General features: G+C 73.3%; 57 protein-coding genes (1 of these 57 running past the window's edge). 38 read left to right on the plus strand and 19 right to left on the minus strand.

The annotated features are described in order from the left end of the window. Positions 1–86: 86 nt before the first annotated feature. The gene (locus QCD68_RS03625; RefSeq protein WP_301222053.1) at positions 87–1,196 is read right to left on the minus strand and encodes a Gfo/Idh/MocA family protein; all 1,110 of its coding nucleotides are present in this window, start codon (positions 1,194–1,196) and stop codon (positions 87–89) included. Beyond that, positions 1,193–1,993 (minus strand): sugar phosphate isomerase/epimerase family protein, encoded by an 801-nt coding sequence (locus tag QCD68_RS03630; RefSeq protein ID WP_181439288.1) that lies wholly within the window; start codon positions 1,991–1,993, stop codon positions 1,193–1,195. The genes QCD68_RS03625 and QCD68_RS03630 overlap by 4 nt, the downstream gene beginning before the upstream one ends. A gap of 155 nt (positions 1,994–2,148) precedes the next feature. On the opposite strand from QCD68_RS03630, the gene QCD68_RS03635 reads away from it, so the two are divergent. From QCD68_RS03635 to QCD68_RS03675, 9 genes are all read left to right on the plus strand, one after another. Then, complete coding sequence (locus tag QCD68_RS03635) at positions 2,149–3,468, plus strand: carboxylesterase family protein (protein ID WP_301222054.1); 1,320 nt, start codon at positions 2,149–2,151, stop codon at positions 3,466–3,468. A gap of 61 nt (positions 3,469–3,529) precedes the next feature. Further along, on the plus strand, positions 3,530–4,117 hold the full coding sequence (locus tag QCD68_RS03640; protein ID WP_301222055.1) for a TetR/AcrR family transcriptional regulator: 588 nt from the start codon (positions 3,530–3,532) through the stop codon (positions 4,115–4,117). 95 nt (positions 4,118–4,212) lie between these two features. Beyond that, positions 4,213–5,322: a chorismate synthase gene (aroC, locus tag QCD68_RS03645; RefSeq protein WP_301222056.1), complete on the plus strand. Its 1,110-nt coding sequence runs from the start codon at positions 4,213–4,215 to the stop codon at positions 5,320–5,322. A 7-nt stretch (positions 5,323–5,329) separates the two neighbouring features. After that, entirely contained in the window at positions 5,330–5,674 is a 345-nt protein-coding gene (locus QCD68_RS03650; RefSeq protein ID WP_301222057.1) for a hypothetical protein, read from the plus strand. 106 nt (positions 5,675–5,780) lie between these two features. Then, entirely contained in the window at positions 5,781–6,632 is an 852-nt protein-coding gene (locus QCD68_RS03655; RefSeq protein WP_301222058.1) for a hypothetical protein, read from the plus strand. A gap of 71 nt (positions 6,633–6,703) precedes the next feature. Further along, positions 6,704–9,463: a LuxR family transcriptional regulator gene (locus QCD68_RS03660; RefSeq protein WP_301222059.1), complete on the plus strand. Its 2,760-nt coding sequence runs from the start codon at positions 6,704–6,706 to the stop codon at positions 9,461–9,463. A gap of 139 nt (positions 9,464–9,602) precedes the next feature. Next, entirely contained in the window at positions 9,603–10,319 is a 717-nt protein-coding gene (locus QCD68_RS03665; protein WP_221849379.1) for an alpha/beta fold hydrolase, read from the plus strand. Positions 10,320–10,389: 70 nt separating this feature from the next. Continuing rightward, entirely contained in the window at positions 10,390–11,226 is an 837-nt protein-coding gene (locus QCD68_RS03670; RefSeq protein WP_111075353.1) for an alpha/beta fold hydrolase, read from the plus strand. 154 nt (positions 11,227–11,380) lie between these two features. Next, positions 11,381–11,791: a hypothetical protein gene (locus tag QCD68_RS03675; RefSeq protein ID WP_301222060.1), complete on the plus strand. Its 411-nt coding sequence runs from the start codon at positions 11,381–11,383 to the stop codon at positions 11,789–11,791. A 9-nt stretch (positions 11,792–11,800) separates the two neighbouring features. On the opposite strand, the gene QCD68_RS03680 is transcribed toward QCD68_RS03675, so the two are convergent. Then, a complete protein-coding gene (locus QCD68_RS03680) occupies positions 11,801–12,649 on the minus strand; it encodes an SDR family NAD(P)-dependent oxidoreductase (RefSeq protein ID WP_301222061.1) in 849 nt (282 codons plus the stop codon). Positions 12,650–12,833: 184 nt separating this feature from the next. On the opposite strand from QCD68_RS03680, the gene QCD68_RS03685 reads away from it, so the two are divergent. Next, positions 12,834–13,274, plus strand: a complete 441-nt coding sequence (locus QCD68_RS03685; protein WP_111075355.1) for an NUDIX hydrolase — start codon at positions 12,834–12,836, stop codon at positions 13,272–13,274. A gap of 22 nt (positions 13,275–13,296) precedes the next feature. Here QCD68_RS03685 and QCD68_RS03690 read toward each other — a convergent pair whose 3' ends face one another. Beyond that, complete coding sequence (locus QCD68_RS03690; RefSeq protein WP_301222062.1) at positions 13,297–14,073, minus strand: alpha/beta fold hydrolase; 777 nt, start codon at positions 14,071–14,073, stop codon at positions 13,297–13,299. A 54-nt stretch (positions 14,074–14,127) separates the two neighbouring features. Here QCD68_RS03690 and QCD68_RS03695 point away from each other — a divergent pair, with 54 nt between their 5' ends. Further along, positions 14,128–14,541, plus strand: a complete 414-nt coding sequence (locus QCD68_RS03695) for a MarR family winged helix-turn-helix transcriptional regulator (protein ID WP_111075357.1) — start codon at positions 14,128–14,130, stop codon at positions 14,539–14,541. Here QCD68_RS03695 and QCD68_RS03700 read toward each other — a convergent pair. Then, positions 14,525–15,853: a PP2C family protein-serine/threonine phosphatase gene (locus QCD68_RS03700; RefSeq protein ID WP_253465930.1), complete on the minus strand. Its 1,329-nt coding sequence runs from the start codon at positions 15,851–15,853 to the stop codon at positions 14,525–14,527. The genes QCD68_RS03695 and QCD68_RS03700 overlap by 17 nt on opposite strands. 187 nt (positions 15,854–16,040) lie before the next feature. Between QCD68_RS03700 and QCD68_RS03705 the strand changes: the two genes are divergently transcribed. Next, on the plus strand, positions 16,041–16,559 hold the full coding sequence (locus tag QCD68_RS03705; RefSeq protein ID WP_301222063.1) for a hypothetical protein: 519 nt from the start codon (positions 16,041–16,043) through the stop codon (positions 16,557–16,559). Between the two features lie 40 nt (positions 16,560–16,599). Here QCD68_RS03705 and QCD68_RS03710 read toward each other — a convergent pair whose 3' ends face one another. Beyond that, the gene (locus QCD68_RS03710) at positions 16,600–17,064 is read right to left on the minus strand and encodes a DUF2231 domain-containing protein (protein WP_253465936.1); all 465 of its coding nucleotides are present in this window, start codon (positions 17,062–17,064) and stop codon (positions 16,600–16,602) included. A gap of 225 nt (positions 17,065–17,289) precedes the next feature. Here QCD68_RS03710 and QCD68_RS03715 point away from each other — a divergent pair, with 225 nt between their 5' ends. The 7 genes from QCD68_RS03715 to QCD68_RS03745 all read left to right on the plus strand — a co-directional run bounded on the left by QCD68_RS03715 (position 17,290) and on the right by QCD68_RS03745 (position 23,803). Further along, a complete protein-coding gene (locus QCD68_RS03715; RefSeq protein WP_301222064.1) occupies positions 17,290–17,970 on the plus strand; it encodes a response regulator transcription factor in 681 nt (226 codons plus the stop codon). Then, a complete protein-coding gene (locus QCD68_RS03720) occupies positions 17,967–19,391 on the plus strand; it encodes a sensor histidine kinase (RefSeq protein WP_301222065.1) in 1,425 nt (474 codons plus the stop codon). The genes QCD68_RS03715 and QCD68_RS03720 overlap by 4 nt, the downstream gene beginning before the upstream one ends. A gap of 128 nt (positions 19,392–19,519) precedes the next feature. Further along, on the plus strand, positions 19,520–20,989 hold the full coding sequence (locus QCD68_RS03725; protein ID WP_301222066.1) for a ferredoxin reductase family protein: 1,470 nt from the start codon (positions 19,520–19,522) through the stop codon (positions 20,987–20,989). Then, positions 20,986–21,465 (plus strand): FMN-binding protein, encoded by a 480-nt coding sequence (locus tag QCD68_RS03730; protein WP_301222067.1) that lies wholly within the window; start codon positions 20,986–20,988, stop codon positions 21,463–21,465. Before QCD68_RS03725 ends, QCD68_RS03730 begins: the two co-directional genes overlap by 4 nt. A gap of 35 nt (positions 21,466–21,500) precedes the next feature. After that, on the plus strand, positions 21,501–22,211 hold the full coding sequence (locus QCD68_RS03735; protein ID WP_301222068.1) for an FAD:protein FMN transferase: 711 nt from the start codon (positions 21,501–21,503) through the stop codon (positions 22,209–22,211). Then, entirely contained in the window at positions 22,208–22,867 is a 660-nt protein-coding gene (locus QCD68_RS03740; RefSeq protein WP_301222069.1) for a nucleoside/nucleotide kinase family protein, read from the plus strand. The genes QCD68_RS03735 and QCD68_RS03740 overlap by 4 nt, the downstream gene beginning before the upstream one ends. Positions 22,868–22,963: 96 nt before the next feature. Then, a complete protein-coding gene (locus tag QCD68_RS03745) occupies positions 22,964–23,803 on the plus strand; it encodes an SDR family oxidoreductase (protein ID WP_301222070.1) in 840 nt (279 codons plus the stop codon). Between the two features lie 15 nt (positions 23,804–23,818). Here the strand turns inward: QCD68_RS03745 and QCD68_RS03750 are convergent, their stop codons facing one another. The 5 genes from QCD68_RS03750 to QCD68_RS03770 all read right to left on the minus strand — a co-directional run bounded on the left by QCD68_RS03750 (position 23,819) and on the right by QCD68_RS03770 (position 30,189). Further along, positions 23,819–25,864, minus strand: a complete 2,046-nt coding sequence (locus QCD68_RS03750) for an ArnT family glycosyltransferase (RefSeq protein WP_301222071.1) — start codon at positions 25,862–25,864, stop codon at positions 23,819–23,821. A 137-nt stretch (positions 25,865–26,001) separates the two neighbouring features. Next, positions 26,002–27,273 carry an MFS transporter gene (locus QCD68_RS03755; RefSeq protein ID WP_301222072.1) on the minus strand — a complete coding sequence of 424 codons (1,272 nt, stop codon included), beginning with the start codon at positions 27,271–27,273 and terminating at the stop codon, positions 26,002–26,004. Beyond that, positions 27,270–27,944, minus strand: a complete 675-nt coding sequence (locus QCD68_RS03760) for an HAD hydrolase-like protein (RefSeq protein ID WP_301222073.1) — start codon at positions 27,942–27,944, stop codon at positions 27,270–27,272. The genes QCD68_RS03755 and QCD68_RS03760 overlap by 4 nt, the downstream gene beginning before the upstream one ends. 124 nt (positions 27,945–28,068) lie before the next feature. Further along, complete coding sequence (nucS, locus tag QCD68_RS03765) at positions 28,069–28,764, minus strand: endonuclease NucS (protein ID WP_111075370.1); 696 nt, start codon at positions 28,762–28,764, stop codon at positions 28,069–28,071. 81 nt (positions 28,765–28,845) lie between these two features. Next, positions 28,846–30,189, minus strand: coding sequence for an MFS transporter (locus QCD68_RS03770; RefSeq protein WP_301222074.1), 1,344 nt, complete (start codon positions 30,187–30,189; stop codon positions 28,846–28,848). A 54-nt stretch (positions 30,190–30,243) separates the two neighbouring features. Here QCD68_RS03770 and QCD68_RS03775 point away from each other — a divergent pair, with 54 nt between their 5' ends. The 3 genes from QCD68_RS03775 (at position 30,244) to QCD68_RS03785 (ending at position 33,339) form a co-directional block, all read left to right on the plus strand. Then, on the plus strand, positions 30,244–31,497 hold the full coding sequence (locus QCD68_RS03775; protein WP_301222075.1) for a LacI family DNA-binding transcriptional regulator: 1,254 nt from the start codon (positions 30,244–30,246) through the stop codon (positions 31,495–31,497). 648 nt (positions 31,498–32,145) lie between these two features. Then, a complete protein-coding gene (locus QCD68_RS03780) occupies positions 32,146–32,616 on the plus strand; it encodes a DUF2087 domain-containing protein (protein ID WP_290158652.1) in 471 nt (156 codons plus the stop codon). Between the two features lie 57 nt (positions 32,617–32,673). Further along, positions 32,674–33,339, plus strand: a complete 666-nt coding sequence (locus QCD68_RS03785; protein WP_301222076.1) for a hypothetical protein — start codon at positions 32,674–32,676, stop codon at positions 33,337–33,339. A 24-nt stretch (positions 33,340–33,363) separates the two neighbouring features. Here QCD68_RS03785 and QCD68_RS03790 read toward each other — a convergent pair whose 3' ends face one another. After that, positions 33,364–34,680: an MATE family efflux transporter gene (locus tag QCD68_RS03790; RefSeq protein ID WP_301222108.1), complete on the minus strand. Its 1,317-nt coding sequence runs from the start codon at positions 34,678–34,680 to the stop codon at positions 33,364–33,366. An 80-nt stretch (positions 34,681–34,760) separates the two neighbouring features. Between QCD68_RS03790 and QCD68_RS03795 the strand changes: the two genes are divergently transcribed. After that, the gene (locus QCD68_RS03795) at positions 34,761–35,426 is read left to right on the plus strand and encodes a GAP family protein (RefSeq protein ID WP_301222077.1); all 666 of its coding nucleotides are present in this window, start codon (positions 34,761–34,763) and stop codon (positions 35,424–35,426) included. A 60-nt stretch (positions 35,427–35,486) separates the two neighbouring features. Here the strand turns inward: QCD68_RS03795 and QCD68_RS03800 are convergent, their stop codons facing one another. Then, the gene (locus QCD68_RS03800; protein ID WP_301222078.1) at positions 35,487–36,839 is read right to left on the minus strand and encodes a uracil-xanthine permease family protein; all 1,353 of its coding nucleotides are present in this window, start codon (positions 36,837–36,839) and stop codon (positions 35,487–35,489) included. Between the two features lie 117 nt (positions 36,840–36,956). Between QCD68_RS03800 and QCD68_RS03805 the strand changes: the two genes are divergently transcribed. The 3 genes from QCD68_RS03805 to QCD68_RS03815 are packed head-to-tail and all read left to right on the plus strand — an operon-like array spanning position 36,957 to position 41,430. After that, the gene (locus tag QCD68_RS03805; protein WP_301222079.1) at positions 36,957–38,435 is read left to right on the plus strand and encodes a hypothetical protein; all 1,479 of its coding nucleotides are present in this window, start codon (positions 36,957–36,959) and stop codon (positions 38,433–38,435) included. 47 nt (positions 38,436–38,482) lie between these two features. Beyond that, a complete protein-coding gene (locus QCD68_RS03810) occupies positions 38,483–40,447 on the plus strand; it encodes a M13 family metallopeptidase (protein WP_221849089.1) in 1,965 nt (654 codons plus the stop codon). After that, complete coding sequence (locus tag QCD68_RS03815; RefSeq protein ID WP_301222080.1) at positions 40,447–41,430, plus strand: serine hydrolase; 984 nt, start codon at positions 40,447–40,449, stop codon at positions 41,428–41,430. Before QCD68_RS03810 ends, QCD68_RS03815 begins: the two co-directional genes overlap by 1 nt. An 86-nt stretch (positions 41,431–41,516) precedes the next feature. On the opposite strand, the gene QCD68_RS03820 is transcribed toward QCD68_RS03815, so the two are convergent. Both QCD68_RS03820 and QCD68_RS03825 read right to left on the minus strand, forming a co-directional pair. Further along, positions 41,517–42,020, minus strand: coding sequence for a hypothetical protein (locus QCD68_RS03820; protein ID WP_301222081.1), 504 nt, complete (start codon positions 42,018–42,020; stop codon positions 41,517–41,519). Positions 42,021–42,115: 95 nt separating this feature from the next. Then, on the minus strand, positions 42,116–42,544 hold the full coding sequence (locus QCD68_RS03825) for a DUF4232 domain-containing protein (RefSeq protein ID WP_301222082.1): 429 nt from the start codon (positions 42,542–42,544) through the stop codon (positions 42,116–42,118). A gap of 480 nt (positions 42,545–43,024) precedes the next feature. On the opposite strand from QCD68_RS03825, the gene QCD68_RS03830 reads away from it, so the two are divergent. Beyond that, positions 43,025–43,300 carry a hypothetical protein gene (locus QCD68_RS03830; RefSeq protein WP_253465996.1) on the plus strand — a complete coding sequence of 92 codons (276 nt, stop codon included), beginning with the start codon at positions 43,025–43,027 and terminating at the stop codon, positions 43,298–43,300. A 65-nt stretch (positions 43,301–43,365) separates the two neighbouring features. Here QCD68_RS03830 and QCD68_RS03835 read toward each other — a convergent pair whose 3' ends face one another. Then, the gene (locus QCD68_RS03835; protein WP_301222083.1) at positions 43,366–43,779 is read right to left on the minus strand and encodes an NUDIX hydrolase; all 414 of its coding nucleotides are present in this window, start codon (positions 43,777–43,779) and stop codon (positions 43,366–43,368) included. A 29-nt stretch (positions 43,780–43,808) separates the two neighbouring features. Then, positions 43,809–45,104, minus strand: a complete 1,296-nt coding sequence (locus tag QCD68_RS03840) for a glutamyl-tRNA reductase (protein ID WP_221849085.1) — start codon at positions 45,102–45,104, stop codon at positions 43,809–43,811. Between the two features lie 74 nt (positions 45,105–45,178). Here QCD68_RS03840 and hemE point away from each other — a divergent pair, with 74 nt between their 5' ends. From hemE to hemL, 11 genes are all read left to right on the plus strand, one after another. Beyond that, positions 45,179–46,318: a uroporphyrinogen decarboxylase gene (gene hemE, locus QCD68_RS03845; protein WP_301222084.1), complete on the plus strand. Its 1,140-nt coding sequence runs from the start codon at positions 45,179–45,181 to the stop codon at positions 46,316–46,318. After that, complete coding sequence (locus tag QCD68_RS03850; protein ID WP_301222085.1) at positions 46,315–47,667, plus strand: protoporphyrinogen/coproporphyrinogen oxidase; 1,353 nt, start codon at positions 46,315–46,317, stop codon at positions 47,665–47,667. Before hemE ends, QCD68_RS03850 begins: the two co-directional genes overlap by 4 nt. A 117-nt stretch (positions 47,668–47,784) precedes the next feature. Beyond that, positions 47,785–48,051: a hypothetical protein gene (locus tag QCD68_RS03855; RefSeq protein ID WP_111075384.1), complete on the plus strand. Its 267-nt coding sequence runs from the start codon at positions 47,785–47,787 to the stop codon at positions 48,049–48,051. Beyond that, entirely contained in the window at positions 48,048–48,506 is a 459-nt protein-coding gene (locus tag QCD68_RS03860; protein WP_111075385.1) for a phage holin family protein, read from the plus strand. The genes QCD68_RS03855 and QCD68_RS03860 overlap by 4 nt, the downstream gene beginning before the upstream one ends. A gap of 50 nt (positions 48,507–48,556) precedes the next feature. Continuing rightward, positions 48,557–48,796, plus strand: a complete 240-nt coding sequence (locus QCD68_RS03865; RefSeq protein ID WP_253466011.1) for a DUF3618 domain-containing protein — start codon at positions 48,557–48,559, stop codon at positions 48,794–48,796. 141 nt (positions 48,797–48,937) lie between these two features. Further along, a complete protein-coding gene (gene hemQ / locus QCD68_RS03870; protein ID WP_301222086.1) occupies positions 48,938–49,708 on the plus strand; it encodes a hydrogen peroxide-dependent heme synthase in 771 nt (256 codons plus the stop codon). Continuing rightward, entirely contained in the window at positions 49,705–50,940 is a 1,236-nt protein-coding gene (locus QCD68_RS03875; protein WP_181439292.1) for a ferrochelatase, read from the plus strand. Before hemQ ends, QCD68_RS03875 begins: the two co-directional genes overlap by 4 nt. A 29-nt stretch (positions 50,941–50,969) precedes the next feature. Further along, positions 50,970–52,016 carry a hydroxymethylbilane synthase gene (hemC, locus tag QCD68_RS03880; RefSeq protein WP_253466017.1) on the plus strand — a complete coding sequence of 349 codons (1,047 nt, stop codon included), beginning with the start codon at positions 50,970–50,972 and terminating at the stop codon, positions 52,014–52,016. A 91-nt stretch (positions 52,017–52,107) separates the two neighbouring features. Next, positions 52,108–52,845, plus strand: coding sequence for a uroporphyrinogen-III synthase (locus tag QCD68_RS03885; RefSeq protein ID WP_301222087.1), 738 nt, complete (start codon positions 52,108–52,110; stop codon positions 52,843–52,845). Continuing rightward, positions 52,842–53,897 (plus strand): porphobilinogen synthase, encoded by a 1,056-nt coding sequence (hemB, locus tag QCD68_RS03890; RefSeq protein WP_301222088.1) that lies wholly within the window; start codon positions 52,842–52,844, stop codon positions 53,895–53,897. Before QCD68_RS03885 ends, hemB begins: the two co-directional genes overlap by 4 nt. Beyond that, positions 53,894–55,228: a glutamate-1-semialdehyde 2,1-aminomutase gene (gene hemL, locus QCD68_RS03895; RefSeq protein ID WP_301222089.1), complete on the plus strand. Its 1,335-nt coding sequence runs from the start codon at positions 53,894–53,896 to the stop codon at positions 55,226–55,228. The genes hemB and hemL overlap by 4 nt, the downstream gene beginning before the upstream one ends. A gap of 108 nt (positions 55,229–55,336) precedes the next feature. On the opposite strand, the gene QCD68_RS03900 is transcribed toward hemL, so the two are convergent. Then, complete coding sequence (locus tag QCD68_RS03900; protein ID WP_301222090.1) at positions 55,337–56,122, minus strand: ABC transporter ATP-binding protein; 786 nt, start codon at positions 56,120–56,122, stop codon at positions 55,337–55,339. 38 nt (positions 56,123–56,160) lie between these two features. Further along, positions 56,161–56,672, minus strand: the 3' portion of a protein-coding gene (locus tag QCD68_RS03905) for a GntR family transcriptional regulator (protein WP_301222091.1). Its footprint extends 157 nt past the window's final position; only the last 512 of its 669 coding nucleotides appear in the window; the start codon falls outside the window, past its right edge; its stop codon occupies positions 56,161–56,163.

Raw genomic sequence — 56,672 nt, forward strand, 5'->3', positions numbered from 1 at the left:
CCCCCCCCCCCCCCCCCCCCCCCCCCCCCCCCCCCCCCCCCCCCCCCCCCCCGGCGGCCCCCCCCGTTCCGGTGGTGGGGCTGCGGCTACTCGCCGGCGGTCAGGACCGCGGCGGCCGGGTCGAAGTCCTCCGGCAGCGGCGGGATCGCGTCGACGGACGACGTGATCTCGACGGCCGAGCCCGACTCGGCGGCGTCGCGGATGCCGAGCAGCACGTCCAGGACGTGCAGGGCCACGGCACCGGAGGCGCGTTCCGGTCGGTCCTCGGCGATCGCGCGGGCGAGCTCCACGACCCCGGTGCCACGGCCCCAGGTGGAACCGACGGCGGGCAGGGTCTCGGGCTCGTCCTGACCGTAGCGCCAGAGGGTCGACTCGCCCTCGAACGTGTTCGGGTCCGGCAGCGAGATGGTGCCGAGGGTGCCGTTGATCTCGACGAAGCCCATCCGCGGCAGCGCGTGCTGGAACGAGAACGTCGACTGGGCGGACTGCCCGCCGGCGAACTCGATGAGCGCTGCGTGGTGCGTCGGGACCTCGACCGGGAAGGTCTCGCCGGCACGGTCACCAGAGGCGATGGTGCGGCGGTCGAGCGACTTCGACGAGACGGCCTGCACGCGCGAAGCGGTGCCGAACGCGTGCACGAGCGTCGTCACGTAGTACGGGCCCATGTCGAACAGGGGGCCGGCGCCGGTGGCGAACAGGAAGTCCGGGTTCGGGTGCCACGCCTCGGGTCCGGGCACGTGGAACAGCGTCGTCGCGGTGAGCGGCTCGCCGATGTCCCCGCGCGCGATGGCCCGGAGCGCCGTCTGGATGCCCGCGCCGAGCACGGTGTCCGGAGCGGTCGCGACGCGGAGGCCCTTCGCCTGCGCCGACGCCAGCACGGCCGCGGCCGAGTCGTGGTCGGTCGCGATCGGCTTCTCGCTCCACACGTGCTTGCCGGCGTCGATGATCTGCTGGTCGACCTCGGCGTGCACGGCCGGGATCGTCAGGTTGATGACGATCTGCACGTCGTCACGGGCCAGGAGCTCGTCGACGCTGCCGGAACCGGCGACGCCGTACTTCTCGGCCTGGGCGGCGGCCCGGTCGAGCAGCACGTCGGCGACGAAGCGGACCTCGACGTCGGCGAACTGGGTCAGGTTCTCGAGGTACTGCGTGGAGATGTTCCCCGCGCCGATGATGCCGATGCCGGTGCGGCTCACTTGTCGTTGTCCTTCAGCCAGGTGAGGGACTCGGTGATGCCCTCGAAGACGTCGCCCTTGTACGCGTCGAACTCGACGACGCGGATGGCCTGCGGCGCCGCGGCGAGGATGCCCGCCACGTCGACGTCGCCCTGGCCGGCCGGGGTCTGGTTCTCGAAGGCACGCTGTAGGGCCTCGGGCACGATGAGGGCGCTCTCGGACGAGGGCAGTGCGGTGCGGATGTCACCGTCGACCTTGCCGTCCTTGACGTGGATGGCGACGACACGGTCGCCGAGGCCACGGAGCACGGCTGCGGCGTCAGCGCCACCGACGGTCGCCCAGAAGGTGTCGACCTCGAGGACGGTCTCCGGCGCGAGCTGCTCGACGAACAGGTCGTAGACCGTGCGGCCGTCGACCTTGTTCGTGAACTCCCACTGGTGGTTGTGGTACCCGAACTGCAGGCCACGGGACGCGGCCTCGGCGGTGAGGACGTTGACGCGCTCGGCGATCTTCGCGACGTCGTCCGCGGTCTGCCAGCGGTCGGTCGGGATGAACGGGTCGATGACGGTGTGGATGCCGAGGCGCTCCGCAGCGTCCCAGATCGGGGCGGTGTCGTCGGCGTCGATCACGGCGACGTGGCCGGAGGGGGCCTTCAGGCCGGTGGCCGCGAACGCACGCTCGAGGTCGGTGGCGCGCTCGACGAACGCGTAGGGCTCGACGTTCTCGTAGCCGATCTCGCGGACCCGGGCGATGGCCTGGTCGAGGTCTTCGGCGATCGCGTCGCGCAGTGAGTACAGCTGCACAGAGGTGGTGGGCATTGCAGAGGCTCCTTCGATCCTGACGTGGTGTGCGGCCGACGGAGACACTGCTCCACGGCGAGACGATCCGACGCTACCGTAGAAACCACCCGCTGTGTAGTTTTCATCCCCGTGTGACGTGATCCGTGCCTCCCGGACCGTCGTACGGTTGCCTGGTGACCGCCGCGACGACCCGTACCTTCCGCACGCCCGTCGGCCGGATCGTCGGCCACCGCGACGGCGGCGTGGTCCGCGCGCTCGGGATCCCGTACGCCCGCGCCGAGCGGTTCGGGCGACCGCAGCCGGTCCCGCCGTTCACGACCGACTTCGTCGCCGACACCCCCGCGCCGGTGCCGCCGCAGCCGGCGACGCCCGTGCTCGAGGAGCTCATCCACCCGATCGAGGCCGAGGTGTCCGAGGACTGCCAGGCCCTGTCGGTGACGGTGCCCGCGGACCTCGGCGAGGACGAACTGCTGCCCGTGATGGTGTGGATCCACGGCGGCTCGTACGTCGTCGGTGGCGGGGACATCCCGATCCACGACCCGCGGGCGCTCGCCGAGGAGCAGCGGGTCGTCGTCGTCGCGGTCACCTACCGACTGGGTGTGCTCGGCTTCCTCGGCGACGGGGAGCGGGTGCCGGCGAACCTCGGGCTGCTCGACCTGGTCGAGGCGGTGCGCTGGGTGCACGCCAACATCGCGGGGCTCGGCGGCGACCCCGAGCGCATCACCCTGTTCGGGCAGTCGGCCGGCGGCGACGCGATCGCGCACCTGATGGTCGCCGAGGGCACGGCCGGGCTGTTCCAGCGCGCCATCGTGCAGAGCGCCCCGCTCGGGCTGTCGCGTCGTCGGGCGCGGATGAACCGCGCGATGCTCCGCGCGGTCGGGACTGTCGCCCCGGACACCGCGTTGGACGACGTGCTCGCGCTGCAGGCGGCCGCCGAGAAGGTGGCACTGCCGTACGGGCTGCGCGGCGGGATGCCCTTCGGCACGCAGTACGGGCACGCACCGCTGCCCGCCGAACGCGACCTGCCGGACGCCTGGCGCCGTGCGGCCCCGCACGTGGAGGTGCTCATCGGGTCCGCCACCGACGAGGCCGCCCTCTACGTGCCGATGATCCCGGGCCTCCCGGCCGTCGCGCGCACCGGGATCGGCCGGGCGCTGCTCCGGTGGTGGCTCGTCCGCCCGCTCAGCGAGGTCATCTACGGCCGTGACGCCCGCGCCTTCGCCGCCCGACACCGTGCCGCCGGCGGTCGGGCCGTCGTCTACCGGCTGCACCGCGGGGTGACCGTCCGACCGACCGGGGCGGTGCACATGAGTGACGTGCCGCTGCTGCTCGGCGACCGCGCGGCGTGGGCCGGCAGCCGCTTCGTGCCGGAGCAGGACTGGGCGGCCGTCGAACGGCGCGGGCCGGGACACCGGGCGATCTGGGCCGAGTTCGCGCGGACCGGACGGGTCACCGCGGCCGACGACGAGACGCTGACGTTCGACCGGGGCTGACTGTCCACGCCCCTCGAACTGGCGGTCGCGCCACCCGGGCCCGGGCCGGATGATCGTCCTCATGCCCGCGCCCGATGCCGACCTCCGTCCCCGCATCGTCCAGGCGGCGATCGAGGCCTTCCGGCGCTCGGACTTCCACGCCGTCGGGCCCGCCGAGGTCGCGGCGCTCGCCGACCTCACGCCCGCAGACGTCACCGACGCCTACCCGGTGTGGGAACTGCTCGTCGTCGCCGTCATGAACCGCTGGAACAACGGCGACCGAGCATCCCTGTGGCCGATCGCCGAACAGCACGGCGCTGCCGCGTACCTCCGCGCCCGCCTGCAGTCCGGGCTTGCCGATCCGGGGCTCGTCCGCATCCGGATCGCCACGCTCAGTGCGGCCTCGGCGCCGTCGCACCCGGCCTCCGGGTGGTTCCGGAGCCAGTACGTCCACTCGTTCGAGGACATCACTCTCGCCCTCGTGCGGGACGTCGTCGCCGGTCGCGAGCCGCGCGGGACGTCGCCCCGGCACGCCGCCGAGCAGCTGGTCGCCCTCTACGAGGGGTTGCAGGTGCAGTCGCTGATGCGCGACGACAACGACCTGCTGTCGGGGTGGGACCGGGCCGTCGCCCGCATGCGCGCCGGGTGGGGTGCGGTCGCGCTCGTCTGAGTTCTGCGCGATCGGGTGCCCCACGATCAGGCTCGTCGCGCTACGGTCGAGGGTCGCCCGGCCACCGCGCACCTGACCCCTGATCTGGAGGACCCATGTCCGGCAGCACGTTCGGAGAACTGTTCCGCGTCACCAACTTCGGCGAGTCACACGGTCCTGCCATCGGGTGCGTGGTCGACGGATGCCCCCCGGGGATCCCCCTGACCGAAGCGGACATCCAGCACGACCTGGACCGGCGGCGCCCCGGGACGTCCCGGCACGTCACCCAGCGTCGGGAGCCCGACCGGGTCGAGATCCTGTCCGGGGTCTACGAGGGGCGGACGACGGGCACGCCGATCGCGCTGGTGATCCGGAACGAGGACCAGCGGAGCAAGGACTACGCGGACCTGCTCGACACCTTCCGGCCGGGCCACGCCGACTACACGTACTGGCGCAAGTACGGCCTGCGCGACCCTCGTGGCGGGGGTCGTTCGTCGGCCCGGTTGACGGCGCCGATGGTCGCGGCCGGTGCGATCGCCCGCCAGTGGCTCCGGAGCGAGTGCGACCTGCAGATCGTCGGGTGGATGAGCCAGCTCGACGACATCGTCGTGCCCTTCGTCGACGAGTCGCAGATCCCGCTGAACCCGTTCTTCGCCGCGGACGCCGCGGTCGTGCCGCAGCTCGAGCAGCGGATGGACGAGCTGCGCGCCGCCGGTGACTCGTGTGGTGCGCGGATCGACGTCGTCGCCCGGAACGTCCCGGCGGGTCTCGGCGAGCCGCTGTTCGGCAAGCTCGACGCCGACATCGCCAGCGCGATGATGAGCATCAACGCGGTCAAGGGCATCGAGATCGGTGCCGGGTTCGACAGCGTGAGCCAGCGCGGCAGCGAGCACGGCGACGAACTGACTCCGGACGGGTTCGCGAGCAACAACGCGGGTGGGGTCCTCGGTGGGATCTCGACCGGTCAGGAGCTGCGGGTCTCGATCGCGATCAAGCCGACGAGCTCGATCCGGACCCCGCGCCGTTCGATCGACCGCGACGGAACACCGACCGTCGTGGAGACCAAGGGCCGGCACGACCCGTGCGTCGGGATCCGGGCCACGCCGGTCGTCGAGGCGATGCTGGCGCTCGTGCTGATGGACCACATGCTGCTCCACCGGGCGTACGACGGGGCGGTGTCGTTGCCGGTCCCGCCGATCGAGGGCCCGGTCTGGCCGAGCGCATGACGACCCGATGACGACGACGACGCCCGGGACGGTGCGGAGCTGGAACGGCGAGGAGGGGTGGGGAGTCGTCGACCTGGACCCGGACGCCGGAGGTGATCCGGGCCTCCCGGCAGTGGTGCGTGACGTCTGGGTGCACTTCAGCGCGGTCGTCGGGCGCGACTTCGGGTACCTGGTACCGGGCGAGCGGGTGTCCGTGGCGTGGGACGAGGTCCCGGACTCGCCGCACGGGAGGCAGGCGAGCGCGGTCGTGGCGACCGACGGCGGATCGGGTGGCGGGCCGATCGAGGCGTCCGACCCCGGCGCGATGACCAGCATCCTGACGATCAAGTGGGACGACGGCTCGACGAGCTGACCGGCGGTCCGACCGGTTGTCCTCGGACACGTCGTCCTGGTCCCAGGTTGGTCACGACTGCCCGCACCGGTGTCGCCACCGGGATCCGATCTGCGAACATCCCAGCATGAGGGGTACTCGTGTCACCGCCGTCGGCATCGCTTCCGCTGCGATCGTGTTCCTGGCCACCGGTTGCGCGGTCGCCGCAGCCTCGCCCGGTGCCGAGCAGCCGACACCGTCGCCGTCCGTGACGCACCTGCAGGCACGGACGCAGGCGACGCCGACGCCGACGCCGACGCCGACCGCGGACGCGGCTGAGGCGTCCCCGGCGCTCTCGGGTGTGATCGCGACGGGGACGTTGGCCTCGTCGGACGGGAGCACGTCGGGGACGATCGTCCTCACCGCCGCCGACGGCGTGGTGACCGCGACCATCGACGACTTCCACTCCACCGCGACCGGTCAGCTCGACCTCGACCTGACGCCGTACGCCACGACGGCCACCTGCCCGAGCGACTCGTGGCGGTTCGTCATGAACGGCGTCGACACCGAGCCCCACACCTGGTCCCTCCCGATCAGCATCGAGGGTGGTCCCTTCGAGGTCGACCCGTCCTACCTCCGCGGCGCCGTCGTCCACGTCGACTCGGCGACCGGCACCGCCGGACCCGACGGGTGCATCACCCCCGTCCTCGCGGCGGCACCGCTGACCTGGGACGTGCCGGACACCCACGCGGGTCTCGTCGTGGCCGACCACGGCACCCGCGCCGACGCGACCGGGACGACGACCTCGACGAACGGTGTGCCGTCGACCTACACCGTCGCTCCGGGCGACACGTTCCCGGCGATCCGGCAACGCTTCGCCCTGACCAAGGACGACTTCGAGTACCTCAACCCGTTCACCGCGGACGCCTCGGATGGAGCACTGCGGTACGGCACCGTGTACAACCTGTCGCCGGCGGACCGGGGCGTGCCGCCGGCGTGACGGGCAGCATCCTCACGATCAGGTGCGACGACGGCTCCGCGAGCTGACCGTGCCGCTGCCATACTGACCCCATGACGACGGCGCAGCCCGTCATCGGGCGTGAGCGGGAGACCGCCGCCCTCCGACATGCCGTCGGTCACGTCACCGACGGCGGTGCCGCGTTCGTGGTCGACGGGGAAGCCGGGATCGGCAAGTCGTCCCTCGTCGCCGACCTGGTCGAGTACGCGGACGGTCGAGGTCTCCGGGTCCTGACGACGACCGGCACCCTGGCCGAGTCCAGCGAGCCCTACGCCGCGCTCCACCTGCTCCTGTACCCCCTGCGGGCGGGCATCCCGGACCTGCCGCAGCCGCAGCGACGGGCGCTCGACGTCGCCTTCGGGGTCACGTCCGGGGTGCAGCCCTCGCCGCTCCTCGCCGGACTGGCGGCGCTGACCCTGCTCTCCGACGCCGCCGCGGCACGTCCGCTCCTGGTCGTCGTCGAGGACCTGCACTGGATGGACGTGCCGTCGCGGTGGGCACTCCGGATGATCGCCCGCCGGGTCGGCGAGGACCCGATGGTCATCGTCATGACGACGCGGGACTCGGACGCGGCCGAGGACCCGGGCGTCCGACGGCTGCACCTCGCGCCGCTGGACGCGCCGGCCGCCGACCTGCTGCTCGACGGCGTCCCCGGAGCGCCGCGGGGGCAGGCTCGGCGAGACCTCGTGCTCCGCGCCGAGGGCAACCCGCTGGCGCTGCGCGAACTGGGCCGGTCGGCGTCGGAGGAGCACGCTCGCGACCGTCCGGTGGTGGGCCGGGTGGAGCAGGAGTTCGCCGGTCGCTTCGCCGGACTCGAGCAGTCGGTCCGCTTGGCGGTCCTCGCCGTGGCACTGTCCGGCAGCACGGGTGCGGAGGAGGCGGCACGGGTGGCTGCCCGGGCGTTCGGGAGGTTCCCACCGCCGACGTGGACTGAGCAGGCGTCGGCGTCGTCGCTCCTGGTCTGGGAGGCCCCGCGCGCGATCCGGTTCCGGCACCCCCTCGTCCAGTCGGCGGTCCTCGCCGCTGCGTCGCCGACCGAGCGCACCGCGGTCCTGCGGTCGCTCGTCACCGAACACGAGGACGATCCGACCCGGACGGTCTGGTGGCGTGCCGAGCTCACGACCGGACACGACGACGCCCTGGCCGAGGAGATCGCCGCACTCGGCGCGGGACGGACGGCGATGTCCGATCCGCTCGTCGCGAGCCGCGCCTACGAGCGAGCCGCCGAACTGACGTCGGACGTCGTCCGACGCGTCGAGCGACGCATCACCGCGGCGGAACTCGCCGGGCTGTCCGGCCGGATCGCCGACGCGGCGCTCCTGGTGCAGCGAGCCCGCGACGAGGCGCCGGACCGGTTGCTCGCGGCGCGTGCGGCCTGGCTCGCCGAGATCCTGCCCACCGGCCGGACGGGGCTCGCCGTCGGCGACCTCGGACCGGCACTCCACGCGGTCTCCGAGATGCAGGCGGCCGGCGGCGTCGAGGACGCCACCACCGCCCTGCTGCACCTCGCCGCGATCGCCTGGGACCACACCGCCGAGCCCGACCCAGGGGACCCGATGCTCGTCGTGGTCGAGGCACTCGCGCTGCCCGACGACGACCCGCGGGCGATCCTCCTGGCCGCGCGGACGGAACCGGTGGTCCGCGGCGACCACGTCATGGAACGCGCGCTCGCAGCGGCTCCGACGGCCGAGGACGAGGAGTCGGCGTGGCTCCTCGGCTACGCGCTCAACCTCGTCGGCGAGGTCGAGACCGCCCGGGTGCTGCTCGACCGGGCCCTCGCGAGCATGCGGGCTCGTGGTGAGTTGCGGACGTTCCCGCAGGCACTGATGGGCACCTCGATGACCACGTACCTGGCCGGGGACGTCGCGAAGGCCCGGTCCCTCGCGGAGCAGGCCGAGTCGCTCGGCCGTGACCTCGGTGACGCCGGTTTCTCGGCGGCGGCTCGTTGTGCGCTCGCCTGGTTCGACGCCCTCGAAGGGGTGATGCCCGACGCCGAGCAGATCGCTGGCGGGACCCAGGCGGGTGCGCAGGTCCTCCGGTCCGGGGCGATGCGTGCGACGCTGCGTGGGGCTGCGGGGCTGGTCGACCTGCTCGCGGGCCGTGCGTCGGAGGCCCTCGAGCGCCTCCGTGGCCTGTCCGACCCGGCTCACGACGGGTACCACCCGTGGTTCGGCGTCGCGACCTCGCACGACTTCGTCGACGCCGCGCTGGAGTCGGGCCGACGCGGCGACGTCGAGCAGCGGCTGGCGGACCTCGAGCAGCTCCACGCGCGCTGGCACGCACCGATCGTCCGGACCGCCGTCGACTACACCCGGCTCGCGCTGGTCCCTGACGACGAGCTCGAGTCGGCGTGGGTGACACTGCAGCACGAGCGCTGGGCGATGCCGTACGTGCAGGCGCGTGCGCTCCTCCGACTGGGCCGCCGACTGCGCCGAGCGCGCCGGACGACGCTCGCCCGGGCGGTGCTGCACGCGGCCCTCGACCTGTTCGCGGCGATGCCGGCACCGACGTGGGAGGAACGGACGCGCGACGCCCTCCGTGCCGCCGGCGAGCGGTTGCCGGCCGCCGGCGCACGCGACGTCGAAATGCTGACCCCGCAGGAGCTCCGCGTCTGCACCCTCGCGTCGCGCGGGATGAGCAACCGGGCCATCGGTGAGCACCTGTTCGTCTCACCCCGGACGGTCGGCGCGCACCTGTACGCGGCGTTCCAGAAGCTCGGGATCTCGACCCGCCAGCAGTTGCCCGGTGTGCTGCCGACCGAGGCCGAGGCCGAGGCCGACGGCGACGCCGTGGACCGGGCAACTCGCCCCTAGGTCATCCGGCGGCGGATCTCGGTCATCGTGACCGATGTGCACCGGTCGTGCCCGCTCGTACCTTCTGAGCGGAACCCCACGGTCACCACCGACGCCGGGCCGCGCCACGGGCTGCGGACCGGGAAGGAGCGAACGCACCATGTCCGGAGCCCCCACCATCGTCCTGGTCCACGGCGCCTTCGCCGACGCCGCCAGCTGGGCACCCGTCACGAAGCTCCTGCTCGAGCAGGGCCACCGGGTCCTCGTCCCGCCGGTCTCCAACCGCAGCCTGTCCGCCGACGCGGCGTACATCCGGTCCGTCGTCGAGCAGGTCGACGGGCCGGTCCTGCTCGCCGGACACTCCTACGGAGGCGCGGTGGTCACGGTCGCCGGTGCCGCCGAGAACGTCGTCGGGCTGGTGTTCGTCGCCGCGTACGCACTCGAGGAGGGCGAGAGCCTCGGCGAGCTGCAGGGCGGCTTCCCGGACAGCGACCTCGCCGCCGCCCTCGTGTACGCGCCGTACCCGGTGGACGGCGCCGAGCCCGGCACGGACGTCTCGGTGGCGATCGAGGCCTTCCCCGCCGTCTTCGCGGGCGGCCTCGACCGGGAGACGGCGGAGGTGCTGGCGGTCTCGCAACGCCCGCTGTCCGCGGTCGCGTTCGGTGAGCCCGCGGCCGTCGCCGCGTGGAGGAGCCGCCCGTCGTGGGGGATCGTCTCCAGCGCCGACCACACCATCAACCCCGACGTCGAGCGGTTCGGGTACCAGCGCGCCGGGGTCCGCCGGGTGGTCGAGCTCGACGCCCCGCACCTGGTGATGCAGACCCACCCCGCCGAGGTGGCCGCCGTCATCACCGACGCCGTCGCCGAGCTGGCCTGACCCCACACCGACCCACCCAGCACACCGCACGACCACCACACCGCACGACCACCACAGGAGGGCACCACACATGGGCTACATCACCACCGACGACGGGGCAGAGATCTACTTCAAGGACTGGGGGAACCCCGACGCGCAGCCGATCGTGTTCCACCACGGCTGGCCGCTGTCCTCGGACGACTGGGACGCGCAGATGCTGTACTTCCTGGCCGAGGGGTACCGCGTCGTCGCGAGCGACCGGCGTGGCCACGGGCGGTCGTCGCAGATCGGCACCGGCCACGACATGGACCACTACGCCAGCGACGTGTCCGCCGTCGTCGAGCACCTCGACCTGCACGACGCGGTCCACATCGGTCACTCCACCGGTGGCGGCCAGGTCGCCCGGTACGTCGCCCGGTACGGCCAGCCGCAGGGTCGGGTCGCGAAGGCCGTCCTGGTGTCCGCCGTGCCGCCGCTGATGCTCAAGACGGAGTCCAACCCGGAGGGCACCGACCTCTCGGTCTTCGACGGGTTCCGTGCCGCGCTGACGGCGAACCGCGCCGAGTTCTTCCAGGCCGTCGCCTCGGGCCCGTTCTACGGCTTCAACCGGCCCGGCGTGACGACGTCCGAACCGGTGGTCGCCAACTGGTGGCGCCAGGGCATGACGGGCAGTGCGGTCGCCCACCTGGAGGGCATCAAGGCGTTCTCGGAGACCGACCAGACCGAGGACCTGCGGGCGATCACCGTGCCGGTGCTGGTCCTGCAGGGCGACGACGACCAGGTCGTCCCGTACCGGGCCGCCGCCCTGAAGCAGGCCGAGCTCCTCAGTGACGCGACCCTCACGATCTACGAGGGGTACCCGCACGGGATGCTGACCACTCACGCGGACGTCATCAACCCGGACATCCTCGCGTTCATCCGCAGCTGACGTCGCTGCACCGACGTCGCCGACGCTGCGTCCGCAGCGGACCGGACGGGAGGCGCGGTGCCGGTGGGCCGACCAGGTCACCGGCACCACGCCTCCCGTCCGTCACCTCGTCACTGACGCATCCCCACGCTCGTCGACGTGGCAGGGTGGCGTCATGCCGGAGTGGAGGAACGCGAGCGGAGCACCGGTGTGGGGCGCACCGCCGGCCGCACCACCGCGTCGTCGCGGCTCGGCCTGGGCCGTCGCGGGGATCGTCGTCGCCTCCGTGGGGTTCGCGGCCTCGTTCATCGGCGCGGTGCTGGGATTGGCCTCGTTGCTCGGCAGCGGGCTGATCTACGCCGCCAGCCAGGGCGAAGCCGGCCACGGCGGCCTGTTCCGCGAGGTCACCCGGATCGGTGACGTCTTCGTCGTGATCCCGCTGGCACTGGTCGCCGTGGTGTGCACGGTCGTCGCCTGGCGACGCACGCGTGGACCGGACCGGTCACGGGTGACGACCGTCGTCGCGACCGTCCTGGCCTCGTGCCTCCTGCTGCTGTCGCTGGTCACCGCACTGTTCGTCGTCTGACCGCCGGCATCACTGCAGTTCGCTGACCAGCCGCTCGCTCGCCGCCCACGAACGCTCGGCGTTCGCGGTGCTGATCGACGCGGGCAGCGGCACCGTCCGCCCACGGTCGTCGACCATGCCCCCTGCCGGGCCGAGGTCGGCGGTCCGGGACGCCAGGTGCTCCGCGACCGGGCAGGTGGAGCGGGCGAACCGGTTCGCGAGACTGCCGAGCAGTCGCAGGGGCAGCGCCTGTCGGCCGAGCAGGTCGGACCGGATCAGGCCGGGGTGGAAGACCACGGCGCTGATGCCGGGTTCCGTCTCGGCGAGGTGCCGCGACAGGAGCAGTTTCCAGGCGACCGCCTGCGTCAGGACCCGGACCCCGGAGGCGTTCGCGTCCACACCGTCGACCGCGACGTCCCCGAGGCGCCGGACCAGGGCCGGTGCCACGCCGACCGTGAGGACGCGGGCCTCCGGTGCCTGGCGGAGGAGCGGCAACGCGGCACGGGTCAGCAGGTGGTGCGTCAGGGCGTTGGTCGCGAAGCTGCGGGGGATGCCCGGCTGGAGGTCACCGCGTTCCCCGACGGACCCGGTGGCGTTCACGAGCACGTCCAGGCTGCCGACCGTGCTCCCGAGGCCGTCGACCAGGCGGGTCACCGAGGCCGGGGAGGTGAGGTCGGCGACGCGCGACTCGACGTCGACCTCGGCGCCGGGGGTCGCCTGCTGGACGGCACGGACGGCGTCGCGGCCGCGGCCGGCGTCCCGCGAGAGCAGCACCGTCCGGGCCCCGAGGCGAGCGAGCCCCTTCGCGACGGCGAGGCCCACGCCGGACGAGCCGCCGGAGACGAGGACGGTCGTGCCCTCGATGCGATGCGTTTCCATGACGACCTCCGGATCGATGACACTGCGTGTCGTCAACCTAGCACCGTGGCTCGTGGCTCGTGGCTCGTGGCTTGTGGCTCGTGGCTCGTGGCTCGCGTCTCGGAGGACCGGCCGGGCGGGTCGCCAGGACGGGAGGCCCGGCGCGGCGCTCCGGCATCGGCCCGGTCCCTGGGATGGTCGGGTCATGGAGTACACCGACTACGACACCCGGCTGGCGTCCTACGCCGTCGTCACCGACGGGGACCGGGTGCTGCTCGCCCGGTTGAGCTGGCCGGACGCCGGGCTCTGGACGTTGCCGGGCGGCGGGGTCGAGCTCGACGAGACCGTCGAGGAGGGCGCCGTCCGCGAGGTGCTCGAGGAGACCGGGTACGACGTGGTCGTCGAGGAGCTGCTCGGGGTGCGCTCCCACGTGGTCCCGCCCGAGCGTCGGAAGACCCGGAACGGCCGACCGATGAAGGCCGTGCAGGTGGTGCACCGGGCCCGGGTCGTCGGGGGCTCGCTGCGCCACGAGGCCGAGGGGACGACGGACCAGGCGGCCTGGGTGCCGATCGCCGAACTCGGGGCGCACCGCCACGGGTTGCTCGTGGCGCAGGCCCTGCGGTGGGCGGGCGTCACGACGGAGTGAGCCGCGCCTCCCGTCCGGTCGGTCAGTGCCCGGCGACGAACGGGTCGAGCACGGCCCAGGTCGCCTCGGGCGCCTCGAGGTGCGGCAGGTGTCCGGCGGCGGCGACCTCGGCGAAGACGGCACCGGGGACGGCCGTGGCGACCGCACGGCCGTAGGTGGGGGTGACGACGCGGTCGCTGGCGCCCCAGACGACGAGGGTCGGCACGGACACCGCCGACAGGCGTCCGAGCAGGGTCGGGTCGCTCATCGCCCGGCCGGCGAGCACGGCCATCGTCTGCCCGTTCGCCTGCAGGACCGCGCGCTGCTCCTCGGTCACGAGCGCCGGGTCCTGGTAGCCGCGCTCGGGGTCGTGCCAGGCGACCTCCGCGAGTCCGCGGGCGTCGAGCGCGAAGAAGTCCGCGATCGGTTCCCCGTCGACGACGACCCCGACGGTGTCGATGACGACCACGCTGCCGAGGACCCCGGCGTACCGCTCGTCCGCTGCGGCCTGGACGGCCATCTCGAGGGCGGTCCACCCGCCGATCGAGGACCCGACCACCAGCACGTCGCGCTCGCCGTGGTCGAGGAGCCGGGTCAGGTAGGCCGACGCAAGGTCGCCGATCGACGCGATCGACTCCGGTCGCGCGGTGCCGTCCCAGCCCGGGTGCGTCGGGGCGTGGACGTGTCGGGTGGCGGCGAGGTGCCCGACGATCGGGGCGACCGTCCGGGGTCCACCGCCACCGTGCAGCACGAGGGCGGTCGGTGCGGCGGGGTCGCCGGCGCGGAGGACGGGCAGGTCGTCGGGGAGGGTGTTCGGCATGGTCGAGACTCCTGAATCAACATGTTGATCTAAATGTGTTGATACCGTAGCACCATGACGACGGACCTCGAACGGCTCGGCCAGGCGGTCAAGCGCGCGCAGTACCGGAACCACCGCACGATGGACCTCGCCCTGCAGGACGTCGGGGTGAGCCTGGTGCAGTGGGACGCCCTCCGTGCCGTCGACCGGATGCCGGGGGCGTCCGGTCACGACCTGGCCGTCGCCACCTTCCAGAGCGACCAGGCGTTCGGCACGCTGGCGTCCCGACTCGTCGAGCGCGGGCTCATCGAACGGTCGGCGGGACGCGGGCGTCGGCTCGTGCACACCCTCACCCCGACCGGGCGCGAAGCACTCGACGACGGACACCGGGTGGCCGCCCGGGTGCTCGACGAGCTGTTCGCCCCGCTCGACGAACCGGGCCGCGCGGCACTGATGGCCGCGCTGACCACCCTCACCGCGGGGGAGTGACGACCTCGGTCGGCTGCGGGTCGTAGCGGACCGCGAGCACCGTGACGTCGTCGGCGTGGTGGCCCGCCCGGCCGAGCTCCTCCAGGCGGGACACCAGGCGTTCCGGGTCCGGCTCGGTCAGGGTGAACGCCTCGAACCGGTCCAGCGCGTCGAGCCCGTCGCCGAAGAGGTCGAGGACACCGTCACTGACCACGAGGACCACGTCGCCAGCGTCGAGCACCGTCTCGTGCGTGGTCCAGCTCGTCCCGACGCCGATCGGGGTGTCCGTGCCCCGCAGCCACTCGTGGCCCCCGCCCGCTCGGAGCACCAGCGCCAGGCCGTGCCCGGCGTCGACCCACCGGGCGACCCCGCGGACGTCGAGGTGCATGTGGAAGCACGTGGTGAACTGCTCGGTCGCCGGCGCGTCCAGACCGACGTCCAGGCCGGTCGCCGTGCGGCTCACCGCTTCGTCCGGCGCCCCCTCGCGCACCGACGAGCGGAGGACCGACCGCACCACCGCGGCGATCATGCCGGCACCGACGCCCTTGCCCATCACGTCGCCGAGGGTGAAGGCCGCGCCCGCGGTGGTCGGGAACCAGTCGTAGAAGTCGCCGCCGACCGAGCGCGTCGGCAGGCACACGGCCCGGACGGTGAACGCCGCGGGCAGGTCCGCCGTCGACACGGGCAGCAGGGACCGCTGGACCAGCGCCGCCTGGGAGATCTCCGCCTCGGCCTGCCGTCGGAGCTCCTGCACCGTCTGCAGGCGGACGGACCCCTGACGGGCGAGCTCGTTGGTGACCCCGGCGACGGCGGTGAAGACCACGAGCACGACGACGAGCCGCACGACCTCGCTCGCGCCCAGGTCGGCGTGCCCGAGGAGCACCGGCACCAGGAAGGTCGCGGCGGTCCCGACCAGGGGGAAGAGGACGTTCTGCCGGCCGGGTCGGGCGGCGATCCAGATCACCGGCAGCAGGACCGCGGCGAGGAACGGGGACCGCGCGTCACCCGTGCCGTACCGCAGCAGGCCGATCGCGACGAAGTCGAGCGCCGGCACCAGGAGCTCGAAGCGCATCAGCGTCGGTCGGGCCGCGAGCAGTCCGGCGAACGCCAGCCCGACGACCGCCAGGGCCGTCCCGGTCCACATGCTCGTCGCGTTGGTCACCGTCAGCCAGGGCAGCAGCACGCTGCACACCGCGGCGATCACGGACACCACGACGATGACCGCCTGGTTGACCACCGGGTTCGCTCTCGCCCCGGTCCGCCCGGAGGCGGCGTCCGCTCGGTCGACCGCGGTGTCCGGGACGACGGTCCGACCGGTTGGCGTCTTCGTCATCAGGAGCTGACGCTACCGGCAGCAGGGGCCCGTGGGAACGCGCCCGTTCGTGGGGCAGACGGCTGGTCCGGGCGGCGTGCCACGGGCCTCCCGGCTCGTCGCCGACGGGTCACGAGTCGGTCTCGTACCGGTCTCGATCCCGCATCGAGCCGGCGACGGCGCCGGCCGGTCCGCCAGGATCGTCCGCATGGGGAACCACCGATCCGTCCGGACGTCCGTCGTCGCCGCCACCGTCGCACTGCTCGCGACGACCGCCCTCGCCGGGTGCTCCGCCGACGACGGAGCCGGCGCGGCGCCGAGCACGTCGCGCACACCCTCCGCCGCCGCGGCGGCCGTGGACCCGGAGCAGGCGACCCCGGAGCCCATGGACATGGACATGGACGACAGCGCTGCCGCGACCTGCGGCCAGGTCAGCGCGCTCGAGACCGTCGCGCACAACGCGCGCGACGGCCTGTCCCGCGGAGCGCTCACCCAGGCGCAGTTCGACGCGCTGGCGGCGTCGGTGCGGTTCGGGTTCGAGCACCTCACCAGCACGGACGTGAAGGTGTCGCCCGCGCTGGACTCGGCGCAGCGGTACCTCGAGGAGCATCCGGGGCCGACGATCGACGACACGACGGCGGACTGGGACCTCCGGGTCCGGACGATCAGGACCGCCTGCACCGAGTCCGGCTCCAACATCGTCGTGTCGGCGCAGTACGGCGGCTGACCGGCGTCAGCCACGGCGGCTGAGCGGTGTCAGCGCGGCGTCAGCCCTTCCACACCGAGACGGCGCCCGCGTGCCCGATCACCACGACCTCGATCAGCGAGACCACGCCGACGACGACGAGCAGGACCGGGCCGACGACCGCGACCGCGCGGACCGCACCACGGTTCGTGATGCGCTCGGTGCCGAAGCGGTGCCACCCCCACCACAGCACGAGCAGCGCGAAGACCGCGATCGACCACGGCAGCAGGCCGTCGGCGAGTTCGGTGTGCCGCTCGAGCAGTGCGGTCTCCTTCTCGCGTGACTCCAACCACTCACCCGACGACGTCGCGAGCGGCACGGAGACCAACGCCACCAGACCGATCAGCGGTGCGCCGACCGCCAGCCACCGTCGAGCGGCCGGCCAGACCGCGACGGCGATCGCGACCAGCGCGGCCACGGGGACCGCGACCGAGGTCAGGTGGACCAGGAGGGGGTGGAGCGGGAGTCCGCCGAGTTGCCAGTCCATGTCGGACCTTCCGTGCCGGGGCGACCAGGGTGGCCGCGCCGTTCCAGGCAACCGGAGCCCGCCGCTGGTGGACTGCGCGCTGGCGGGTCGGTTCGTTCGAGACCACACACGAACAACCGTCCGCGCTCGGGTGGGTGCGGTCCGGGCTGCCGCTGCCGCATGATGGTGCTGCGGGCGACCGTGCGCGGTCGACGGTGCGCGGCCGACCGGGCGGAAGGGATCCACGTGGCGAACATCCTGGTGGTCGAGGACGACCCGGAGATGGGTGCCCTCGTGGCACAGGGCCTCGGCGGCGAAGGGCACGTCGTCACGGTGGTGACCGACGGCATCGCCGCGCTGACCGCCGCACGCGCCGAACCGTTCGACGCCGCGGCCATCGACGTGATGCTGCCCGAGATGTCGGGCTTCGAGATCTGCCGGCGGCTCCGCGAGATGGGACAGGACCTGCCGGTGATCCTCGTCACCGCCCGGGACGCCGTCGACGACCGGGTCTTCGGACTCGACGCCGGCGCGGACGACTACCTCACCAAGCCCTTCGCGATCGCCGAGCTCAACGCCCGCATCCGTGCCCACCTGCGTCGCCGTGCCGCCGGGGCCATGGTCCTCGAGGCCGCCGACGTCCGGCTCGACGTCGTCACCGTCCGGGCCAGCGTCCGTGGCCGGGACCTGCCGTTGAGCGTCAAGGAGTTCTCGCTCCTCCGGTACCTCATCCAGGGCTCGCCCGAGGCCCGCAGCCGCCGCGAGGTGCTCGACGAGGTCTGGGGGAGCGCCGACCACTTCGACCCCACGATCGTCGACCAGTACGTCAGCTACGTCCGCAAGAAGCTGCTCGCGGCCGGTGCCGGGGTGCGCATCAGGACCGTCCGCGGTGTCGGGTACGCGCTCGAGCTCGGGACCGCCGGGTGAGACTGCTGCGCCGGCTGTCGGTCCGGGCACGGATCACGCTGGGCAGCCTGCTGGTCGGCGCGGTCATCCTCGCCGGCGCCGCGGTCGCGCTGCACCTGCAGATCGCACACGCCACGCTGGAGACGGACCGGTCGCTCGCCGCCGCCGACGCCGCACCCTTCGTCTCCGACCTGCGCGGGAACCCCGGGGAAGCGCCGGACCGGCCGGCCGCGGGGGTCCTCGTCGGGATCCGCTCGGCGGACGGCGACTGGGTCGTGGACGCCCTGCCCCGCGCGGTCAGTCGCGCCCTGCCGACGACGGTGCCGGGCGACGAGGTCACGCTGCGCCTCCGCACCCCGCGCGGCCCGGTCACCGTCGTCGGCGTCCCGGTCCGGAGCGCCGATCGGACCTCCGTGGTCTGGGCGGCGCGGGACGGCCGCGCCGGGCACGAGACGCTCGAGCGCATCGACCGGTCGCTCGTCGGCGGCACGTTCCTGGCGCTGACCGCGTTCGGCCTCGCCGCGTGGCTGCTGTCGACGATCGCGCTCCGCCCGGTGTCACGGATGCGTCGGGCAGCGGAGGACCTCAGCGTCGGGCGGACCGCGGGGCACCTGCCGGTCGGGCCGTCGGACGACGAGCTGGCGGACCTCGCCCGGACGCTGAACACCTTCATCGACCGGCAACGCGAGAACACCGAGCGCGAGCGGCGCATCGTGTCGGACGCCAGCCACGAACTCCGCACCCCGCTCGCCGCCCTGACCGCGCGCCTCGAGCTCGCCCACCGGTCCGCCGGCGACGCCGTGGCGCTCGAGGGTGCGCTGACGGCGGCCGAGGCGGACGTGGCGCGGTTGACGTCACTCGCGCAGACCCTCCTGGAGCTCAGTCGGCTCGACGAAGCGACCGACACCGGCCGTGCACCCGCCGTGACCACGACGGCCGAGGCGCTCGTGACCGAGGTCATGCAGGGCGTCGACCGGGCGCGGATGACCGCCGGTGCCGGTGCCGGTGGCGGTGCGCGGGACGGCGTGGGTGCCGCGCCGGTCGACGTCGACTTCACGGTCGACCTCCTCGACCCGACCGTCGGGTACGGCATCGACTCCGCCGCGTTCGGGCGCATCGTCGACAACCTGGTGACGAACGCCCTCGCGCACGGCACCGCGGCGACCGCCGTCACGATCGAGCTGGCGCAGACGCCGGACCGGGCGCTGCGCCTGGTGGTCGAGGACGACGGTCCCGGTGTCCCCGAGACGTTCCTGCCGGTCGCCTTCGAGCGCTTCGCCCGTGCGGACACCGCCCGCCGAGCCGGAACCGGCGGGGCGGGTGGCGCCGGCCTCGGCCTCGCGCTGGTGCGCGGGCTGGCCGGGCAGGCCGGCGGGACGGCCACGCTGACGAACCGCCGGACGGGAGGCGCGTCCGCCGCCGTCGTGGTCCCGCCGGCCTGACCAAGTGGTGAGTCCACCCCCGATCACTCGAGATCTCGAGCGATCCCCAGTGCTCGTTCCGGGCAGATCGAGAGGGGCGGTGCCGATGCTGAACGGCACCTGATCACACGCTGGAGAGGAACGAGCCGATGATCGACACCGCTCGCCCCGCACCGAGGACCGCCCCGGTCCCACGGTCATCGCACCCATCGACACCGCACCCGCAGGCCGTCGTCGAGCCGTGGGACGTCGCCGCACGTCGCCGCCGCCGCTCCGGACGCCGCCGCCTGGCGATGGCGGACCTGCTCGTGGTGGCGACCTGGGCCTCCGCCGCGGTGGCCGTCGCCCTGTGGCTCGTGTCACCGGGCTCCCACACCGTCACCGGCGTCAGCGGCGTCCTGACCGACGCCGGGATCGTCGCCGGCCTCGTCGCGACCGACCTGGTCCTCGTGATGCTCGTCCTGGCCGCCCGCGTCCCGCTGCTCGACCGCGTCGTCGGCCAGGACCGAGCAATCGCGGTGCACCGCTCCCTCGGCAAGCCGGTCCTCTTCCTGCTACTCGGACACGGGGCGCTGCTCACCCTCGGGTACGCGGCGGCGGACGGGTCCGGTCCGGTCGCCGAGACGATCGCGCTGTTCTCGAGCCCGGACATGCCGCTGGCGTACCTGGGCCTCGGGCTGTTCGTGCTCGTGGTCGTCAGCTCGCTCGTCGCCGTCCGTCGACGCCTGCCGTACGAGGTGTGGCACGGCATCCACCTGCTCAGCTACGCCGCCGTCCTGGTCGCCCTGCCCCACATGCTCAGTGCCGGCAGCGTCCTGGCCCACGGCTCCTGGCAGCGGGCGTACTGGATCGCGCTGTACGTCCTGTCCCTCGGGCTCATCGCGGTCCACCGCTTCGTCGTCCCGGTCGTCGTGAGCCTGCGGCACCGGATCCGCGTCGTCGGCGTCGAACCCATCGCCCCCGGGGTGGTCTCGATCCACCTCGCCGGACGGGACCTGGACCGGCTCGGCGCCCGCGGCGGGCAGTACGGCGTGTGGCGGTTCTGGACCGGCACCACGTGGTGGCACGCCCACCCGGTGTCGTTCTCGGCGGTCCCCACCGTCGACCGCGCGCGCATCACCGTCCGCGACCTCGGTGCGGGCTCGGCGCGACTCGGTCGGATCCGACCGGGTGCCGCGGTCTCGCTCGAGGGCCCGTACGGACTCTTCACGACGCACGCCCGGACTGCGCCGTACCTGGCGCTCGTCGCGTCCGGCATCGGCATCACGCCGGTCCGTGCCCTGCTCGAGGACACCGACCTGCGGCCCGGCGAGGCCACGGTGCTGTTGCGTGGCACCGACGACCGGCAGCAGTACCTGTGGCGGGAGACCGCGGCGCTCGCCGACGCCTCCGGCAGCGCTGTCTGCGCGATGGTCGGGCCGCGCGCCCGGTCCCGGCCCAGCTGGATGACGGAGGAGGACCTGCGCCGCGGGGTCACCCTCGGCTCGGTGTTCCCGCACCTGCTCGAGTCCGACCTGTACGTCTGCGGCCCGCAGTCCTGGGCCGACCTGGTCGTGCAGGACGCACGACGAGCCGGGGTGCCCGCGCACCGGATCCACCACGAGCGGTTCGGCGCATGAGGGCCCGGGCGGTCCTCGGCGGCGTGCTTTCCTCGGTCGCCGTGCTCGTGATCGGGTGGCAGATCGGCGGGCAGACGGCGACGACGGCGAGCCCGCCGACGTCGACCTCGGACACGAGCGGGTCGGGTACGAGTGGGTCGGGTACGAGTGGGTCGGGCACGAGCGGGACCTCCGGGTCGGCAGCGTCCGGGTCCACGGCGTCCGGCACCTTCCTCGGTGCCGTCGCCCAGACCCGCTACGGACCCGTCCAGGTGCGCATCGTCGTCAGTGACGGCACGATCACCGACGTCACCGCACCACAGCTCACCGACGCGGACGGCCGATCGGTGGCGATCAGCGCCCAAGCTGCCCCGGTCCTCCGCCAGGAGGCCCTGCAGGCGCAGTCCGCCCAGATCCAGGCCGTCAGCGGTGCGACCTTCACCAGCGAGGGCTACACGACGTCCCTGCAGTCCGCGATCGACCAGGCCGGACTGTGACGGTCCCCGCCGTCCCGGTCCGGACCTTCCCGACGATGGGCACCGTCGTGAGCCTGCGCGGCGCGGACGCCGAGACGGCCGCGCGGGTCCGGGCGGTCTTCGCCGGGTACGACCACCGGTACAGCCGGTACGACCCCGCTTCGGTGCTCAGCCGGGTCGCCGCCGGGACCCTCTGCCTCGCCGACACCCCCGAGGAGGTCCGTGACGTCTACGCGCTGGCCCTGACCTGGCGGGACCGGACCGCGGGTGCTTTCACCCCGCACCGCCCGGACGGGACCATCGACCTGTCCGGCGTCGTCAAGGCCCTCGCCGTCCGCGACGCCGGCGTGCTGCTCGACGCCGTCTCCCCGGACTGGATGCTCAGCGCCGGCGGTGACGTCCTGGTCCGCGGCACCCACGACGGTGCGCCCTGGCGGGTCGGCGTCGTCGACCCGGACCGGCGTGACGCCCTGGCCGACGTCGTGCAGCTCGACGCGCCCCGACGTGCGGTCGCGACCTCAGGCACCGCCGAACGGGGGGAACACGTCTGGCGCCGCTCGGTCCCGACCTTCGCGCAGGTCACGGTCGTGGCCGACGACATCGTCACGGCCGACGTCCTCGCCACCGCGGTCCTGGCCGGGGACGAGGCCGACCTCGCCCGCACCACCGCCGACGGCACGGTCGACGTCCTGGCGTTCGGCGTCGACGGCCGCGCCTGGGCGACACCCGGACTCGCCGCCCGGTCATGCAGCAGGATGGGGGCGTGAGCACGCCGGAGCCCCTGTCCGCCGACCAGGCCGTCGCACGCGCGGTGGCGCTCGCCGCGGCCGGGGGTCGGAGCGTGCTCGGCATCGCCGGTGCTCCCGGCGCGGGCAAGTCGACACTCGCCCGCCGGGTCGTCACCGCGGTCACCGAGCAGCTCGGCCCGAGCGTCGCCGTCCAGGTCCCGATGGACGGCTTCCACCTGGCGAACGCCGCACTCGACGCCCTGGGCCGGCACGACCGCAAGGGTGCGATCGACACCTTCGACGCGGCCGGGTACGTGGCGCTGGTCCGACGCCTCACCAGGACCGGCGGAGGCTTGGACGACACCGAGACGGTCTGGGCACCGGACTTCGACCGCCGCGTCGACGAACCCGTCGCCGGCAGCATCGCCGTCCCGCCGGAGACCGTGCTCGTCGTCTCCGAGGGCAACTACCTGCTCGACCAGTCCGCCCCGTGGCGCGAGTTGCCCGGACTGTTCACCGAGACCTGGGCCTGCGTGGTCGACGACGACGTGCGCATCGACCGCCTCGTCGGGCGGCACATGCGCCACGGCCGCGACCACGAGTCCGCCCGGGCCTGGGCCGTGGAGGTGGACGGCGTCAACGCCGCACGCGTCACGGCGGACCTGCACCGGGCCTCCGTCCTGGTCCGGACCTGACGCCCGGCACGAGACGGACCCACACCACCGCACGACCTGACCGCCCGACCCCCGCACCGCACGAACCCCGCACCGCCCGACCGACAGGAGCACGACGTGACCATCGCCATCACCGGGGCCACCGGCAACATCGGCGGCGCCGTCGCCCGGGCGCTCGCCGCGGACGGCACGCCGTTCCGCATGGTCGTCCGCGACGCCGCCCGTGCCCCGGAGCTGCCCGGCGCCGACGTCGCGGTCGCCACCTACGCCGACGCCGAGGCGGCCCGCGCCGCGTTCGCGGGCATCGACGTCCTGTTCCTCGTGTCCGGGGCGGAGGCCCGTGACCGGCTCGACCAGCACCGCACCGTCATCCGGGCCGCGGCCGACGCCGGCGTCCGGCACGTCGTCTACACGTCGTTCCAGGGCGCGGCCGCCGACGCCACCTTCACGCTCGGTCGCGACCACTTCTGGACCGAGCAGGCGATCCGTGACACCTCGATGGCGCACACGTTCCTGCGGGACTCGTTCTACCTGGACTTCGTCGAGGACCTGGTCGGCGAGGACGGCGTGATCCGCGGTCCGGCCGGCGAGGGTGCGATGGCGGCGGTCGCCCGTGCCGATGTCGCACGCGTGGCGACGGCCGTCCTCCGCGAGCCGTCGCGGCACCTCGACCGCACGTACGACCTGACGGGTCCCGCTGCGATCGCCCTCGAGCAGGCCGCGTCGGTCGTCAGCGAGGTCCGTGGGCGCCCGGTGTCGTACCACCGCGAGTCCCTGGAGGAGGCCTACGCCTCCCGGCAGCGCTGGCAGCCCGAGCCGTGGCAGGCCGACGCCTGGGTCAGCACCTACACGGCGATCGCGGACGGGTCGCTCCGCAAGGTGTCCGGTGACGTCGAGCGGGTCACCGGCCGTCCGCCGATGACACTCCGTCAGGTCCTGGAGGCCCGGGGGGACTGACCCGCGCCGGTCCCGTCAGCCGCACTGCCAGAGGGTCCAGCCCGTCTGCCGGTGGTGGGCCGCAGCACCGGACCGGTGGCGGGCCTCCCGGTCGGCCGGACCCGCGTGTCCGCCGGACCGAAGGTGCGACGGGTCGGACAGCTCGGGCCGCACACCGGGCCCGTCCTGCCGGACCAGCCGGCAGGGGTCGTGCGCCACGTACTGGCGGACCGGGTCGTCCGCGGAGGCTCCGGTGCGCTCCACGACCAGCCGGACGCCGGAGCGGACCTCGGCGCCGACCTGCCCGACCGTGAAGACGGGGACGCGTCCGGAGTAGCCGCCGTCGGTGAGCACGGCTCGACCGGTGGTGGCGATCACCTCGGCGGAGACGCGCCACGAGTCGGACAGGAACAGCGGCCGACCGTCCCGCCCGCCACCGAGCGCCAGCGCGGTCCGGACGAGCACGCGGGTGTCCGACGGCACCGGTGTCGTCCCTCCGGTGACCGCCGGGGCCGACACGTGGAAGACCTCGCGGTCCTCGTGGGTGCCGCGTGCCGCCAGGCTGTCGACGGTCCCGACGGACGCGTCCTCGCCGGACCCGTCGCGCTGGGCGTCCAGGGCCTGCAGTGAGAACGCGGCCGGTCCGGCGAGCAGTGCGGCGGCGGTCGCGACGGCGACCAGGCGCCGCGCGCGCCGACGGACGGGCCGGTCCTCCGTGGCGGCACGGCGTGCGGACCACCGGTCCGGTGGGACGACCGCGAGCACCAGTGCGACGGCGGCGGCCGCCAGGCCCGCGAGGACCGCGGGCAGTGCCAGGACCTCGGGCGTCCCGCCCGTCCGGTCCAGCCACCGCCACCAGACCGTCTCGACCAGCAGCAGTGCGGCGAGCGTGTACCGGGGCACCGGCCGGGAGGCACGGAGCAGTCCGACCGCCCCGCGCCACCCCGAGGCGGCCAGCAGGCACAGCTGCACGCCGAGCGCCGCGACGTACGCGGTGTGCGGGAGGTGCATGACCGACAGGACCGCGGCGGCCGTCACGGTCCAGACGAGCACGGTGACCGCCGTCGCCCGGGCGGCCCGACCGTCCGCGCCGGTGCGGGGCCGGAGTGAGGCGAGCGCGAGCACCGCGCCGAGGACCGCCGCGGGCAGCAGCCACCCGATCTGCGTCGCGTACTGCGGGTCGACGAGCTTCGTCAGACCGGTCCCGTGGCCCGCGCCGGGGATGGGGTGGATCCACGGGGAGCCGCCGCCCTCGGCGGGCACCGCACCCGGGACCAGCCCGGGCAGGAACCGTCCCAGTCCGTTGTAGCCGAACACCATCGCGAACGGGTCGTCGTCCGTCGTGCCGTCGATCCACGGCCGCTGGCCCGCGGGCACGAGCGCCAACGCGACCGTCCACGACAGGGACGACACGACCGCAACGACCGCCAGGACCGACGTCCGTACGACCCGTCGGCCGGAGGCGGAGCCGAGCCAGGTGCCGAGCAGCAGGGCGGGGAGGACGAACCACGCCTGCAGCATCTTCGCCTGGAAGCCGACGCCGACGGCCAGGCCCGCGGCGACGAGGGGCCACCACCTCCCGGTCAGCACCGAGCGCTGCCAGCAGCAGAGCGCGACCGCCAGGGCCGCCGTGACCATCGCGTCCTCCATCGGGTGCGCGAACATCGACACGAACACCGGCGTCGTCGCCGCCGCGGCCGCGGCGACCAGGCCGGTGCCCGGACCCGCCCAGCGCAGTCCGACGAGCGAGCACGCCCAGATGGTGACGAGCCCCTCGACCACCTGGGGGAGCGCGAGCGCGGCGGTCGAGTCCCCGAGCAGTCGCAGGCTCAGGGCCTGCGGGACCGCGAAGCCGCTGAGCTTGTCGAGCGTGACGGTCGCACCGGGGTCGAAGGCGCCGGAGGCCAGCGCTGCCCAGGACTCGGACATCGACCGCGCGGCCGCCTGGTAGAAGGTGAAGTCACCGCCGCGGCCGAGGTTCCAGCAGAACAGCACGAGGGCGCCGACCAGGATGCCGACGAGGGTCCAGCGTGCGCTCGGGCGTTGGTCGCGCCACCGGGCGGGTCTCGTCGTGTCGTCCACGTCCGGGAGGCTGTCGGTCCAGTCGATGGACCAGCCGCGGTGGTGCCCCCAGTTCGCTGCTGATCATCGGCGGACACTGAGACGACACCCAGCGGACACCGAGCGACGGACCGGTCTTCCCAGCCCGGTCTCCCCGGTCAGCGGACTTTGCGCGCCGCCACCGACCCGACGACGCCGAGCAGCAGCACCGCGACCAGCACCGTCAGCAGCGGAGCCGTCCAGCCGCCGGTCGCCCCGTGCAGCGCGCCCGCGACGAGGGGCCCAGCCGAACCGAGCAGGTACCCGCCACCCTGCACGAACGCGGACATCCGGCGGGCGTCGTCGTCGTTCGACACCAGCCGGACGATGACGATGAAGATGATCGTGATGCCACCACCCTGGGCCGCACCACCGAGCACCGACCACAGCAGCCAGAGCTGCGGGGCGACCAGGAGCCCGAGCGGCATCGCCAGCCAGAAGAACGCGACCAGGACGATGATGACCCGCGGCCGGAACCGGCTGGCGAGCACCGGGACCCCGAGCGCCCCGACGACCGCGAGGATCTGGAACACCGACGAGCTCGCGCCCGAAGACGCCGTGTCGAAGCCGATCTCGTCGTGCAGCAGCGTCGGGATCCACGCCGTCAGGGCGTAGTACGAGAACGCCTGCCCGCCGAACGCGAGCATGAGCCCCCACGTCACCCAGCGCTTGGCGGGGTGCGGCAGGGTCTCGACCTCGGCCGTAGCGCCGCGCGACGTGACGGTCCGCACCGACCCGGTGTCGAGCACCTGGTCGATCGGCCCGGTGACCGGCAGCGGCTCCGGGTCGTGGTCGGTGCCGCGCCAGGCAGCGCCCGCGCCCACCGTGTAGGTCCAGGCGGCGGCCGCGACGAGGGCCAGGACACCCCACACCGCGATCGCGACGGGCCATCCCCAGGCGGCCGCTATCGGTGCGGTGCCGAGCGAGGTGATCATCGACCCGACGTTGAGCGCCGACGTGTACACACCGGTGACCAGGCCGACCCGCTCCGGCGAGGTGTCGCGGCGGATCACGACGGGGATCACCACGTTGCCGATCGTGATGCCGATGCCGATCACCGCGGTGCCGATGAGCAGCGCGGCCTCGTGCGGGATCGACCGGACGACGGTCCCGACCAACACGATGACGAGCGACAGGGACACCGCACGCTCCGCGGTGAAGCGGGCGATCACCCAGCTGGCGAACGGCGTCGCGAGGGCGAAGCAGAGCACCGGGATGGTGGTGAGCAGACCGGCGACCGTCGCGGTCATGCCGAGGTCGGCGCGGACGTCCCCGATCACCGGCGCCGGGGCCACGATCGGCCCGCGGAAGTTCAGGGCGACCAGGACGATCGCGGCCGGCAGCAGCCAGGCGGCTCCGCGCAGGCCGGACCGGACCCTGCCGGTGGTCATGCGGTCGGCAGCAGGATCGGCAGCAGGTCGAGCGGGGTCGCCGCCTGCGCGATGGTGTCCGCGGCCTCGGCGGGGGAGCCGTAGCCCCACTCCGCGAAGACCGTCGGGACGCCGTGTGCCGCGGCGCCCTCGACGTCGTGCAGCCGGTCGCCGACGAGCACCGGGCGGGACACGTCGAACCCGCGGGCACGCAGGCGACGCAGGGCCTCCTCGACGACGTCGGCCTTGGCGGAGCGGACCTCGTCGTCGCTCGCTCCGGTGATGACGTCGATGTCCCCGGTCAGGCCGTAGTGCTCGAGGATGTACGTCGCCGGCGTCTCGGGCTTGCTCGTCGCGGTCGAGATCGGCACGCCGGCCTCGTGCAGGGTGCGCAGGACGACGTCGATGCCCGGGTACATCAGGCTGTCCAGGGCCCCGTGCGACAGGTAGTGCTCGCGGTACACGGACAGGGTGCGTTCGGTGAGCTCGTCGTCCATGCCCATCGCGATCCGGAAGGTGTCGAGGATCGGCGGCCCGACGAACGACAGCAGGGTCTCGCGGTCCGGCACCGGGACGCCGACCTGCTGGAACGTGTACGTCAGGCTCTCGAGGATGCCCGGCGCCGAGTCGCTGATGGTGCCGTCGAGGTCGAACAGGACGGCGGTGAAGGGGCGCTCCGGGCTGCTTGTCATGACCTGTCCAGCCTAACCGCGGCGGACCGTCAGGCCGCGACGGACGGCCGGTCCGCGACGCGGGGTCGGGCCGCAGCCGGATGCCGGGCCGGGCGTGCGGGGCGGGGCCGGGACGGGCCTCCCGTCAGAACAGGCGGGCGTGCCCGCCCTCGATGCCGCGCATCTCGTCGTAGTCCAGCACCAGGCAGCGGATCCCGCGGTCCTCGGCCAGGGTGCGTGCCTGCGGGGCGAACGACTGCGCCGCCAGCACGCCCTGCACCGGTCGCAGGTGCGGGTCGCGGTTCATCAGCTCGAGGTAGCGGGTGAGCTGCTCGACCGCGTCGATGTTGGCGTTGCGCTTCATCTCGACGGCGACGCTCGCACCGGCGTCGTCCCGCGCCAGGATGTCGACCGGTCCGATGGCGGTCATGTACTCGCGGCGGACCAGCGTGTGCCCGTCGCCCAGGAGTTCGATCTGCTCGGCCAGGAGCTGCTGCAGGTGCGCCTCGACCCCGTCCTTCACCAGACCCGGGTCGACGCCCAGGTCGTGGGACTCGTCGGCGAACACCTCGTGGATGCTGACGATCAGGCGGTCCTGCGTCTTCTTCTGCGTCACCGTCCACACCTGGGTGATGCCGGCGGCGGCCTGGTCCTCGTCGGGCTCGGCGATCGCGATGGAGCACGGCGGGCTCATCCAGTTCAGCGGCTTGTAGCTGCCGCCGTCGGAGTGGACGAGCAGCGAGCCGTCCGCCTTCAGCATGAGCAGGCGGTTCGCGAGGGGCAGGTGTGCCGACAGGCGACCGGCGTAGTCGACGGAGCAGCGGGCGATGACGAGACGCACCCGGGAAGCCTAACCGGGATCGCGTGCTGCCCGGCGGGTCGCGGGTGCGTGTGGCGGTCGGTTCACGGGGCGGGGCCCGTGTCAGCGGCGGTCGGCGTCTGCCGTCTCGGTCTTCGGGTCCGTGTCGGCCGTCTCGCTCTTCGGGTCCGTGTCGGACGGGAGGCGCGCCCCGCCCCCGCCGTGCGCGTCGCCGGCCGGCGTGGTCGGCGTGGCACCCGCACCCACCCCGGTCCGCTCGCGCGCTGCGCCGGACGCCAGGCCCGCCGCGATGATGAACACGAACACGATGAGCAGCCCGTGCAGCAGCCCGACGTGGTCCCCGGCGAACCCGATGATCGGCGGCCCGGCGAGGAACGCCACGTAGCCGATCGTCGCGACCGCGCTGACGCGGGCGGCAGCGGTGCGGGGGTCGTCGGCCGCGGCGGACATGCCCATCGGGAAGCCGAGGGACGCGCCGAGCCCCCAGAGCACGACGCCGACGATCGCGAGCGGGACACTCGGCACGAAGATGAGCATGCCGAGGCCGACCACGGCGACGGCCGCGCTGACGCGGAGCACCGGCACGCGGCCGAACCGGTCGATGAGCGGGCTGCCGGCGATCCGTCCAGCGGTCATCGCGGCGAGGAACACCGTCAACACCGCAGAGCCGCCGTCGTTCTCCAGGCCGTGCCCGTCGATCATGGCGAGGGGCAGCCAGTCGTTCGCGGAGCCCTCGGCCAGCGCCATGCCGAGCACGATGACGCCGATGAGGAGCGTCGACGGCTGCCGCCAGACCGCCCAGCGCGAGACCGGCAGGGCGACGGGGCTGGTGTCGGTGGCCTCGGGCTCGACGTGTCGGTCGTCGCCGAACCACCGGATGGCGACGATCATCGCCAGGCTCGTGAGGATCCCGACGACGATGAAGTGCAGGGCGACCGGGATCTCCAGGCGTTCGGCGAGGGCGCCGAGGCCCGCGCCGGCGAGTGTGCCGACGCTGAACGCGGCGTGGAACAGCGGCATGATCGTCCGGCCACCGAGTCGTTCGGCGGTCGCACCGGCCACGTTCATCGACACGTCACACAGGCCGTTGCCGAAGCCGAACGCGATCAGGCAGATCCAGATCGCGGCGAAGCCCCAGCCCAGGGTGACGGCGACGCCCGCGGCGACCAGGCCGAGCGCGAGCGCGGCGGAAGCGACGAGGACCCCGCGCCGGGCACCCAGACGGGCGACGATGTGGCCGGCGAAGGTCAGCCCGCCGATCGACCCGACGGACATGCCGAGGACCAGCAGCCCCATCGTCGAGGGCGAGGCGTGGAGCGAGTCCCGGACGCTCGGGATCCGACCGAGCCAGGTGGCGATGTCGAGCCCGGAGAGCGTGAACACGACGAACACCGCGTTGCGCCAGGCGCGCGTCGTCGGTGCGGTGCGGGTGACGGCCGTCGTCATGGGTCTGTCCGATCGAATCGATTCGAGCTGGTCTGCCCGTTACGCTAACCAGCGATGGACGACACGGCAAGCGAACCCGGCGAGTCGGACGACCGCGCCCCGGTGCCCGGTGCGAGCAGCCCGGACGGCGCGGCCAACCCGGACGGCGCGGCCAGCCTGACCGGCGCGGCCAGCCCGGCCAGCCCGGCCCGTGTTCCCCGCCCGCCGCGGTCGGACGCGACGGGCGGTACCCGGGTGGGGCGTGCCTCCCGGCCGACGCTCGCCGCCGTCGCCCGCGCTGCCGGAGTCGCCCCGTCCACCGCGTCCCTGGCGTTCAGCGGCAGCGGCCCGGTGTCCGAGGACACCCGCCAGCGCATCCTCGCCGTCGCCGCGGAACTCGGCTACGACGGTCCGGACCCCCGGGCCCGATCGCTGCGCCGCGGACGGTCCGGCGTGATCGGCGTCGTCCTCGACGACCGGCTGAGCGACGCCTTCCGCGACCCGGTGAACGTGCTGACGCTCGACGGCATCGCCGAGGTCGCCGGGGCCGCCGGGGTCTCGCTCCTCCTGGTCCGCAGCCCCCTCGACGACGAACGCGGCATGGCCCCGCTCGTCGACGCACCCATGGACGCCGTCATCCTGATCGGTTGCAACGTGCGGATCGACCCCGCGGTCGCCGTCCTCCGCCGTCGCGCGATCCCCGTCGTCGCGATCGAGGCCGACGTCATCGAGGGCGCCGTCCCGATCCACCTCGACAACCGCGACGCCTCCCGCCGGGCCGCCGCGTACCTCCGCGAGCTCGGCCACCGGGACGTGACCGTCGTCGCCCTGCCGCTCGACAGCTCGCGCGACCGCGGATCCGTCGACGCGGAGCGCGAACGGTCCTCCACTGCCTTCACCACGATGGAGCGCCTCCGTGGCGTCCGCGAGGTCTACCCCTGGGCACCGGCCGTCGTCACCACCGGCAGCTCCGTCGAAGAGGGTCGGATCGCCGGCGCCGCGCTCTTCGCCCCCGGACTCGAGGCCCCCACCGCCGTCGTCGCGCAGAGCGACCTGCTCGCCGTCGGGGTGATCTCCGCCGCACTCGAGGCCGGACTCCGCGTCCCCGAGGACGTCAGCGTCGTCGGTTTCGACGGCATCCACGTCGACGACAGCCTGCTGCACCGCTCGCCGATCCGGCAGCTGACGACGCTCGTGCAGCCGTTCGTGCCGAAGGGGGAGGCGGCCGCCCGGGCCGCGCTCGCGATGCTCGAGGGCGAGGCGCCGGAGCCGGCGTCCTTCCGCTCCGAGCTGCGCATCGGCGACACGACGGCGCCCCCGCGGGGGTAGGCGCGCTGCGCGCCGCGCTCTGCGCGCCCTTCGCGCCCACGGTTCCGTCCGGCTGCGCCCAACCGAAGCCACCCCGAACCGCGGCATCCCGCGGTTCGGGCGGGCGACGGTTGTGCGGGTCCGCCTCGAACCGCGTCCCGCCGCCCTGGCCGCGAGCGCTGCCGACCGCGAGGCGCGGCACCAGCCGCTCACGCGCGGGCCGCGGCGTCGGCCGCGAGGCGCGACACCAGCCGTCCACGCGCCTCCGCCCCGAACCGCGGGATGCCGCGGTTCGGGCGGGCGAGGGTTGTGCGGGTCCACCTCGAACCGCGGGGCCGGGCGCTGCGGGGCGCGCCGTCGGGCGGGAGGCGCGGCCCAAGCCGGCCACGCGCCTCCCGTGCAACCGTGGGCCCGGGCTGAGTCGGACGGGACGGGCGGGCCTGGTCGGCCACGCGCCTCCGCCCAACGGAAGCCACCTCGAACCGCGGCATCCCGCGGTTCGGGTTGGCGCGGGTTGTGCGGGTCCGCCTCGAACCGCGCGGCCGGGCGCGGCCGGGTGCGGCCGGACGGGAGGCGCGGATCGGGCTGGCCACGCGCCTCCCGTCCGGTGGCGGTCGGCCTCGGGAGCGGCTTCGGTACCCTCGCAGCCACACGACGGAGGGGACCGAGATGGACGTGCAGGCGGCGCTGGGACGGGCGCGACAGGTGATCGCGGTCGTCATGACCCCGAAGCTCCTGGCGGGGATCGGGAACGATCGTGCCCACGAGCTCGGGGACGAACGGACCCGGGAGGCCGTGGCCCGGTTCGACTGGATCGACGCGGACGGAGCCGTGGACGCCCGACTGCTCGGCCAGGCGAAGGACGCGGTCGAGCTGCTCCGGTCCGACCGGGCGGTGTTGCACGTCGACCGGATCACCGCGCTGCCGCTGGACGCCGGTGCGCGTCAGCAGGTGTCGACCGCAGTCGTCCGGCTCGTGTTCGACCGACTCGGGCCGTCACGCCGTGTCCCGGAGAGCACGCTCAACGCGGCGCTGGCGATGCTCGTCGCCGACGTGGCGCTGGTGCGGCGTGACGCAGTCGACGCGGGTGTCCTCACGCGGTCGGCGGACGGCTCGGCGTACGCGCTCCGGGCGGAGTGACCGAGTGACCGAGTGACGGGCCCGACCATGCCGCGGTGGGTGTGGTTGGTTGGGCTCGTGACCACGACCCCGAGCGCCCCTCCCGCGGCGACCCCCGACGCCGCGATGCTCGAAGCTGCCCGTCGTGTCGAACGGCTCGCCGAGCACGGGCCGACCGTCCACGGGCCGTCCGTCACGGCTGTCATCGCCGTCGGCGCGGTGCTCCTGACCCTCGCCGTACCCGTCATCGTGTTCGGCGAACGCTGGTGGCCCGGGCCGGTCACCGTGGCGGTGCTCGGAACGGTCCTCGCCGTGCGGAACTGGTTCGTCGCCCGTCGGCATCACACCCTGCAGCCGTTCCGGATCGCCACCGACGAGCGTCCGTTCGCGGTCCTCGACCGTGAGCAGCGGCAACGGACGGGGCGTCAGATCACCGGTCGCGAGCCAGTGTCGGCGGACAGCGTGCCCCTCGTCCGCGCCTTCCTGCAGTGGCAGCGGCGGTCATCGCGGGCGGCCGTGCCGGGTCTCGTCGCCCTCGGAGCCGTCATGGTCGGGTCGGCCTGGGGCCTCGCTCTGTCGTCCGGCGACGTGTGGCTCCTCGCGTTCCTGATCGTGGTGGCCGTGCTCATCGGCGCGATGGGCGCGGTCGAGTCACGTCGCGCGGAACGTGTCCTCCGGTCGTTGCCCGACTCGTCGCCGTCGACGGATCGATCGACGGCTCCGGCCACCGGTCCGGAGGCCTAGACCTGCCGTCCGGCGTACTCCGGTTCAGCGGGCGAGCGCTGCCGCGATCCACCCCGGCCGGTGTGCCCGGACCCCGAGCGTGACCGCGCGGATGCCGATGTAGCCGAACGAGAAGACCGCCCACAGCGACGCCAGGTCGCCCCCGAGCCACCACAGCAGCGGCAGGTACACGGCCAGGTTCACGACACCGGCGAGGGCCAGGTACCGGGCATCCCCGGCGCCGATGAGCACCCCGTCGAGCACGAACACGTACCCGGCGACCGGTAGTCCGGCCGCCAGGAGCACCAGGACGAGCGGCAACGCTGCCCGGACCGCACCGGAATCGGAGAACACCGGTCCCAGGATGCCGCTGACGGCGAGGGTCAGTGCCCCGAGCAGGACGCCACCGGCGATGCCGAGGAGGACGAGCCTCCCGGTCACGAGCCGGACGCGCTCGGCGTCCCGCGCCCCGAGCGCGTGACCGACCAGCGCCTGGCCGGCGATCGCCAACGCGTCCAGCGCGAACGCGAGCGTGCTGAACACCGTCAGCCCGATCTGGGTGGTCGCCAGCCCGATGGTGCCGAGCCCGGTCGCGGACGCGATCGTGGCGAGCATCGCGATCCGCAGCGACGCGGTGCGGAGGAACAGCCAGGCCCCGGAACGCAGCGCCCGGACCACACCCGAGGCACCCGGTCGCAGCGGCGCACCGGAGGCGCGCGCTGCCCGGATCGCGATCCAGACGTACACGGCGGCCATCGCCCACTGCACGACGACGGTGCCGGCCGCGGACCCCGCCACGCCCCACCCGAGCCCGTAGATGAGGAGGGCGTTGAGCAGGCCGTTCGCGATGAAGCCCACGGTGGCGACGACGAGCGGGGTCCGGGTGTCCTGCAGTCCGCGGAGCAACCCCGTCGACGCGGTCACGACCAGGATGCCGGGCAGGCCGATCAGCGAGACGAGCAGGTACGTGGTCGCGGCTGCAAACACCTCCGGCGCCGCGCCGAAGAGGTCGATGAGGGGACCGGCGAGCGGCCAGCCGACCAGCGCCAGGACGACACCGAGGCCGAGCGCGAGCCACATACCGTCGATGCCGGCGTGCACCGCGCCGCGGCGGTCACCGGACCCGAGGGTGCGCGCCACGGCCGGGGTGGTGGCGTACGCCAGGAAGACCAGGAGGCCCGTGACCGTCTGCAGGACCGCGCTCGCCACGCCGACTGCCGCCAGTGACGTCGCCCCGAGGTGCCCGACGAGGGCCGTGTCGGTGAGCAGGAAGAGCGGCTCGACGACGAGTGCCCCGAGCGCCGGCAGGGCGAGCCGGACGATGTCACGGTCGACCGAACGACGATCCCGGCGCGCATCGATCGCCGTCACGACGACGGTCGCGGTCTCGTCCTCGGAGTCAGGGGGCACCAGGACATCCTGCCAATGGCTACGGTCGAGGTGTGGACGTCGTCGCACTCGTCCCCGCCGTGGTGGGGATCGCACTCAGTCCGCTGGTGATCGCCTCGGTCGTGTTCCTGCTCGGCCACCGGGGTGGGTACTCCTCCGCTGCCGCGTGCGCCACGGGGTGGGTCCTCAGTGTGGCCACCGCGCTCGTCGTCGCCGTCCTGCTCGGCGAACGGCTGCCGTCTCCCACAGGCGGGAAGACCGACGTCCGAGCCGTGATCGAGGTCGCCGCCGGTGTGCTGCTCCTCGGACTCGCGGTGTGGCAGTGGACCGTGCGTCGGCTGCCCGACGGCCGTCCGCGCAGCGCCGGGTGGTCGGACCTGATGGCGGCGATCGGGCCGGCGCGGGCCTTCGGCGTCGGTGTGGTCTGGTTCGTGACGAACCCGAAGGCGTTGGTGTTGTCGATGACGGCCGGTCTCGTGGTCGGCGACGCGGACCCGTCGGTGGCGGGCCTGGTCGTCGCGGGGACCGCCTACGTGGTGCTCGCGGGGTCCACGGCCGTGCTGCCGATCGCGGTCGCGGCTGCGCTCGGGCGCCGAGCCGAACCGGTCCTCGTGGCCACGAGGCGGTTCATCGCGAAGCGCGGCTCCGTCGCCCTCGTCGTCGTCCTCGTGGTGCTCGGCGTGGTGCAGCTCGTCACCGGGGTCGTCGGGCTCCTCTGAGTGGTCGTGCCTGGGCCGTCGCACCTGGCCCGTCGTGTCGGGCCAGTCGTCTTCGGCCGGTCAGCAGCGCTTCACGGTGTCCGGGCGGGGTTCGACGGGGACACCGCCGGTGGCTGCCCGCTCGGTGTCCGTCGCCGCGGGGCTGGCCGGGTCGGTGCCACGAGCTCGACCGATGACGTCCATCAGGTGGTAGACGACGATCGCCGCGATGGTGCCGATGATGATGCCGCCGAACGTGGCACCACCGAAGTGGAACGTGAAGTCGGCGATGCCCATGATGAGCGCGATGCCCGCGGTCAGCTGGTTCTTCGGCTTGGCGAAGTCGACGCGGTTCTCGACCCAGATCCGGATGCCGATCACGCCGATCAGTCCGTAGAGGGCGGTGGTCGCACCACCGAGGACGCCGGCCGGGACGGTCGAGATGACCGCACCGATCTTGGGCGAGAGCCCGAGGAGCACCGCGGCGATCGCAGCGACCCAGTACGCCGCCGTCGAGAACACCCGCGTCGCCGCCATCACGCCGATGTTCTCGCCGTAGGTGGTCGTCGCCGAGCCGCCACCGACACCGGCCAGCACGGTCGAGATGCCGTCCGCGAAGAGCGCGCGTCCGGTCAGTGGCGTGAGGTCGCGTCCTGTGAGCTGGCCGACGCCCTTCACGTGGCCGACGTTCTCGGCGACCAGGGCCAGGACCACGGGCAGGAACCCGAGGTACACGGCCATCTGCGACGGGTCGAACGCGGGTGCGGTGAAGGTCGGCAGGCCGACCCAGTCCGCCTTGGTGACCGCGCTGAGGTCGACCTGTCCGCCGATCAGTGCCGCGACGTAGCCGACCACCACACCGACGACGATCGACAACCGGCCGAGCAGGCCCTTGAAGAGGACGGTGCAGAGGACGATGGCTGCCAGCGTGATCACCGCGACCACCGGGGCGGCGACGAAGTTCTCCCGCGCGGCCGGAGCCAGGTTGAAGCCGATCAGGGCGACGATCGCACCCGAGACGACCGGTGGCATCAGGCGGTCGATCCACCCGGCGCCGGCCAGGTGCACGATGAGCCCGACGACGGCCAGCAGTGCGCCGACGACGATGATGCCGGACAGGGCGAGCGGGATGCCGCCGATCTTCGTCGCGGCCCCGATCGGCGCGAGGAAGGCGAACGACGAGCCGAGGTAGCTCGGCAGCCGGTTGCCGGTGAGGAGCAGGAACAGGATCGTGCCGATGCCGCTGAACAGCAGCGTCGTCGACGGCGGGAAGCCCGTGATGAGCGGCACCAGGAACGTGGCGCCGAACATCGCGACGACGTGCTGCACCCCGAGCCCGATCGTGCGGGGCCAGGTGAGGCGCTCGTCCGGCGCCACGATCGTCGCAGCGGAGACGGTGCGGCCGTCGCCGTGCAGCTTCCACGGAAGTCCCATGCGATGACCGTAGCGGGCGGAGGGCCAGTACGGCGGCCTGCCGTCGGACTCCTGTGGACAACACCGCAGCACGGCTGATGTTGAAGATATGGTGTGTGGAACGTCACGAGGAGCACCATGCGTCTGAACCACCCTGTCCTGGCACCGACCGCCGTCGCCGCGGCCCTCGCCCTCGGCACGCTCGCCGCGCTGCCGGCGCTCGCCGCGGAGCCCGCGGCCGCAGCGGGGAAGCGCGCTGGGGGGTCGTCCGAGGTCCAGCACCACGAGGGCGCCGTCGGCATCACCACCGACTTCACGGCGGCCGTGCACTCGATCGCGCACGGCCCGGGCATCGTCACGCTCCGGGGGACGGTGGACCGCGGCACCAGCGTCGAGGTGGGCGGTGACGTCGTCGACCCGGTCTGGACCGAGGGTGACGCCGACGGGCACTGGGAGGCGCAGGTCCGGGTCCGCCGTGGCGAGCACGTCATCCGGGTCACCTCGGCGGTGTCCGGGCAGGTCCTCGAGGTCCCGGTCGACCTGCTCATCCTGTTGCCGCCCGACATGCTGGCGACCGTCGACGGCATCGACCGGTCGATCGCGCTCGAGGGCTTCGCGTACCCGCACGCGCACCTCGTGGTCCGGGAGTCCGGCACCGTCCTGGCCGAGACCGATGCTGGGGAGGACGGCTCCTGGCAGGTCGTCCTCCGTGACCTGGCCTTCGGCGCGCACCACATCGAGGTGGCGCAGTACTTCGACGGGACCCAGAACGGCGGCATCGACGACGTCTACCAGGTGTCCGGTGCCGCGGTCGTCGAGACCACCTCGGTCTCACGCGAGACCGGGCGCATCACGCTGGCCGGCCGCGCCCCGGTCGGTACCACCCTCACCTTCGCCGACACCGCCGGCCCGGTGACGGACGGGGACGGCTCACCCCTCGTCGTCGAGCCCGGCCGCGACACCGGGTGGCAGGCCTCCTTGCCGATCCCGGACGACGTCCGCTTCGACCGGATCACCGTCGTCACCGCGGACGGCGACGACGAACTCGGCCGCACCGAGACCCGGGTGACCATCCCGATCGCCCTCAGCGGCGGCGTCGAGGAACTGCCGGACGGTCGGGTGCGGCTGCACGGCACCGGTGAGCCCGGCGGGACGGTGACGCTCGAGGACCAGTCCGGGACCGCGATCACCGACACCGCCGGAGCGCCGATCCGGACCGACATCGGGCGGGCGTGGGAACTCGTCGTGCCCCGAGCGGAGCTCCCGGCGGGCAGCGTCATCGCACGCCAGCGGGTCGGGGGCGTCGAACAGGGTGCCCTCCGCCTGGTCCTGCCCGCGCTGCCCGAGCGCCCGGGATCCGGGGCCGGTTCCGGGGCCGGCAGCGGGCCGGGTGTCGGCACGGGCGCCGGGGGTGGTGTGGTCACCGGCCCGGGTGTCGGCCGGCCCACCGCTGGCCGGTTGCACGCCGACGTCCACAGCACTGCCGCCGGTCGACTCGCGTACACGGGCGCCGAACTCGTCCGCCCGACGGTCACCGCCGGCGCGCTCGTCCTCCTCGGCGTGCTCGCGCTGCCGTGTGCCGGGGTGCTCCGCCGACGCGCAGCCCGACACCGATGAGCGCCGACCGGGTGGCGGACGGTGCCCCGGTGGCTATCGTGGTGAGCATGACCGACGTCGCAGGCACCACCGGAATCCGTACCGACGAACTCGACGAGTCGGTGCGGCCGCAGGACGACCTCTACCGGCACGTCAACGGCAGGTGGATCGACGAGACGCCGATCCCGGACGACAAGGCCCGCTACGGCTCGTTCACGGTCCTGGCCGAGGAAGCCGAAGCCGCCGTGCGCACGATCATCGAGCGCGCACAGAGCGCCGCGCCGGGCACCGAACAGCGCAAGGTCGGCGATCTCTTCACGTCGTTCACCGACGAGACCGCGCTCGAGGCACTCGGGTCCGCGCCGATCGAACCGCTCCTCGCCGACATCGCCGCGATCGAGGACAAGGACGACGTCCTGCGCATGGTCGGCCGCTTCGAACGACTCGGTCTGCCGAGCTTCATCCAGCTCTTCGTCGACAACGACCCGGGCGACCCGGACGCCTACGTCGTGTTCCTCGAGCAGTCCGGCCTGGGTCTGCCCGACGAGTCCTACTACCGCGAAGAGCGCTTCGCCGACATCCGCGAGAAGTACCGCGAGTTCGTCGGCTCGATGTTCCCGCTGGCCGGTTACGACGAGAGCGGCGACCGCACCGAGCACGTCATCGCCCTGGAGACCGCCATCGCGTCGGCGCACTGGGACAACGTCGCCACCCGCGACAGCCAGAAGACCTACAACAAGCTGCCGTGGGACGAGGTCTCGGCGCTCGCCGAGGGCGTCGACCTGCGGCTCTGGTGGCAGGCCATCGACGCGCCTGCCGGAGCGTTCGACACCGTCGTGGTCCGCCAGCCGTCGTTCCTCACCGGTCTGGCGCAGTTGTTCCGCGAGCAGCCCCTGCCGGTCTGGAAGGACTGGCTGTGCTGGCAGGTCATCCGCGCGTCGGCGCCCTACCTGACCAGTGCGTTCTCGGCGACGAGCTTCTCGTTCTACGGCACCGCGCTCACGGGTGCACCGAAGCAGCGTGACCGCTGGAAGCGCGGTGTCTCGCTGGTCGAGGGCGCGATGGGCGAAGCGGTCGGTCGCATCTACGTCGAGGAGCACTTCGACGAGACCTCGAAGGCGACGATGGACGACCTCGTCGCCAACCTGGTCGAGGCCTACCGCCAGAGCATCACGGGCCTCGAGTGGATGACCGACGAGACCCGGGCCCGCGCGCTCGACAAGCTCGAGAAGTTCACGCCGAAGATCGGCTACCCGGTGAAGTGGCGCGACTACAGCGCCCTGCCGGTCACCGCCGACGACCTGCTCGGCAACGTCCGGGCGATCGCGTCGTTCCAGGTCGACCGCGAGCTGGGCAAGATCGGCAAGCCGATCGACCGCGACGAGTGGTTCATGACCCCGCAGACGATCAACGCGTACTACAACCCGGGCTTCAACGAGATCGTCTTCCCGGCCGCGATCCTGCAGTTCCCGTTCTTCGAGGCCAGCCGCGACGCCGCCGCCAACTACGGCGCCATCGGGGCGGTCATCGGCCACGAGATCGGGCACGGCTTCGACGACCAGGGCTCGCAGTACGACGGCGACGGTCGCTTGCAGAACTGGTGGACCGAGGCCGACCGGCAGGCGTTCGAGGAGCGCACGAAGGCCCTCATCGCCCAGTACGACGCCCTGGTGCCGACCGAGGTGCCGGACGGCCACGTGAACGGTGCCCTCACCATCGGCGAGAACATCGGCGACCTCGGTGGGCTGTCGATCGCGTGGAAGGCCTACCTGATCTCCCTCGACGGCGCGGAGCCGCCGGTGATCGACGGCCTGACCGGTGCCGAGCGCTTCTTCCTCAGCTGGGCGCAGGCCTGGCGGATGGCGATCCGTCCGGAAGAGGCCGCACGGCTGCTGAGCATCGACCCGCACTCGCCGAACGAGTTCCGCTGCAACCAGATCGTCCGCAACATCGACGTCTACTACGACACCTTCGACGTCTCGGACCGTGACGCGATGTACCTGGCCCCGGCCGAGCGCGTCGCCATCTGGTGATGACGGAGCCGGACGCGCCGCACTCGTCGCGCCGGCGCCGCCCCGGACGCCCCGCTGACGACGGCTCAGCGGGGAACGGTCCCGTCGGCGGTGGTCGAGCCGGCGGTGGCGGTCGGAGCCGTGGCAAGCACCGCGGTGGGGCGGACGAGCGCTTCACCGCCACGACGGAGGCGCTCGGCACCATCGCGCAGGACGGTGCCGGGGTCAGCGCCTCGATCATCGACACCTCGACCGGTCGCGCCCTGCTGGCGATCGACGACCGGCTCGTGCAACCGGTCTCCGGGCTCGGACGCGTGCTGCTCCTCATCGAGGTCGCGGCACAGCTCGAGGACGGTCGGCTGCACGGCGACCGTCTGCAGCGCATGGCCCGGGACACCGCGACCGGGGCAGGCCTGTGGCAGTTCCTGCAGGAACCGACCATGCAGGTGTCGGACCTCGCCACGCTGGTCGGTGCGACCGCGGACGCCTGGGCGACGAACGCCCTGCTCACGACGGTCGGGATCGACGCGGTGCGTGCCCGTGCCGAGTCGCTGGGTGTCGAACGGTCCGCCCTGATCGACCGGGTGCGGGACCGCCGCGGTCCGGACGACGCCCCGGACGTGTCGGTCGCTGCCTCGGGGGAGCTCAGTTGGCTGTTCCGGGGGCTGGCGCTCGGCGAGGTCGTGGACCAGACGGTGTCGAACCGGGTCCTCGGGTGGCTGTCGCTGGCGGCGGACCTGTCGCTCGTCGCCGGGTCGTTCGGACTCGATCCGCTGGCGCACCGGGCACTCGACCACGGCCTCCAGTCCGTCGCGGTGACCGGGTCCGGGCCGGGGATCCGGGCCGAGGCGGGCGTGCTCCGTGGCCCGGCGTCGTCGGTCTGTTACGCCGTGACCGTGCGGTTCGAGGACGACTCGCTGCAGCGTCGACTGGCGGTGGTCGAGGCACTGCGCACGATGGGTACCGAGGTGCTCGAGGTCGTGCACGCCCCCGCCGAGCGCTGAGCGCCGAAGCGCTCAACGCAGACCCGCCCGACGCAGACGCGCCCGACGCAGACCCGCCGACCGCTGTACCTCCGGCGCAGCAGCGTTCAGGACGCCGCGTCCCCGCGCTGCCGGTCGTAGTCCCCACGCATCCGCCACCCGGCCATCGCGCGGGTGACCTTCCCGTGTGGTGAGCGGGTCAGCACGGACCAGAGCGCCAGCACGACGAGAACGATCGGGACCGTCGCCGCGGCGAGCACGATGCGTCGGCCCACCGCTCCACCGTCGTCGAGCCAGCCGACGTGCACGAGGTGCAGGAGCAGGAAGGCGAGCGTCGAGACGACGGTCACGATGCTGGTCCGCCAGTACCGACGGACGGCGTCGCGGAACCCGGTGTCCAGGACCGTGCCCTCGGCGAGTTGCACGGTGTCCCCGACGGTGAAGGTGTGCGCACCCGCCCGGAGCACCGTGCGTTCGTCGTCCGGCACGGCCGGCCGTCCGCGGCGCGGGCGCTGCCAGTCGACGTCCTCCAGGTGTTCGACCTCGTCGTCGATGACGAACCACCCGCCCTCGAGGTCCTCGGGCCCGGTCACGATGCGGTGGCTGCTCACCGCCCCATGATGGCGGACCGCGACCGGCCCCCGGACCGCAACCGACCCCGCAGACCGCGCGCAACCCCCGGACCGCGCCCAGCCCACCGCCAGCGCTACCGCTGCTGCTGCCCCTCCGGCACGAACGCCCGCACGGACAGCAACTCCGCGGACTGCTGTCGGCACGCCGTGTACGCCGTCGACGCGACGAACAACGACTGCTTCGACCCGGGCGGGTAGACGCGGAACCCGTCGGGCTGCTGCGTCGTGCAGTTCCCCGGCTCGAGGTTCCCGGCCTGCACGATGCGGAGCGGCGCGTACGCCGTCTGCCCGGCGGCCAGGGTGACGGTCGGGTGTGCACCGCTGCGGTCGAGCGTCGCCGACGCCCCGATCTGCGTGCCGTTCCCGTCGCCCACGAAGGACACCCCCGGCCAGCCCTGCAGCGTGCACGAGGCGCTGCCGGTGTTCCGCAGCGCCAGGTTCAGGTACACGCTGCCGGCCCCACCGCCACCGCCGTCGACGATCGACCCAGCCAGCGTCGACACCGCGCAGGTCCCCGCTCCGGAGGCCGTGCCACCGTCCGCCGGACCGGCCGCGGCAACGCCGGTCGAACCTGCACCCCCCGACGCGGCCGGAGACGACGCCACCGGAGACGACGGCGCAGTCGACACCGGCGGCGCCGACGACGAGGGTGCCGAGGACGAGGGTGCCGACGACGACGGCGCCGTGGTCGACACCGCCGAGGACGCACCCCCACCGCCACCCGACCCGCCCGTGCACCCGGTCAGCGCGAGGACGACCGCCCCCGCCAGACCCACCGTCCCGACCAGTGCGCGCAGCGGGCGCGATCCGGTCACCTTCCTGGTGATGACTCGACTGCTCTGTCCCATGGGCGCCACACAACCACTTCCATCGTGGAACTGTCTCGCACGTCCTCCCATTGACGCACCACCCTCCAGCGAGTTCGGGCAGGATCGGCATCGTGCACGTCGACGACGACGTGCGGACACGGAAGGCACAGACCGATGGCAGCAGGCAAGCACGAAGCAGCACGCGGCGACGACGAGCGGGCGGACGGAGTGGACGCACGCGCCGGCCAGTTCGTGGACAGCGACATCCCCGGCGAGCACCGCGTCACCGACGACGAGCCGGCTGGCGAGTTCGTGTCGAGCGACATCCCCGGCGAGGCCCGTCCGGAGCCCGACGGCGAGTCGGGCGAGTACGTCGAGTCGGACATCCCCGGCGAGCCGCAGCCGGCCGGACCGGAGGAGACCGGGCACTACACCGACCGCGACCAGTAGCGGCGGTTCACCCGGTCACTCGATAACCCAGTAACGGCCGGTCACTCGGCCACCCCGCCGGTCGGTCAGTCGACGAGCCCCGCCTGCGTCAGCAGGCGGAGGGTCTCGACCCCGGCCGGCGGGCAGCGTCCGGCATCAGCGGAGGTGACCCACTCCACCTCGTCCACCTCTGCGGAGGCGACGGGCGTGGCGGTGTCCAGTGTGCCTCCCGGCCGTGCCAGGAAGAGCGTCATCGCGACGATCGTTCCGGGTGCCTGCCCGTGGGCCGGTTCGGTGACGACGGCGAACTCGTCGACGTCGTCGGCGGTGAGCCGCAGGCCGGTCTCCTCGTACGCCTCGCGGACGGCGGCGTCGACGGCGGACTCGCCGGGTTCGACCTTGCCTCCGGGCAGGTACAGGACGTCGCGCCCGCGGGCGCGCACCATCAGGACGCGGCGGTCGCGGACCAGTAGGAGCGCGCTGACGTCCAGGACGGGCACGGCCGGGAGGCCCGCCCCACCCGAGCCGGTCAGCTCGCGTCCGCCTCGTCGTCGCGCACGCGCGAGGCCAGCGGCACGACCGCCGAGGGCACGTCCGCGACCGGCTCCGGGCGCACCCCGAAGAGGGCGTCCAGCGCCCCGGTGAAGTCGTCGCCGCGACCGGCGCGGCCGAGTTCCCGGGCCCGCACGGAGGGGCGGTGCAGCAGCACGCCGACCAGGTGCCGGAGCGCCCGTTCGGTCTGCTCCGCGGACTCGGGGGTGGTGTCGCCGCGACGCTTCACACGGTCGATCTCGTCATCCAGGATGCCGAAGACGTGCTTGCGCAGGGCGACGAGCGCCGGGGTGGTCGACTGCTCGAGGGCCTGGGCACGGAACCGGGAGACGGCGTCGTCGACGATGGCGCGGGCCTCGGTCTCGGCGTTCAGCTCGGCGATGGGCGCGTGGATGCTGATCGTCTCGAGGTCGAGCAGCTCGACGCCCTCGACGTCGGCGGCGTCGGGGTGTACGTTGCGGGGGAGCCCGAGGTCGATGACGATCCGTCGGGCACCGTCGTCGAGGTCGCACGCCTCGACCACCGGGACCTCGCTCGAGGTGCAGGTGATGACGACGTCGCTCGTTCCGATCGCGGTGCGCAGGTCGGTGGCGGCGACGAGGTCGTGCTTGGCGGCGAACCAGGGGGCGCGGCCGGAGGGCGAGAAGACCTGGATGTGCTCGGCACCGCGGTCACGGAGGGCGGCGATGGTGGTCGCGGCGTAGCTGCCGGTGCCGACGAGGAGCACGCGGGTGGCGGCCCAGTCGGTGATCCGCGACGAGGCGAGCTCGAGTCCGAGACGGACGAGCGACCGGCCGGCGGCACCGATGCGGGTGCGGGTCTTGACCCCGCGTGAAGTGTGCGCTGCCTCTTGGAAGAGGCGTTCGAGCTCCGAGGTGGTGGTGCCGTTGCGGCGGGCGTCCTCGAGGGCCCGTCGGACCTGGCCGGAGATCTCGGTCTCGCCGACGACCACGGACTCGAGCCCGCTCGACACGGCGAAGAGGTGCTGCACGACGTCGCCGCCGCCCAGGACCTGTACGGAGTCGAGGACCTCGTCCGCCTGCAGCTCACTCGCTGCCGACACGGCCTCGACCGTGGCGCGGACGGCGGCCTCGTCGTCACCGGCGATGTCGAGGTAGGCCTCGAACCGGTTGCACGTGGCGAGGACCACGGCGCCGTCCAGGACGTCCGAGTCCGTGACGAGGTGGCTGGCCGCCGCGGGTGCTCCGATGCTCAGACGCTCCAGGAGGTCGAAGCTGGCGTTGCGATGCGACGCCGTGAGACAGATGAGCACGTCTTCAATCGTAACCCCGCCGTCCCGAGTGCCAGATCGGAGATCCGCCCTGTTCGCGGTGGGAGAATCACCGGGTGACCGACGCGCTCCCGACCACCCATCCGCTCGCCGACGGCCGCACCGCGGGCTCGCGGCTCGTCCGGGCCCTCCGGGGCGACCGCCCGGAGACGCTGCCGGTCTGGTTCATGCGCCAGGCGGGCCGTTCGCTGCCCGAGTACCGCGACCTCCGGGTCGGCACGGCCATGCTCGACGCGTGCCTCGACCCGGCCCTGGCGTCGGAGATCACCCTGCAGCCGGTGCGCCGGCACGGGGTCGACGCCGGCATCTTCTTCAGCGACATCGTCGTGCCGATCAAGCTCGCGGGTGTGGACGTCGAGATCGTCCCCGGTCGCGGCCCCGTCCTCGGTTCCCCGGTCCGGACCGCCTCCGACGTCGACGCCCTCGGTCGCCTCGAGCCGGAGGCCCTGGCACCGATCTCCGAGGCCGTCGCCCGCACGGTCGCCGAGCTGGGCAGCACCCCGCTCATCGGCTTCGCCGGCGCCCCCTTCACCCTCGCTGCCTACCTGGTCGAGGGCGGCCCGTCGAAGGACCACATCCGCGCCCGCACGATGATGCACGCCGACCCGGAGACCTGGTCGCGCCTGCTGGACTGGGCCGCTGACGTGTCGGGGGCGTTCCTCCGGGCCCAGGTGCTCGCCGGCGCCTCGGCCGCGCAGCTCTTCGACTCGTGGGTCGGTTCCCTGTCGCGGGCGGACTACGTCGAGCGGGTCGCACCGCACTCGGCGACCGCGCTGTCCCACGTCGCCGACCTCGGCGTCCCGCGCATCCACTTCGGTGTCGGCAGCGGTGAGGTCCTGGCCGACATGGCGACCGTCGGCGGCCACGCCGAGGCGGTCGACGCGGTCGGCGTGGACTGGCGCCTGCCGCTCGACGAGGCCGTGCGGCGCGTCGGCACGGGCGTCACCGTGCAGGGCAACATCGACCCGGCGATGCTCGCGGCACCGTGGGAGGTCCTCGAGGCCCACGTCCGCGCGGTCGTCCGCCGCGGTGGGGTGGCCCGGGCGCACGTGGTGAACCTCGGCCACGGGGTGCCGCCGGAGACCGACCCGGACGTGCTGACCCGCGTCGTCGAACTCGTGCACTCGCTCGGCGACGGCACCGACGGCACCGGCGACACCGACGGGACGGACCAGGCCCGGAGCGCCGCGGCATGACCGACGTCGTCGTGGTCGGTGGCGGGGTCGCCGGGCTCGTCGCCGCGCGGGACCTGGCGAAGGGCGGCGCACACGTCGTGCTGCTCGAGGCCTCCGGCGAGCTCGGCGGCATGATCCGCCGACACACTGTCGCCGGGCTCGACCTCGACATGGCCGCGGACTCGTTCGCCACCCGGACGGACGCCGTGTCCTCGCTGGCGATCGAACTCGGACTGGGCAACGACATCGTCTCGCCGGACCCTCGCGGAGCCTGGCTGATGACCCGCGACGGCCGGACCGCTCCGATCCCCTCGACCGGACTGCTCGGGATCCCGGGCACCCCGATGGCCGCGGACGTCATCGCCGTCGTCGGCGGCCCGGCGGCGCTGCGTGCCCAGATGGACGCGCTGCTGCCCTCGCCGGTCGGTGCCCGTGCGACGTCCCTCGGCACGCTGGTCCGGCGGCGGATGGGCGCGAAGGTCCTCGACGACCTGGTCGTGCCGATCGTCGCCGGCGTGCACTCCACCCACCCCGACGACCTGGACCCGGACCGGGTGGCCCCCGGGCTGCGTGCGGCACTGCAGCGCGAGGGCTCGCTCGCCCGTGCGGTGCTCGCGCTCCGGAAGCGTGCCGTCGCGGGTTCCGCCGTGCAGGGCCTGCGTGGCGGCATCGCCCGCCTGGTCGACGAACTCGTCGCCGACCTCGACACGTACCGCGTCGACGTCCGGCTGCACACCCGGGCGACGCGCGTCGAACGGGCCGCGGTCGAGGCCACCTCCGCCGACGGCCGGACCGAACGACTGGCCGCGGACCACGTCCTCGCCGCGGTCGCCGACCCGGCCCGGACGGCGGCGCCCCGGCGGTCCGGCATCGAGCTGCTCACGCTGGTGGTCGACCGGCCGGAACTGGACGACGCCCCCCGCGGGACCGGCATGCTCGTCCACCCGGCAGCCGCGGGCGTCGCCGCGAAGGCGCTGACGCACGCGACCGTCAAGTGGCCGTGGCTGGCCGAGCGTGCGGCCGGGAGGCACGTCCTCCGTCTCAGCTACGCCCTGCCCCCGGCAGGTGCGGGCCAGGCGACCGGCGCTGCCGACGCGACGGGTGCGGACCCGGTCGGCACGAGCCTCCCGGTCGACCCCACCGGACCGGTGAGCACGCGCGCCACCACCGACGCGTCCGCCCTGCTCGGCCTCCGCGTCGGACCGGAGCACGTGGTCGGCGCCGCACGCGTGCTCTGGCACGGACCGGACGCCGAGGCGGCCGGACTGGCCGAGGGCGTCGTCGGCATCGGCGAGGCGTCGTCGGGCCGGGGCCTCTCCGGCATCGTGACCGGCGCCCGCACCGCGGCTGAGCGCATCCTGGATTCCTGAGCGGACCGCCGACCCGCCGAGGGCTACTGTTGGGGGAACCGTCGGACACATGCCGATCGGTGCATGACCCCGCAACGGTGCATCACCAAGCACACTGACCCAACGGAGGAAACGCTCATGCGTGGAAAGCTCCTGTTCGTCGCCGGCGCAGCACTCGGGTACGTCCTGGGATCGCGAGCCGGACGGGCGCGGTACGAGCAGATCAAGTCCGTCAGCGGCAAGGTCTGGAACAGCAACGGCGTGCAGAAGAGCGTGCACGACGTCGAGGGCTTCGTGCAGGACCGCACGCCCGACGTCGCCGACTTCATCGGTGAGCAGACCAAGAAGGTCGTCCGCAAGGTGAGCTCGAAGGCGTCGTCCAACAAGGGCTCGCAGATCTCATGACCGACACACGCGACCGGAAGTCGCGGTCGCTGTTCGGCCTCGTCAAGGACCTGCCCGACCTCGTCAAGGACCTGGTGAAGGGCGAGATCTCGCTCCTCAAGGCCGAGATGATCGGCAAGGCGAAGGTCTTCGGCATCGCCGCGGGCATCCTCGTCGCCGCCCTCGTCGTCGTGCTGTACGCGATCGGCGTGCTCCTCACCGCAGCGGTGATGGGCCTCGCCACCGTGATGCCGGCATGGCTGGCGGCGCTGCTGCTCGGCGTGCTGATGCTCATCGTCGCGGGGATCCTGGGTCTCGTCGGCTGGAAGCGCCTGAAGAAGGGCCTGCCGATCACGCCGAAGCGCACGATCGCCAGCGTCAAGAACGACGTCAACGCCGTCAAGGGCCTCGGCAAGAAGCCGACCCCCGAGACGCAGCGCGGCTCCCGCAAGCCCGACGTCGACGGCCGGTTCTGACCCCGTCGTCCTCTGACCCCCGTCATCCCCACGACCCCACCGGAGGACCAGTGACCGACCCCAAGGACGAGCACGGCGACATCGCCGACCGCGTCGCCGCCACCCGCGCCCAGCTCTTCGACACCCTCGACGCGATCGAGGACAAGCTCAACGTCCCGAAGCAGCTCGGCATCGCGGCGTCGAAGGTGAAGCGTGGCATGGACGAGAACCCGGTGCCGTACCTGGCCGGGCTCGCAGCGGGAGTGGCAGTGGTCGGGGGTATCGTCGTAGCGGCGCTCCGACGACGGTGAACCACAGGCGGCGAGCCACCGCGAGCCACTGTGGAACGCAGCCCCGGACGCCCGCTCGGCGACGGGGACGGGCGACCCACACCCCTGGCAACCGTGCCGCTGGCGATCGTGCTCGCGGCCACCGTGGAGGACGACCGATCCATGAGCACTGACGTGCCCACACCAGCAGGAACCGCCGCCGCGCACAGCGCCGCGGCACACACCGACGCAGCGCACGAGACGGATCCCGCTTCCGGGATCGACCCGAACCTGCTCACCGCCTACGCGCTCTGGGCGGTGTTCCGCCGTCCGGTCGGCGCGGTCGCCCGTGGCGGTGACGACTCGGTCGCCGAACTCGACGCGGTCGTCGCGGCCGGTGCCGAGCGCGGTGTCACCATCCGTGGCTTCTACGACGTCTCCGGCTTCCGCGCCGACGCCGACGTCATGATCTGGCTGCACGGCGACGACGCGCAGGCGATCCAGGCGGTGCTGCGGGACATCCGGCGCACGGCGCTGTTCCAGGAGGCCGAACCGGTCTGGCACGCGATGGCCATGCACCGCGAAGCCGAGTTCAACAAGCGGCACACGCCGGCGTTCCTGCGTGGCAAGGACCCCGAGGCCTGGATCACGGTCTACCCGTTCGTCCGGTCCTACGAGTGGTACCTGCTGCCCGAGGACGAGCGGTCGAAGATGCTCCGCGACCACGGTGTCGCCGGTGCCAAGTACCGGCGCGTGCTCACCAACACCATCGCCGCCTTCGCCCTCGGCGACTACGAGTGGATCCTGCCGCTCGAGAGCCCCGACCTGGTCGACCTCGTCGACCTGATGCGCGACCTCCGCTACACCGAGGCCCGCATGCACGTCCGCGAAGAAGTGCCCTTCTACACGGGTCGTCGCGTGACGACCGCCGAACTCCCGGAGGTGCTGTCATGACCGACACCAGCATGATCACGAACGGACAGACCGTCCTCGCCGCCACCCCCGCGGCGGCGTCCGGCCCGGAGCACGTCGAGGAGCCGACCGCGTACGACGCGATCCTGCTCGCCGGCTTCGGCGGACCGGAGGGCCAGGACGACGTCATCCCGTTCCTCCGCAACGTCACCCGCGGCCGCGGGATCCCGGACGAGCGTCTCGAAGAGGTCGCGCACCACTACCGGCACTTCGGCGGCGTCAGCCCGATCAACGCGCAGAACCGTGCGCTCAAGGCCGCGCTCGAGACCGAGCTCGCGTCCCGTGGCATCGACATGCCCGTCCTCTGGGGCAACCGCAACTGGGAGCCCTACCTCGAAGAGGCGTTCACCGAGGCGGCCGACAAGGGCTACACCAAGCTCGTCGCGATCGCCACGAGCGCGTACTCGTCGTTCTCCAGCTGCCGTCAGTACCGCGAGGACTACGCCCGCGTGCTGAACGAGACCGGCCTGATCGACACCATCCAGATCGACAAGATCCGGCAGTTCTTCGACCACCCCGGCTTCGTCCGGCCGTTCATCGACGGTGTCCGCGACGGCATGGCCCGGGCGATCGCCGAGAACGACGGCCTCGACGTCGCGACCGAGCTGCAGGTGCTGTTCTCCACGCACTCGATCCCCTCGACCGACGCCGCCCGGTCCGGCCCCGACTTCCGCGGGTTCGACGAGCACGGCGCGTACGAGGCCCAGCACCTGGCCGTCGGCGAGGTCGTCCTCGACCAGGCGTGGGCAGAGCTCCTCGAGCAGCCCGAGCACGCCCACCTGCAGGGCACGTCGAAGCCCGCCTGGAAGCTCGTCTACCAGTCGCGCTCCGGCCCCCCGACGCAGCCGTGGCTCGAGCCGGACATCAACGACTACATGAACGAGGACCTCAAGGGCGGCCCGACCCGCGCCGTCCTCATCGTGCCGCTCGGCTTCGTGAGCGACCACATGGAGGTCATGTGGGACCTCGACGAGGAAGCCACCGAGACCGCCGGCGAGCTCGGCTACTGGTCGCTCCGCACGCAGACCCCCGGCATCGACCCCGCGTACGTCTCCGGACTCGTCGACCTCGTGCTCGAGCGGGTCAACGGCACCCCGAAGGCCGAGCGTCCGCACATGACCGACATCGGCCCCTGGTACGACGTGTGCCGCCCGGGCTGCTGCGAGAACGTGCGAGCGGGGTTCAAGCCCGCCGCCGCCGGCGTCGCTCCGTGACCGACGGCTCCACATCGAAGGACCCAGCAGTGCAGGACCCCGCAACACCGAAGACCCCGGGTGACAGGCCCGCGATCCGGCTCGGCACCCGTGCCAGCCGGCTCGCGGTCGCCCAGTCCCAGGACATCGCCGACCGGCTCGCCAAGGCGTCCGGTCGGCCGGTGGAACTCGTCACCGTGACCAGCGAGGGCGACACGAACCGTGCCTCCCTGGCGTCCCTCGGCGGTACCGGTGTCTTCGCGTCGGCCCTCCGTGAAGCCCTCGTGGCGCACGAGGTCGACGTCCTCGTGCACTCCCTCAAGGACCTGCCGACCGCGCCGTACCCGGGCCTGACCATCGGGGCCGTGCCGAAGCGTGCCGACGCCCGTGACGTCCTGGTGGCCCGGAACGGTGCGACGGTCGAGACCCTGCCCGAGGGCGCGACGGTCGGGACGGGTTCGCCCCGCCGGGCCGCGCAGCTCCGTGCCGATCGGCCCGACCTGGATGTCGTGGACATCCGCGGCAACATCGACACCCGGCTCGCACGGGTCGAGGACGACCTCGACGCCATCGTGCTCGCGGCCGCCGGGCTCGGCCGCATCGGTCGGCTCGACGCCGCGACCGAGCTGCTCGACCTGGGCTTCTGGCCGAGTGCTCCCGGACAGGGTGCCCTGGCCGTCGAGATCCGCGCGGACGAGGACGACCGGAACCTGCTCGCCGCCCTGCGGAAGATCGAGCACGCCCCGACCCGCCTCACGGTGACCGCCGAGCGCGAGGTCCTGGCGAAGCTCGAGGCCGGTTGTTCCGCGCCGATCGGGGCGACGGCCGTCGTCGACGCCGAGATGCTCCTGGTGTCAGCGACCGTGTACAGCCCGGACGGGTCCGAGTACCGCACGGCCTCGCACGCGGCGATGCTCGACGGCTCCGCGCAGGACCGGCTCGACGAAGCCCTGTCGGTCGCCGGCCGGGTCGCCGACGAACTCCTCGAGAACGGTGCCGCCGAACTCGCCGACCTGCCCGCGACCAGCGGCCCCGGCACGGACGAACCGGACACCGGGCACACCGCCGGCCCCGGGCTGGCGAGCCCGGCCGAGTAGGGCGGGCACCACGGACGACACCCGGAGCCCCACGGACACCGCTGCCTCGGACACCGCTGCCACGGACACCGCTGCCACTGGCCGCGCTGTCGTGCTGGTGCCGCGTGGCGGTGGCTGGGGTGCCCGGGTCGCCGAGTCCGCTCGGGCGCGGGGGCTCGAGCCCGTGGTGGTGCCGCTCATCACGGACGAGCCGCCTGCGGATACCGGCCCGCTCGACGCGGCGATCGCGCAGCTCCGCGCGGCAGCAGCCGCCGGTACGGGCCCCTGGCTCGTGGTGACCAGTGCGACCACCGTGCGCGTGCTCGTGGGACGCATGGCGGGCCTCCCGTCCGGCGTCCGCGTCGCCGCCGTCGGCACCGCGACCGCACGCGCTGCCCGCGCGGCCGGCTGGCCCGTCGACCTGGTTCCGGACGACGCCTCGGCAGCGGGACTCGTGGCCGCCCTGCCGGACACCGACTCCCTGGTCGTGCACCCGCGCTCCGACCTCGCCGCGCCGACCCTGGTCGACGGCCTGCGGGAGCGGGACATCCTGGTGGTCGACGTGGTCGCGTACCGTACCGTGGGCACCGGCGACGGGCCGATCACCCTCGACCCGGCGCCGGACGTCGTCCTCGTGACGAGCGGCAGCGTCGCCCGCGAAGTCGCCCGCCGCCTCACCCCACTGGACCCGCGGACCCGGATCGCCTGCATCGGCCCGGGCACCGCCACCGAGACCCGCGATGCCGGACTGCCCGTGCACGTCGTCGCGGCCGAGCGGTCCGCCGAAGCCCTGCTCGACGCCGTCGTCGAGACCCTCACCCCACACCCCGAACAGGAAGGTCACTCGTGACTGGACGCTTCCCCCAGGTCCGCCCCCGACGTCTCCGGGCCACCCCCGCGATGCGTCGACTCGTCGCCGAGACCCGGCTCCACCCCGCCGAGCTCGTGCTGCCGATGTTCATCCGCGAAGGCGCCACCGACGCCATCGACATCACGAGCATGCCCGGGGTCCAGCAGCACTCCCTCGACTCGTTCCGCCGCGCGCTCAACGAGGCCGCGTCGGTCGGGATCGGCGGCGTGAACCTGTTCGGGGTGCCCGAGCACAAGGACGCCGTCGGGTCCGGCGCGACCGACCCGGACGGCATCCTCAACGTCGCGATCCGGGTGGCGAAGGAAGAGGTCGGGGACGCGCTGGTCGTGCAGTCCGACCTGTGCCTCGACGAGTTCACCGACCACGGCCACTGCGGGGTGCTCGCGAGCGACGGTTCGGTCGACAACGACGCCACGCTCCTGCGGTACCGGGACATGGCGGTCGCACAGGCCGAGGCCGGTGCCGAACTGGTGTGCCTGAGCGGGATGATGGACGGCCAGATCGCCGCCGCCCGCGACGCCCTCGACGGCTCCGGCCACTCCGGCACGGCGCTGCTCGCCTACGCCGCGAAGTACGCCTCCGCCTTCTACGGGCCGTTCCGGGAGGCCGTGGCCTCGACCCTGCAGGGTGACCGCCGCACGTACCAGCTCGACTCCGGCAACGGGCGAGAGGGGCTGCGCGAGGTCGAGCAGGACATCGAGGAGGGCGCCGACATCGTCATGGTGAAGCCCGCCATGAGCTACCTCGACGTCCTCGCCCGCACCGCTGACTCGTCGCCGGTGCCGGTCTGGGCGTACCAGATCTCCGGCGAGTACGCGATGATCACCGCAGCCGCCCAGAACGGCTGGATCGACCGGGACGCCGCGGCGATGGAGGCCCTCATCGGCATCAAGCGCGCCGGCGCCGATGCGATCCTCACCTACTTCGCGGTCGACATCGCCCGCAAGCTGAACGACGAAGCGGGTCTGCGCGCCTCCGGCAGCACCGCGGACGTCGCCGGCATCGCCACGACCGGGAAGGCACCCGAATGACCCCGACGACGACCAACGACCAGCTGTTCGGCCGCGCGAAGAACAGCATCCCGGGCGGCGTGAACTCCCCGGTCCGTGCCTACGGCTCCGTCGGCGGCACCCCACGGTTCCTCGTCAACGCGAAGGGGGCCTACGTCACCGACGCCGAGGGTCGCGAGTACGTCGACCTCGTCGCGTCCTGGGGTCCGGCGATCCTCGGGCACGCCCACCCCGGCTCCGTGGAGGCCGTGCAGCAGGCGGCGGCCCGCGGGCTGTCGTTCGGCGCCTCCACCCCGGGCGAGACCGAGCTGGCCGAGCTCGTGAAGCAGCGGGTGCAGGTCGACGGCGACGGTCCGATCGAGAAGCTCCGCATGGTGTCCACCGGCACCGAGGCGACGATGACCGCGATCCGCCTGGCCCGCGGGTACACCGGCCGCGACCTGCTCGTGAAGTTCGCCGGGCACTACCACGGCCACTCGGACTCGCTGCTGGCCGAGGCCGGCTCGGGTGTCGCGACGCTCGCCCTGCCCGGCAGTGCGGGCATCACCGCCGAGACCGCCGCGCAGACCCTGGTGCTGCCGTACAACGACCTGGACGCCGTCCGCCGCGCGTTCGACGAGCACTCCGGGCGCATCGCCGCCGTGATCGTCGAGGCCGCCGCCGCGAACATGGGCGTCCTGGCCCCCGACCGCGGCTTCAACCGGGCGCTGTCGCAGATCACCAGCTCGAACGGTGCGCTGCTCATCGTCGACGAGGTCCTCACCGGCTTCCGCGTCGGACCCGCCGGCTGGTGGGGCCTCGAGGCGTCGAACACCGTCCCCGACGGCGCCGGGTGGAAGCCCGACCTGGTCACCTACGGCAAGGTCATCGGTGGCGGTATGCCCCTCGCGGCACTCGGTGGTCGCCGCGAGGTGATGGACTTCCTCGCCCCGCTCGGCCCGGTGTACCAGGCGGGCACGCTGTCCGGGAACCCGCTGGCGGTCGCCGCCGGCATCGCCACGCTCCGTGCCGCCACGGCGGACGTCTACGCGCACCTCGACCGCACCGCCGACGTGGTGTCGCGGGCGACGAGCGAGGCCCTGTCGGCCGAGGGCGTCGCACACACCGTGCAGCACGCCGGCAACCTGTTCTCGTTCGCGTTCACGGACACCCCGCCGCGGAACTACGACGACGTCCGGGCGCAGGACGTCTTCCGGTACGCGCCGTTCTTCCACAGCATGCTCGACTCCGGCATCACGCTGCCGCCGAGTGTGTTCGAGGCGTGGTTCCTCACCGCGGCGCACGACGAGCGTGCGGTGTCGCAGATCCTCGACGCCCTGCCCGCCGCCGCGAAGGCCGCTGCCGCCGCCTGACCCCCGCAACACGCAACGTCGGCGTCGTCACGCAGCGCAATGTCGCTGCGGAACGGCGCCGACGTTGCGTTTCGCGAGACGGACGGGCGGACGGGAGGCGCGGGGCGGCTAGTCCGCTCGGCGTGCGTGCCAGCGCCCACCGCTGCGCTCGACCGCCAGCGGGAAGTCGAACGCCGCCGACACCCGCGCCGAGCTGATGACCTCGTCCGCGCGCCCCTGCGCCACGACGGCCCCGTCACGCAGCAGCATCGCGTGCGAGGTGGACGCCGGCAGGTCTTCGAGGTGGTGGGTGACCATCACGCTGCCGAGCTCCGGCTGCCGCACCCGCAGCGCGTCGACGGTCTCGAGCAGGTGTTCCCGGGCGGCGACGTCGAGCCCGGTCGCCGGTTCGTCGAGCAGCAGCAGCCGCGGCTCGGCAATCAGCGCCCGCGCGATCAGTGCCCGACCCCGTTCACCCTGCGACAGCACCGGCCAGCGGGCGTCCCGGCGGGCGGACAGTCCGACGTCGGCGACGTGCTGCTCGGCACGGGCGACCTGCTCGGCGGTCGGCTCCCACCGCACCATGAGGTCGGTCGTGCCGGTCAGCCCGGTGAGCACGGTCTCCAGGACGGTGAGCGGTGAGAGCATCCGGTGCCGTGGGTCGACGTGGCCGATGTGTTCGCGGAGCTGCCGGACGTCGACCCGCCCCAGGCGGTGCCCGAGCAACTCGACGGTGCCCGAGGAGGGGTGCCCGGTCGCGCCCAGGACGGCCAGCAGCGTGGACTTGCCCGCGCCGTTCGGGCCGAGCAGTGCCCAGTGCTCGCCGGCCCGGACGGTCAGCTCGACGTCGTGCAGCAGGTCGCGGCCGCCGCGGGTGATGCGGAGTCCGGAGGTGCGGAGGAGGGCGTCGGTCATCCCGTCATCCTCGCGCATCCCGGTGGACCCGACGGCGGTCAGGCCTTCGCGGCCCGGGCGGTGGCGAGGTGCTCGGCCATCGCGCGACCGAGTCCGCGGACGAGTGCTCCGCCGGCCTCCCCGTCGCGACCCTTCGCGGCGGCGCGGAAGCCGTCGAGGGCCTGTTCGACGTCCCAGAAGACGAACTCGGGCTCGCCGATCCGGACGAACTTCGCCCGGTTCAGCAGCGATTCGCTCGTCTTGAGCAGCAGTTCGTTGCCGGACTTCTGCACCATGAACGCGATCGCGCGGTCGATGTCGTCGTTGAGGGCGCGGTCCTCGGCCTTCGCGTGGGCGCGCATGTCGTCGAGGATGGCGCCGAACGCCTTCACGTCGTCGTCCTCGAAGCGGGGGAAGGACCAGCGCGCGGCGAGTTCACCGAAGCCGAAGAGCATCTGGAAGGCGTCGTCGTAGGCTTCGCGGGTCGGGGAGGCGACGCGGGTGTACCGGTTCGCCTCCATCTCGACCAGGCCGTAGTCGACGAGCTTCGCGATCGCCTCGCGGATCGGGG

Source organism: Curtobacterium sp. PsM8 (assembly GCF_030433875.1).
In the GTDB taxonomy this organism is placed as follows: Bacteria; Actinomycetota; Actinomycetes; order Actinomycetales; family Microbacteriaceae; genus Curtobacterium.

Coding starts and splice junctions, on each gene's coding strand:
- QCD68_RS03630 (WP_181439288.1), bottom strand. CDS start 1,993: ATGCCCACCACCTCTGTGCAGCTGTACTCACTGCGCGACGCGATCGCC.
- QCD68_RS03640 (WP_301222055.1), top strand. CDS start 3,530: ATGCCCGCGCCCGATGCCGACCTCCGTCCCCGCATCGTCCAGGCGGCG.
- aroC (WP_301222056.1), top strand. CDS start 4,213: ATGTCCGGCAGCACGTTCGGAGAACTGTTCCGCGTCACCAACTTCGGC.
- QCD68_RS03650 (WP_301222057.1), top strand. CDS start 5,330: ATGACGACGACGACGCCCGGGACGGTGCGGAGCTGGAACGGCGAGGAG.
- QCD68_RS03655 (WP_301222058.1), top strand. CDS start 5,781: ATGAGGGGTACTCGTGTCACCGCCGTCGGCATCGCTTCCGCTGCGATC.
- QCD68_RS03660 (WP_301222059.1), top strand. CDS start 6,704: ATGACGACGGCGCAGCCCGTCATCGGGCGTGAGCGGGAGACCGCCGCC.
- QCD68_RS03665 (WP_221849379.1), top strand. CDS start 9,603: ATGTCCGGAGCCCCCACCATCGTCCTGGTCCACGGCGCCTTCGCCGAC.
- QCD68_RS03670 (WP_111075353.1), top strand. CDS start 10,390: ATGGGCTACATCACCACCGACGACGGGGCAGAGATCTACTTCAAGGAC.
- QCD68_RS03675 (WP_301222060.1), top strand. CDS start 11,381: ATGCCGGAGTGGAGGAACGCGAGCGGAGCACCGGTGTGGGGCGCACCG.
- QCD68_RS03680 (WP_301222061.1), bottom strand. CDS start 12,649: ATGGAAACGCATCGCATCGAGGGCACGACCGTCCTCGTCTCCGGCGGC.
- QCD68_RS03685 (WP_111075355.1), top strand. CDS start 12,834: ATGGAGTACACCGACTACGACACCCGGCTGGCGTCCTACGCCGTCGTC.
- QCD68_RS03690 (WP_301222062.1), bottom strand. CDS start 14,073: ATGCCGAACACCCTCCCCGACGACCTGCCCGTCCTCCGCGCCGGCGAC.
- QCD68_RS03695 (WP_111075357.1), top strand. CDS start 14,128: ATGACGACGGACCTCGAACGGCTCGGCCAGGCGGTCAAGCGCGCGCAG.
- QCD68_RS03700 (WP_253465930.1), bottom strand. CDS start 15,853: ATGACGAAGACGCCAACCGGTCGGACCGTCGTCCCGGACACCGCGGTC.
- QCD68_RS03705 (WP_301222063.1), top strand. CDS start 16,041: ATGGGGAACCACCGATCCGTCCGGACGTCCGTCGTCGCCGCCACCGTC.
- QCD68_RS03710 (WP_253465936.1), bottom strand. CDS start 17,064: ATGGACTGGCAACTCGGCGGACTCCCGCTCCACCCCCTCCTGGTCCAC.
- QCD68_RS03725 (WP_301222066.1), top strand. CDS start 19,520: ATGATCGACACCGCTCGCCCCGCACCGAGGACCGCCCCGGTCCCACGG.
- QCD68_RS03730 (WP_301222067.1), top strand. CDS start 20,986: ATGAGGGCCCGGGCGGTCCTCGGCGGCGTGCTTTCCTCGGTCGCCGTG.
- QCD68_RS03735 (WP_301222068.1), top strand. CDS start 21,501: ATGGGCACCGTCGTGAGCCTGCGCGGCGCGGACGCCGAGACGGCCGCG.
- QCD68_RS03755 (WP_301222072.1), bottom strand. CDS start 27,273: ATGACCACCGGCAGGGTCCGGTCCGGCCTGCGCGGAGCCGCCTGGCTG.
- QCD68_RS03760 (WP_301222073.1), bottom strand. CDS start 27,944: ATGACAAGCAGCCCGGAGCGCCCCTTCACCGCCGTCCTGTTCGACCTC.
- QCD68_RS03770 (WP_301222074.1), bottom strand. CDS start 30,189: ATGACGACGGCCGTCACCCGCACCGCACCGACGACGCGCGCCTGGCGC.
- QCD68_RS03775 (WP_301222075.1), top strand. CDS start 30,244: ATGGACGACACGGCAAGCGAACCCGGCGAGTCGGACGACCGCGCCCCG.
- QCD68_RS03780 (WP_290158652.1), top strand. CDS start 32,146: ATGGACGTGCAGGCGGCGCTGGGACGGGCGCGACAGGTGATCGCGGTC.
- QCD68_RS03800 (WP_301222078.1), bottom strand. CDS start 36,839: ATGGGACTTCCGTGGAAGCTGCACGGCGACGGCCGCACCGTCTCCGCT.
- QCD68_RS03805 (WP_301222079.1), top strand. CDS start 36,957: ATGCGTCTGAACCACCCTGTCCTGGCACCGACCGCCGTCGCCGCGGCC.
- QCD68_RS03810 (WP_221849089.1), top strand. CDS start 38,483: ATGACCGACGTCGCAGGCACCACCGGAATCCGTACCGACGAACTCGAC.
- QCD68_RS03815 (WP_301222080.1), top strand. CDS start 40,447: ATGACGGAGCCGGACGCGCCGCACTCGTCGCGCCGGCGCCGCCCCGGA.
- QCD68_RS03830 (WP_253465996.1), top strand. CDS start 43,025: ATGGCAGCAGGCAAGCACGAAGCAGCACGCGGCGACGACGAGCGGGCG.
- QCD68_RS03850 (WP_301222085.1), top strand. CDS start 46,315: ATGACCGACGTCGTCGTGGTCGGTGGCGGGGTCGCCGGGCTCGTCGCC.
- QCD68_RS03855 (WP_111075384.1), top strand. CDS start 47,785: ATGCGTGGAAAGCTCCTGTTCGTCGCCGGCGCAGCACTCGGGTACGTC.
- QCD68_RS03860 (WP_111075385.1), top strand. CDS start 48,048: ATGACCGACACACGCGACCGGAAGTCGCGGTCGCTGTTCGGCCTCGTC.
- hemQ (WP_301222086.1), top strand. CDS start 48,938: ATGAGCACTGACGTGCCCACACCAGCAGGAACCGCCGCCGCGCACAGC.
- QCD68_RS03875 (WP_181439292.1), top strand. CDS start 49,705: ATGACCGACACCAGCATGATCACGAACGGACAGACCGTCCTCGCCGCC.
- hemL (WP_301222089.1), top strand. CDS start 53,894: ATGACCCCGACGACGACCAACGACCAGCTGTTCGGCCGCGCGAAGAAC.
- QCD68_RS03900 (WP_301222090.1), bottom strand. CDS start 56,122: ATGACCGACGCCCTCCTCCGCACCTCCGGACTCCGCATCACCCGCGGC.